At 72.3% G+C, this 57,093-nt stretch carries 46 protein-coding genes (1 of these 46 only partly in view); 30 read left to right on the top strand and 16 right to left on the bottom strand.

From position 1 onward, the window contains the following. Nucleotides 1–247: 247 nt before the first annotated feature. Nucleotides 248–1,393: an exo-alpha-sialidase gene (locus tag KBB57_RS01910; protein ID WP_290745949.1), complete on the bottom strand. Its 1,146-nt coding sequence runs from the start codon at nt 1,391–1,393 to the stop codon at nt 248–250. Nucleotides 1,394–1,688: 295 nt separating this feature from the next. Between KBB57_RS01910 and KBB57_RS01915 the strand changes: the two genes are divergently transcribed. The 6 genes from KBB57_RS01915 (at nt 1,689) to KBB57_RS01940 (ending at nt 8,734) form a co-directional block, all read left to right on the top strand. Further along, on the top strand, nt 1,689–3,182 hold the full coding sequence (locus KBB57_RS01915; RefSeq protein WP_290745951.1) for an ABC transporter substrate-binding protein: 1,494 nt from the start codon (nt 1,689–1,691) through the stop codon (nt 3,180–3,182). 67 nt (nt 3,183–3,249) lie between these two features. Then, entirely contained in the window at nt 3,250–4,161 is a 912-nt protein-coding gene (locus KBB57_RS01920; RefSeq protein ID WP_290745954.1) for an ABC transporter permease, read from the top strand. Between the two features lie 5 nt (nt 4,162–4,166). Then, entirely contained in the window at nt 4,167–5,090 is a 924-nt protein-coding gene (locus KBB57_RS01925; protein WP_290745957.1) for an ABC transporter permease, read from the top strand. Continuing rightward, complete coding sequence (locus KBB57_RS01930; RefSeq protein WP_290745960.1) at nt 5,087–6,691, top strand: ABC transporter ATP-binding protein; 1,605 nt, start codon at nt 5,087–5,089, stop codon at nt 6,689–6,691. Before KBB57_RS01925 ends, KBB57_RS01930 begins: the two co-directional genes overlap by 4 nt. Before the next feature lie 13 nt (nt 6,692–6,704). Then, the gene (locus KBB57_RS01935; protein WP_290745963.1) at nt 6,705–7,829 is read left to right on the top strand and encodes an iron-containing alcohol dehydrogenase; all 1,125 of its coding nucleotides are present in this window, start codon (nt 6,705–6,707) and stop codon (nt 7,827–7,829) included. Nucleotides 7,830–7,843: 14 nt separating this feature from the next. Then, nucleotides 7,844–8,734, top strand: coding sequence for a dihydrodipicolinate synthase family protein (locus KBB57_RS01940; RefSeq protein ID WP_290745966.1), 891 nt, complete (start codon nt 7,844–7,846; stop codon nt 8,732–8,734). Between the two features lie 90 nt (nt 8,735–8,824). Here KBB57_RS01940 and KBB57_RS01945 read toward each other — a convergent pair whose 3' ends face one another. Together KBB57_RS01945 and KBB57_RS01950 are read right to left on the bottom strand one after the other, a co-directional pair. Further along, nucleotides 8,825–9,565 (bottom strand): FadR/GntR family transcriptional regulator, encoded by a 741-nt coding sequence (locus KBB57_RS01945; protein ID WP_290746423.1) that lies wholly within the window; start codon nt 9,563–9,565, stop codon nt 8,825–8,827. A gap of 2 nt (nt 9,566–9,567) precedes the next feature. Further along, nucleotides 9,568–10,626 (bottom strand): four-carbon acid sugar kinase family protein, encoded by a 1,059-nt coding sequence (locus KBB57_RS01950; RefSeq protein ID WP_290745969.1) that lies wholly within the window; start codon nt 10,624–10,626, stop codon nt 9,568–9,570. A 182-nt stretch (nt 10,627–10,808) separates the two neighbouring features. On the opposite strand from KBB57_RS01950, the gene pdxA reads away from it, so the two are divergent. Continuing rightward, a complete protein-coding gene (gene pdxA, locus KBB57_RS01955) occupies nt 10,809–11,801 on the top strand; it encodes a 4-hydroxythreonine-4-phosphate dehydrogenase PdxA (RefSeq protein ID WP_290745972.1) in 993 nt (330 codons plus the stop codon). Nucleotides 11,802–12,507: 706 nt separating this feature from the next. On the opposite strand, the gene KBB57_RS01960 is transcribed toward pdxA, so the two are convergent. From KBB57_RS01960 to KBB57_RS01980, 5 genes are all read right to left on the bottom strand, one after another. Next, a complete protein-coding gene (locus KBB57_RS01960) occupies nt 12,508–13,371 on the bottom strand; it encodes a dipeptide ABC transporter ATP-binding protein (RefSeq protein WP_290745975.1) in 864 nt (287 codons plus the stop codon). Continuing rightward, on the bottom strand, nt 13,368–14,210 hold the full coding sequence (locus KBB57_RS01965; protein WP_290745978.1) for an ABC transporter ATP-binding protein: 843 nt from the start codon (nt 14,208–14,210) through the stop codon (nt 13,368–13,370). The genes KBB57_RS01960 and KBB57_RS01965 overlap by 4 nt, the downstream gene beginning before the upstream one ends. 798 nt (nt 14,211–15,008) lie before the next feature. Next, nucleotides 15,009–15,932: an ABC transporter permease subunit gene (locus tag KBB57_RS01970; RefSeq protein WP_290745981.1), complete on the bottom strand. Its 924-nt coding sequence runs from the start codon at nt 15,930–15,932 to the stop codon at nt 15,009–15,011. Further along, complete coding sequence (locus KBB57_RS01975; RefSeq protein ID WP_290745984.1) at nt 15,916–16,923, bottom strand: ABC transporter permease subunit; 1,008 nt, start codon at nt 16,921–16,923, stop codon at nt 15,916–15,918. Before KBB57_RS01975 ends, KBB57_RS01970 begins: the two co-directional genes overlap by 17 nt. Before the next feature lie 51 nt (nt 16,924–16,974). Continuing rightward, nucleotides 16,975–18,567 (bottom strand): ABC transporter substrate-binding protein, encoded by a 1,593-nt coding sequence (locus KBB57_RS01980; protein ID WP_290745987.1) that lies wholly within the window; start codon nt 18,565–18,567, stop codon nt 16,975–16,977. 161 nt (nt 18,568–18,728) lie between these two features. Here KBB57_RS01980 and KBB57_RS01985 point away from each other — a divergent pair, with 161 nt between their 5' ends. After that, nucleotides 18,729–19,829: a Xaa-Pro peptidase family protein gene (locus tag KBB57_RS01985; protein ID WP_290745990.1), complete on the top strand. Its 1,101-nt coding sequence runs from the start codon at nt 18,729–18,731 to the stop codon at nt 19,827–19,829. Nucleotides 19,830–20,248: 419 nt separating this feature from the next. Here the strand turns inward: KBB57_RS01985 and KBB57_RS01990 are convergent, their stop codons facing one another. From KBB57_RS01990 to KBB57_RS02005, 4 genes are all read right to left on the bottom strand, one after another. Then, on the bottom strand, nt 20,249–20,596 hold the full coding sequence (locus KBB57_RS01990) for an iron-sulfur cluster assembly accessory protein (RefSeq protein WP_290745993.1): 348 nt from the start codon (nt 20,594–20,596) through the stop codon (nt 20,249–20,251). A gap of 50 nt (nt 20,597–20,646) precedes the next feature. Further along, the gene (locus KBB57_RS01995) at nt 20,647–21,402 is read right to left on the bottom strand and encodes a DUF3307 domain-containing protein (RefSeq protein ID WP_290745996.1); all 756 of its coding nucleotides are present in this window, start codon (nt 21,400–21,402) and stop codon (nt 20,647–20,649) included. A 151-nt stretch (nt 21,403–21,553) separates the two neighbouring features. After that, the gene (locus KBB57_RS02000; protein ID WP_290745999.1) at nt 21,554–22,237 is read right to left on the bottom strand and encodes a hypothetical protein; all 684 of its coding nucleotides are present in this window, start codon (nt 22,235–22,237) and stop codon (nt 21,554–21,556) included. Nucleotides 22,238–22,546: 309 nt separating this feature from the next. Continuing rightward, nucleotides 22,547–22,912: an SUF system Fe-S cluster assembly protein gene (locus KBB57_RS02005; RefSeq protein WP_290746002.1), complete on the bottom strand. Its 366-nt coding sequence runs from the start codon at nt 22,910–22,912 to the stop codon at nt 22,547–22,549. A gap of 99 nt (nt 22,913–23,011) precedes the next feature. On the opposite strand from KBB57_RS02005, the gene tgt reads away from it, so the two are divergent. Beyond that, the gene (gene tgt / locus KBB57_RS02010; RefSeq protein ID WP_290746005.1) at nt 23,012–24,139 is read left to right on the top strand and encodes a tRNA guanosine(34) transglycosylase Tgt; all 1,128 of its coding nucleotides are present in this window, start codon (nt 23,012–23,014) and stop codon (nt 24,137–24,139) included. Between the two features lie 791 nt (nt 24,140–24,930). On the opposite strand, the gene carA is transcribed toward tgt, so the two are convergent. Further along, on the bottom strand, nt 24,931–26,121 hold the full coding sequence (gene carA / locus KBB57_RS02015) for a glutamine-hydrolyzing carbamoyl-phosphate synthase small subunit (RefSeq protein WP_290746008.1): 1,191 nt from the start codon (nt 26,119–26,121) through the stop codon (nt 24,931–24,933). A gap of 167 nt (nt 26,122–26,288) precedes the next feature. On the opposite strand from carA, the gene KBB57_RS02020 reads away from it, so the two are divergent. Further along, on the top strand, nt 26,289–26,747 hold the full coding sequence (locus tag KBB57_RS02020; protein ID WP_290746011.1) for a GatB/YqeY domain-containing protein: 459 nt from the start codon (nt 26,289–26,291) through the stop codon (nt 26,745–26,747). A 329-nt stretch (nt 26,748–27,076) separates the two neighbouring features. Here the strand turns inward: KBB57_RS02020 and KBB57_RS02025 are convergent, their stop codons facing one another. After that, on the bottom strand, nt 27,077–29,374 hold the full coding sequence (locus tag KBB57_RS02025; protein WP_290746014.1) for an acyltransferase family protein: 2,298 nt from the start codon (nt 29,372–29,374) through the stop codon (nt 27,077–27,079). 258 nt (nt 29,375–29,632) lie between these two features. Here KBB57_RS02025 and KBB57_RS02030 point away from each other — a divergent pair, with 258 nt between their 5' ends. Further along, complete coding sequence (locus KBB57_RS02030) at nt 29,633–31,240, top strand: 5'-nucleotidase C-terminal domain-containing protein (RefSeq protein WP_290746017.1); 1,608 nt, start codon at nt 29,633–29,635, stop codon at nt 31,238–31,240. 685 nt (nt 31,241–31,925) lie between these two features. On the opposite strand, the gene KBB57_RS02035 is transcribed toward KBB57_RS02030, so the two are convergent. Beyond that, complete coding sequence (locus KBB57_RS02035; protein WP_290746020.1) at nt 31,926–32,420, bottom strand: GNAT family N-acetyltransferase; 495 nt, start codon at nt 32,418–32,420, stop codon at nt 31,926–31,928. After that, nucleotides 32,407–35,382, bottom strand: a complete 2,976-nt coding sequence (locus KBB57_RS02040; RefSeq protein ID WP_290746023.1) for an AAA family ATPase — start codon at nt 35,380–35,382, stop codon at nt 32,407–32,409. The genes KBB57_RS02035 and KBB57_RS02040 overlap by 14 nt, the downstream gene beginning before the upstream one ends. Before the next feature lie 115 nt (nt 35,383–35,497). Here KBB57_RS02040 and KBB57_RS02045 point away from each other — a divergent pair, with 115 nt between their 5' ends. From KBB57_RS02045 to KBB57_RS02135, 19 genes are all read left to right on the top strand, one after another. Then, nucleotides 35,498–37,573 (top strand): serine/threonine-protein kinase, encoded by a 2,076-nt coding sequence (locus KBB57_RS02045; RefSeq protein ID WP_290746026.1) that lies wholly within the window; start codon nt 35,498–35,500, stop codon nt 37,571–37,573. Between the two features lie 96 nt (nt 37,574–37,669). Next, a complete protein-coding gene (gene tssA / locus KBB57_RS02050; protein ID WP_290746029.1) occupies nt 37,670–38,788 on the top strand; it encodes a type VI secretion system protein TssA in 1,119 nt (372 codons plus the stop codon). Nucleotides 38,789–38,803: 15 nt separating this feature from the next. Further along, entirely contained in the window at nt 38,804–39,328 is a 525-nt protein-coding gene (tssB, locus tag KBB57_RS02055) for a type VI secretion system contractile sheath small subunit (protein WP_290746032.1), read from the top strand. A 3-nt stretch (nt 39,329–39,331) separates the two neighbouring features. Continuing rightward, on the top strand, nt 39,332–40,837 hold the full coding sequence (tssC, locus tag KBB57_RS02060) for a type VI secretion system contractile sheath large subunit (protein WP_290746035.1): 1,506 nt from the start codon (nt 39,332–39,334) through the stop codon (nt 40,835–40,837). Between the two features lie 41 nt (nt 40,838–40,878). Beyond that, entirely contained in the window at nt 40,879–41,334 is a 456-nt protein-coding gene (locus KBB57_RS02065; protein ID WP_290746038.1) for a type VI secretion system tube protein Hcp, read from the top strand. 26 nt (nt 41,335–41,360) lie between these two features. Then, the gene (locus tag KBB57_RS02070; RefSeq protein ID WP_290746041.1) at nt 41,361–42,077 is read left to right on the top strand and encodes a type VI secretion system baseplate subunit TssE; all 717 of its coding nucleotides are present in this window, start codon (nt 41,361–41,363) and stop codon (nt 42,075–42,077) included. A 3-nt stretch (nt 42,078–42,080) separates the two neighbouring features. Then, a complete protein-coding gene (gene tssF, locus KBB57_RS02075) occupies nt 42,081–43,940 on the top strand; it encodes a type VI secretion system baseplate subunit TssF (RefSeq protein WP_290746044.1) in 1,860 nt (619 codons plus the stop codon). Next, nucleotides 43,904–44,974 (top strand): type VI secretion system baseplate subunit TssG, encoded by a 1,071-nt coding sequence (tssG, locus tag KBB57_RS02080; protein ID WP_290746047.1) that lies wholly within the window; start codon nt 43,904–43,906, stop codon nt 44,972–44,974. Before tssF ends, tssG begins: the two co-directional genes overlap by 37 nt. Continuing rightward, a complete protein-coding gene (gene tagH, locus KBB57_RS02085; RefSeq protein WP_290746050.1) occupies nt 44,971–46,287 on the top strand; it encodes a type VI secretion system-associated FHA domain protein TagH in 1,317 nt (438 codons plus the stop codon). The genes tssG and tagH overlap by 4 nt, the downstream gene beginning before the upstream one ends. After that, nucleotides 46,284–46,748 carry a type VI secretion system lipoprotein TssJ gene (gene tssJ, locus KBB57_RS02090; RefSeq protein WP_290746054.1) on the top strand — a complete coding sequence of 155 codons (465 nt, stop codon included), beginning with the start codon at nt 46,284–46,286 and terminating at the stop codon, nt 46,746–46,748. The genes tagH and tssJ overlap by 4 nt, the downstream gene beginning before the upstream one ends. 35 nt (nt 46,749–46,783) lie before the next feature. Further along, nucleotides 46,784–48,115 carry a type VI secretion system baseplate subunit TssK gene (gene tssK, locus KBB57_RS02095; RefSeq protein WP_290746057.1) on the top strand — a complete coding sequence of 444 codons (1,332 nt, stop codon included), beginning with the start codon at nt 46,784–46,786 and terminating at the stop codon, nt 48,113–48,115. A 145-nt stretch (nt 48,116–48,260) separates the two neighbouring features. After that, a complete protein-coding gene (gene icmH, locus KBB57_RS02100; RefSeq protein ID WP_290746060.1) occupies nt 48,261–49,586 on the top strand; it encodes a type IVB secretion system protein IcmH/DotU in 1,326 nt (441 codons plus the stop codon). Then, a complete protein-coding gene (tssM, locus tag KBB57_RS02105; protein WP_290746063.1) occupies nt 49,586–53,116 on the top strand; it encodes a type VI secretion system membrane subunit TssM in 3,531 nt (1,176 codons plus the stop codon). Before icmH ends, tssM begins: the two co-directional genes overlap by 1 nt. 46 nt (nt 53,117–53,162) lie before the next feature. After that, the gene (gene tagF, locus KBB57_RS02110) at nt 53,163–53,687 is read left to right on the top strand and encodes a type VI secretion system-associated protein TagF (RefSeq protein ID WP_290746066.1); all 525 of its coding nucleotides are present in this window, start codon (nt 53,163–53,165) and stop codon (nt 53,685–53,687) included. Beyond that, on the top strand, nt 53,687–54,565 hold the full coding sequence (locus tag KBB57_RS02115) for a PAAR-like domain-containing protein (RefSeq protein ID WP_290746069.1): 879 nt from the start codon (nt 53,687–53,689) through the stop codon (nt 54,563–54,565). Before tagF ends, KBB57_RS02115 begins: the two co-directional genes overlap by 1 nt. Further along, entirely contained in the window at nt 54,562–54,975 is a 414-nt protein-coding gene (locus tag KBB57_RS02120) for a hypothetical protein (protein ID WP_290746072.1), read from the top strand. The genes KBB57_RS02115 and KBB57_RS02120 overlap by 4 nt, the downstream gene beginning before the upstream one ends. Beyond that, the gene (locus KBB57_RS02125) at nt 54,975–55,481 is read left to right on the top strand and encodes a hypothetical protein (protein ID WP_290746075.1); all 507 of its coding nucleotides are present in this window, start codon (nt 54,975–54,977) and stop codon (nt 55,479–55,481) included. The genes KBB57_RS02120 and KBB57_RS02125 overlap by 1 nt, the downstream gene beginning before the upstream one ends. Further along, nucleotides 55,481–56,563: a DUF2169 domain-containing protein gene (locus KBB57_RS02130; protein ID WP_290746077.1), complete on the top strand. Its 1,083-nt coding sequence runs from the start codon at nt 55,481–55,483 to the stop codon at nt 56,561–56,563. The genes KBB57_RS02125 and KBB57_RS02130 overlap by 1 nt, the downstream gene beginning before the upstream one ends. Continuing rightward, nucleotides 56,551–57,093, top strand: the 5' portion of a protein-coding gene (locus KBB57_RS02135) for a hypothetical protein (protein ID WP_290746080.1). It continues 498 nt past the right edge of the window; only the first 543 of its 1,041 coding nucleotides appear in the window; its start codon is at nt 56,551–56,553; its stop codon lies off the right edge, out of view. Before KBB57_RS02130 ends, KBB57_RS02135 begins: the two co-directional genes overlap by 13 nt.

The following is a 57,093-nucleotide window of genomic DNA, read 5'->3' on the forward strand; positions in this document are numbered from 1 at the left end:
AGAAGGAAGAAGGGAGAAGGGAGAAGGGAGAAGGGAGAAGGGAGAAGGGAGAAGGGAGAAGGGAGAAGGGAGAAGGGAGAAGGGAGAAGGGAGAAGGGAGAAGGGAGAAGGGAGAAGGGGGCCGTCGGTTGTTCGCCGTGCCGCGCGCCGGTCCGGGAGGGGGGCGCGCGTCCGCCTGCGCCATGCCGCCCGGCGAGGGCGGGGTCGCGCCCCGCCCGGGCCGTGCCGCAGGCGAGGGCGCGGCCGCCTAGGCCGCGTCGATCCAGTCGCGGTCGAGGACCACGTACTTGATGGCGCGGCGGTGGAAGGTGAAGGCGAGGTGCAGGCGGCCGTCGGGGCCCTCGACCATCGCCGGGTAGGACAGCTCCTTGTTCTTGCCGTCGAGCGCGTTGTTGGAGAGGCAGGCGCCCGGCCCGTCCTCGACGATGCGGCGGCGCGGGAAGGTGCGGCCGCCGTCGGTGGAGACGCACAAGGTCAGCGGCGCGCGCGGCACGCCCCAGATCGCGGCGACGCCGCCGGCGGGATCGCCGCGGCCGTCGTCGCCCTCGCCGAGCTCGTCGTAGAGGGACTCGCGCCGCGCCGCCGAATCCGCCGCGCCGACCGGGTTGCACAGGAGCGCCACCCGCCCGTCGCCGAGCGCGATCGCCACGATCGAGGAGTTGTTGTTCGGCACGTCGGTCGCCTCGGGGACCGACCAGTTGCGCCCGCCGTCGGCGCTCTCGGTGCGGTAGACGAAGTCCGCCTGCCGCCGCCGGAAGAACGCGGCGATGCGCCCCGCTCCGAGCGGCACGAGCGTCATGTGGACGCAGCCGGTCGAGCCCGGCACCTCGACCACCTCCCAGCTCGCGCCGCGGTCGGCGCTGGTCGCCACGGCGGCCACGTCGTGGCTGCCGGTCCAGCGCGCCCCCGACGTGGTGCGGCAGAGGAAGAGCGGCAGCATCCAGGCGCCGTCGTCGCGGAGCGTCACCTGCGCCCGGATGAACGTCCCCTTGGCGAGGTCGAGCGTGCGCGGCGCGCCGGAGCGGACGCCCTCCGGCCCGCGCTCGAGCGGGCGGAAGCGCACCACGCATTCCTCCTGCCGGCCGCCGGGCTGGGCGGTGTGGAAGAGGCCGGGCGCGCCGGTGTCGGGATCGGAGAAGATCACCGGGTTCTGCTCCGAGCGGTCGGGGTCGTCGGAGACCCGGTCGGCGGCGCTCCATTCCGTCGCGCCCGGCGCGAGGGTGGCGAGATGCACGAAGATGTCGGAGCGCCCCTCCAGCGTGCCGCCGAACCAGGCGCAGGCGAGCGCGCCGTCCGGCAGCCATTGCAGGAAGGCCGCGTGGTTGTGGACCACCGGCGAGGCGAGGAACGCCTCCGCCCGCCCGGCCCCCGCCGGCTCGATTCGTCCAGTCATCCGCCGAGCGATCTCGTCCGGGGTCATCCGCGCGCCCTCCGTTGCGTCCGTGTGGCCTCCGAATGGACAACTTCGCGCACGTTGTCAAGTTGGAAATCGCGCGCCGCGGCGATGCGGCGCCAGTGATAAAATCTTTACATTACAACGCTTAACTAGTTTCCGGGCCTCCAAGAATAGGCAAGGAACCTGTGACATGACTTATCATGTTGACAACAGCGGCCCGCGATGGCAGGCTCTCCGGCGTCGGGCCCCCGTAACGGCGGGGGCCTGCGAACATCCTCAGGGAGGAAACCGGATGAACAGAACGCTGCTGCTGTCCACGGCGCTCGCGCTGCTGCCGCTCGCGCCGGCGCTGGCGCAGGACGTGACGATCGTGCTCGGCGAGGACATCGACCTCGTGGAGCCTTGCATGGCCACGCGGTCGAACATCGGCCGCATCATCATGCAGAACGTCAACGAGACGCTGACCCAGTTCGACGTCAAGGGCGGCGCGGGCGTCATGCCGCGCCTCGCCGAGTCGTGGGAGGATCTCGGGAACGGGACCTGGCGCTTCCACCTGCGCAAGGGCGTCACCTTCTCCGACGGCTCCGCCTTCGACGCCGGCGACGTCAAGGCCTCCTTCGAGCGCGCCACCAGCGACAAGCTGACCTGCGAGACGCCGCGCTACTTCGGCGACACCAAGCTCACCTTCAACGTCGTCGACGACAACACCGTCGACATCACCGCGGCCCCGGCCCAGCCGATCCTGCCGCTCCTGATGTCGCTCGTGACCATCGTCCCCTCCGAGACCCCGGTCGAGTTCGTCCGCGACCCCGTCGGCACCGGGCCCTACAAGCTCTCTGGCTGGGAGCCGGGCCAGTCGATCACGCTGGAGCGCCGCGACGACTACTGGGGCGAGAAGCCGGCGGTGGAGAAGGCCACCTACGTCTTCCGCACCGACCCGGCGGTCGCCGCCGCCATGGTCGCGCAGGGCGAGGCCGACCTCGCGCCGTCGATCGCCGCGGCCGACGCGACCAATCCCGACACCGACATCTCCTATCTCAACTCCGAGACGCTCTACCTGCGCATCGACAGCGCGATCGACCCGATCAGCGACATCCGCGTGCGCCGGGCGCTCAACATGGCGGTCGACCGCGACGCCTTCATCGGCACGCTCCTGCCCGAGGGCGTGGTCAGCGCCGTCGCCATGGTGCCGCCGACCACGCTCGGCTGGAACCCGGACGTGCAGCAGTATCCGTTCGATCCCGAGCAGGCCAAGGCGCTGCTCGCCGAGGCCAAGGCCGACGGCGTGCCGGTCGACGCCACGCTCTACCTGATCGGGCGGTCGAACCTCTTCCCCGGCGTCGTCGAGGTGATCGAGGCGATCCAGCAGATGCTCCAGGACGTCGGCTTCACCGTCGAGGTGCAGATGGTTGAGGTCGCCCAGCAGGAGGAGCTCTACTCCAAGCCCTACAAGGAGGGCCGGCCGCCGCAGATGCTCGCGGTGCAGCACGACAACAGCCGGGGCGACCCGGTGTTCTCGATGTTCTTCAAGTATGCGAGCGACGGCCGCCAGTCCGGGATCTCCGATCCCAAGGTCGACGAGATGATCGCGACCGCCACCGCGGCGACCGGGGACGAGCGGACCAAGGCCTGGCAGGCGCTCTTCGCCTACCTCCACGACGAGGTGGTGCCCGACGTGCTGCTCTTCCACATGGTCAGCTTCGCCCGCGTCGGCGACAAGATCGCGTTCACGCCGACGATCGCGACCAACTCGCAGCTCGAGCTCGCCGACATCGCCTTCAAGTGAGGCGCTTCCCGGGAGGCGGCGCGCCGTCGCCTCCCGGTCCCCAGCCAGTCGAAACCGGAGGAAGGCCATGCCCAGATACGCCACGCGTATCCTGTCGAGCTTCGTCTCGCTCGTCCTGCTCCTCGTCATGGTCTTCTTCCTCTCCCGGCTTACCGGCGACCCGGCGGCGCTGTTCCTGCCGGTCGACGCGTCGCAGGAGATGATCGACCAGTTCCGCGACCTGCACGGGCTCAACGATCCGCTGATCGTCCAGTTCGGGCGCTACGTCTGGGACGTCCTGCACCTCGACTTCGGCGAGAGCCTGCGCCAGGCGCGGCCGGCCATCGACGTGGTGCTCCAGGCCTTCGTGTGGACGCTCTGGCTCGCGGCCATCACCATGACGCTGGTCACCGTCGCGGCGATCGTCGTCGGCTCGCTCGCCGCCTTCCGCCCCGGGGGCTTGTTCGACCGCGCCGTGACCTTCATCTCGCTGATCGGCGCCTCGGCCCCGGACTTCTGGATCGCCATCGTCGGCATCACCGTCTTCGCCATCGGCCTCGGCTGGCTGCCGACCTCGGGCACCGGCTCGGTCGCCCACTGGATCCTGCCGATCGCCGTCCTGTTCATCCGGCCCTTCGGCCTGATCCTCCAGGTGGTGCGCGGCTCGATGGTGCAGGCCTTCGGCTCGGCCTACGTCAAGACCGCCCGGGCGAAGGGCGTCTCCGACCGCTCGATCATCTTCGTCCACACGCTGCGGAACGCCATGCTGCCGGTCATCACCGTGATCGGCGACCAGGCGGCGGCGCTCCTCAACGGCGCGGTGGTGGTCGAGACGATCTTCGGCTTCCCCGGCGTCGGCAAGCTGATGATCGACTCGATCCTCACCCGCGACTTCAACGTGATCCTCGCGGCGATCATGGTCACCGCGCTGGCGATCTTCGTCATGAACCTCGCGATCGACCTCGCCTACGCGCTGCTCGATCCCCGCATCCGGACGTGAGCACGATGACCATGGCGCCCCCCCTCACCCCCGCCCGCGAGAAGAGCTCCCTCGGCGTCGTCCTCGCCATGCTCTGGCGCGACAAGTTCGCCACCGCCGCGGTGCTGTTCCTGCTCCTGATGATCCTCTGCGCGATCCTCGGCCCCGTCCTCCTCGGCGAGGCCGCCACCAAGCAGAACCTCCGCGGCCGCAACCTCGCGCCCTTCAGCCTCGAGCACGGCTGGCTGATGATCCTCGGCGCCGACGCCCTCGGCCGGCCGCTCCTCGCCCGCATCGTCGTCGCGGCGCAGAACACGCTGACCATCGCCGCCGGCGCCGTCGCCCTCTCGGCCACCATCGGCGCCGGGCTCGGCCTGATCGCCGGCTACGGCCCGAAATGGGCCGGCGCCGCGATCATGCGCCTCGCCGACGTCATCATGTCCTTCCCCTCGCTGCTCCTCGCGGTGATCGTGCTCTACATGCTGTCGCCGTCGGTCGGGAACGTCATCCTCGTCCTCGCGATCACCCGCATCCCGATCTACCTGCGCACCACCCGCGCCGAGGTGCTCGAGATCAAGGAGCGCATGTTCGTCCAGGCCGCGCAGGTGATGGGCGCCTCGCCCTCCCGGATCGTGCTGCGCCACATCCTGCCGATGACGATCCCGACGCTCGTCACCATCGCCACCCTCGACTTCGCCTTCGTCATGCTCGCCGAGAGCGCCCTCTCCTTCCTCGGCATCGGCATCCAGCCGCCCGAGATCACCTGGGGCCTGATGGTCGCGCAGGGCAAGCAGTACCTCGCCAACGCCTGGTGGCTTGCCTTCTGGCCCGGCCTCGCGATCATCCTGACCACGCTCTCGCTCAACCTCCTCTCCAACTGGCTCCGCATCGCCCTCGATCCCGCCCAGCGCTGGCGCCTCGAAATCCCCCGCAAGGGAGCAGCCAAGTGACCCACCTCCTCGAAGTCCGCAACCTCTCGGTCCGCTTCCACACCGCCCGCGGCGTCGTCGACGCCGTCCGCAACGTCAGCTGGCACGTCGACTGGGGCGAGACCCTCGCCATCCTCGGCGAGTCGGGCTCGGGCAAGTCGGTCTCCTCCTCGGCGATCCTGAACCTGATCGACTGCCCCCCGGGCGAGATCGTCTCCGGCGAGATCCTCTTCGACGGCAAGGACCTGCTGAAAGCCACGTCCGAGGAGCGCCGCCGCATCAACGGCAAGCGCATCGCGATGATCTTCCAGGATCCGCTCAGCCACCTGAACCCGGTCTGGACGGTCGGCTGGCAGCTCCGCGAGGTGATGCGCGTCCACGGCGTCCCCGCCGCCGAGGCCGCCGCCCGCGCCCTCGACCTGATGACCCGCGTCGGCATCCCCGACCCGCAGGGCTCGCTCGACAAGTACCCGCACCAGTTCTCCGGCGGCCAGCGCCAGCGCGTGATGATCGCCATGGCGCTCGCCATGAAGCCCGACATCATCATCGCCGACGAGCCGACCACCGCGCTCGACGTCACCGTCCAGGCCGAGGTGCTGAAGCTCCTCGAGGAGCTCCAGGACGAGATGGGAATGGGCCTCGTCCTCATCACCCACGACCTCGGCGTCGTCGCCGAGGTCGCCGACCGGGTGGTGGTGATGAACCAGGGCGAGATCGTCGAGGCAGGAACCCCCGACCACATCTACCACCACGCCGAGCATCCCTACACGCGCAAGCTCATCTCCGCCGCGCCGGGCAAGGGCGCGATGGCCGACCCCGCCCCGGGCGGCGAGCCGATCCTCAAGGTCGAGCACGTCGTCAAGACCTTCGGGCCGTACAGGGCGCTCAACGACGTCTCCTTCGAGCTGCAGAAGGGCGAGGTCCTCGCCGTCGTCGGCGAGTCGGGCTCGGGCAAGTCCACCGTGGCCAAGGCCATCCTGCGGCTGATCGAGGCCGACTCGGGCCGCGCGCTCTGGAAGGGCCGCGACCTCCTCGCCATGCCGCCCCGCGAGCTCTACGCGATGCGCCGCGAGATCCAGATGGTGTTCCAGGATCCGACCCAGTCGCTCAACCCGCGGATGTCGATCTACCAGATCATCTCCGAGGCCTGGGTCATCCATCCCGACATCCTGCCGAAGCCGAAATGGCGCGGGCGCGTCGCCGAGCTGCTGGCGCAGGTCGGCCTCGCCCCCGAGCACGCCGACCGCTACCCGCACCAGTTCTCCGGCGGCCAGCGCCAGCGCATCGCCATCGCCCGGGCGCTGGCGCTGGAGCCCGAGCTGATCATCGCCGACGAGGCGGTCTCCGCCCTCGACGTCTCGATCCAGGCGCAGGTGATCGAGCTCCTCGGCAAGCTCAAGCGCGAGCTCGGCATCGCCTTCATCTTCATCGCCCATGACCTGCCGGTCGTGCGCGACTTCGCCGACCACGTCATGGTCATGGAGAAGGGCCGCGTCGTCGAGACCGGCCCGGTCCGCGCCATCTTCGGCGCCCCGCAACAGCCCTATACCCGCCGCCTGCTCGCCGCCGGCCTCGACCCCGACCCGGAGGTCCAGAAGGCCCGCCGGCTCGCGGTCGCCTGAGGAGGACCTCCCGATGCTCACGCTCGCCAGCCCGCTCGAGATGCAGCGCCCGCCCGTCGTCCGCTTCGGCGTCGGCCAGGTCGAGACCCTCGCCCCGTGGCTCGCCGCCGCCGGCGTCCGGCGGCCCTTCGTCGTCGCCGACAAGGTCAACGCCGCCCGCCTGTCGATCCTCGGGCTGAAGGACGCCACCCTCTTCGGCGACGTCAAGCCCGAGCCCGACCTCCCCAACCTCGAGGCCGCCGTCGCCGCCGCCAAGGCGGCGCAGGCCGACGCCGTCATCGGCTTCGGCGGCGGCAGCGCCATGGATCTGGCGAAGCTCGTCGCGGTGCTCGCCACCTCGGACCTCGCCCTTTCCGACATCTCCGGCCCGAACCGCGCCCCGGCGCGGCAGGTCCGCCTCGCCCAGATCCCGACCACCGCCGGCACCGGCTCCGAGGTCGGCACCCGCGCGCTGGTGACCGACCCGGCGACGCTCAACAAGGTCGCGACCGAGAGCGTCCACATGCTCGCCGACATCGCGATCATCGACCCGGCGCTGACCGTCTCGGTCCCGCCCGCCGTCACCGCCGCGACCGGCGTCGACGCCATGGCCCACTGCGTCGAGGCCTTCACCTCCAGGCGGTCGCACCCGATCATCGACGCCTACGCGCTGCAGGGGATCGAGCTCGTCGGCCGCTATCTCGCCCGCGCCGTCGAGGATGGCGGCGACCTCGAGGCGCGCGCCGGGCTGGCGCTCGCCGCCTTCTACGGCGGCGTCTGCCTCGGCCCGGTCAACACCACCGCCGGCCACGCGATCTCCTACCCGCTCGGCACCCGGCACAAGCTCGCCCACGGCATCGCCAACGCGCTGATCTTCCCGCACACCCTCGCGGCGAACGCGCCCGCCGTCCCCGACAAGACCGCGCAGATCGCCCGCGCCCTCGGCTTCGGCGCCGAGGGCCGCCAGCAGGTGCTCGGCGGGGCCACGGACTTCTGCCAGCGCCTCGGCCTCGACATGGCGCTCCGCGCCCATGGCGTGCCCCGGGACGACCTGCCCGCCTCGGCGAAGGAGGCGCACGCCATCCGGCGCCTGCTCGACTGGAACCCCGTCGACCTCTCCGAGGCCGACATCCTCGAAATCTACGAAGCCGCCTACTGAGGAGCGCCGCGCCCATGACCAAGCAAGCCTTCGTCGCCCTCGTCACCTGCTTCAACGACGACGAGACCGTCAACTACGCCGCCACGCGCGCCCAGGTCCGCCGGCAGGTCGCCGCGGGCAACAACATCATGTGCGCCGGCACCAATGGCGACTTCACCGCGCTGACCTTCGACGAGAAGGTCCGGCTCTGCGGCGAGGTCGTGGACGAGGTCGGGGGCAAGGCCCGGGTCATCGTCAACGCCGGGATGCCGGCGACCTTCGAGACGATCCTCCTCGCGAAGGCGTTCGCCGCGATCGGGGTGGACGGCATTGCCGTCATCACCCCGTTCTTCATCGCCTGCACCCAGGACGGGCTGATCCGCCACTTCTCCAGCGTCGCCGACGCGGTGACGACGCCGGTCTACCTCTACGACATCCCCGCCCGCACCCAGAACCACATCGAGCCGGAGACGGCGCGGGCGCTCGCCGCCCACGGCAACATCGCCGGCATCAAGGATTCGGGCGGCGCGCAGGCGACGCTGGAGGAATACCTCGCCGTCTCCCGCGACGTGCCCGGCTTCGAGGTCTACTCCGGCCCCGACCACCTCGTGCTCTGGGCGTTCGAGAACGGCGCCAAGGGTTGCATCTCCGGCCTCGGCAACGTCATGCCCGACACGCTGGCCGCCATCACCCGCGGCTTCAACGCCGGCGACCGCGCCGCCGCCGAGGCGGCGCAGGCCGCCTTCGGCGCCTTCCGCAAGGATCTCTACGGGCTCGGCTACCCGCCCGCGCTCGTCAAGCGCGCGCTCTACCTGATGGATCCCTCGGTCGGCGCCAGCCGTCAGCCGGCGCTCCTGCCCGACCCCGAGCAGGACGCGAAGATCGCGGACCTGCTCGTCCGGCACGGGCTGGCGGCCCCCGCGTAAGCGGCGGCCGCAGCCTGTGGATAACTACACATCACGAAGATTTATGGCCTGAATCAAAAGGTTAGATAGCGTCCCACTGTGTGACATCTCTCATGCCCGGCTCAGATCGATCAGCGCGCCGCCGAACAGGCGGTCGCGCGAATGCTCCAGGTGGCCGCGCATCAGCAGCTCCGCCGTTGCGCCGTCCCCGTCGCGGATCGCCGCGAAGATCGCCGAATGCTCGCCGAACACGGCCTTGAGCGCCCGCCCCCCGTCGGTCATCAGCGACTGGCCGTGCAGCTTCATGCCGACATAGATGTGCTCGCGCAGCGCCCGCATCGACGCCTCGAAATACTGGTTGTTCGCCGCCCGGGCGATCGCGAGGTGGAAGGCGAAGTCGGCGTCCTCGCGGTGCGTCCGCGAATCCGTCGCCCCCTCCATCAGCGACAGCGCCGTCTCGATCTCGGCGAGCGCCTCGGCGTCCCGCCGCGCCGCCGCCAGCCGCGCCGCCGTGGTCTCGATGCAGATGCGGAACTCGTAGCAGCGCTGGATGTCGGCGATCGTCTCCACCCGCGCGAAGCCGAGCGGCGCCGACCGCACCTCGCGCACGAAGCTCCCCGCCCCCTGCCGCGAATGCACCAGCCCCTGGTCGCGCAGCCGCTCCAGCGCCGCGCGCAGGATCGGCCGCGACACCCCGAACTCGTCGGCCAGCGCCTTCTCCGAGGGCAGCCGCTGGTTCGCCGGATAGTCGCCGTTGGCGATCCGGCTGTAGAGCAGGTGATAGACCCGGTCGGCGAGCCCCGGCCGCGCCCGCGCGCCCTCGCCCCGTTCCTCAGGTCCGCTGCCGTCCATCGTCACGCCGCCTCCCGCGGCCCGACCGCCGCCTCGACCACCTGCGCCAGCGCGTCCTCGCCGCCGAATCCGCCGGACTTGGTGACGAGCCGCATCGGCCGCCCGCCGGCAAGCATCGCCGAGACCGGGACGCCGGGCAAGATCTCGCCCTCGACCCGCAGCACCCCGACCCCGAGCGCGCCCAGGATCGCGTCCGCCGTCTCGCCCCCGCAGCCGAGGACGGTCGCGAAACCGCCCCGCTCCGCCATCCGGGCGATGCCCTCCGCAAACCGTGCCCCCGCCGCCGCCGGATCGAACCCGCGCCCCTCCGCCGCCGTCAGCCGCACCAGCGCCACAGGCCCCGCGGGCGCCGCCCCGCAGACGCCGTCCGGCGCCAGCACGGCCGTCCTCCCCGCCGCCTCGAGCCGCGCCACCTGTGCGAGCGTGATCGGATCCCGCGATCCGATGGCCAGCAGGATCGGCGCCTCCACCCGCGGCCGCGCCGCCGCCCCCTCGCGCCCCAGCCGCCGCCCCAGCGCCGCCGCCAGCCCCGCGGCCCCGACCAGCAGCGCCGGCGACCCGCCCAGCGCGCGCGCCACCGCCGCGTCGAAGTCCCCGTCGCCGTCGGTGTCGGGGACCTCCACCTCCAGCCCCGCCCCCGCGAGCGCCGCCGCGACATCGATCGGCGCCGCCACGCCCGGGCCCCGCAGCCGCCCGTCCGCCACCGTCCGCCCCTGCGACGGCACCCCTGGCGCCGCCACCGCCCGCGCCAATCCCGCGCGCGCCGCCGTCGCCGCGACCTCGACCGCGACATGGCCCTTGAGCCGCGAATCCACCTTCTTGAGCACGATCTCCGGCAGGACGCCCACGGCGTCCAGCGCCGCCGCCACCGCCTCCCGCGCCGCCGCCGCCCCGCCCTCGCGCGAGGCGGTGCTGACCGCGAGCACGTCCGGCCGCTCCGCCAGCGCCGCCGCCACGTCGCCCGGCCGCCGCGCCGCCACGACCGCCAGCCCCGCCGCCGCCAGCGTCACGGCGCTGTCGAGCGCCCCGGTGAGATCGTCGGCGACGATGAGCGCCCGCATGGCCAATCCCCGTTTGCTTTTGCTGGAGCTTACAGGTAAAGATGTAAAGTGTGAAGGGAAAAGCGCTTGCCGAACGGAAAGCTGGAGGCGAGACAAGACCCTGAGAATTAATGGATAGCTGAGTTCCGCCGAGGGGGTTTGGCTAGTTTACAACGCGAATCGCCGACAGAAGAGGAATGACGATGACCGTCTCGACCGACCGCCCGATCGTGATCACCATGGGCGACCCCTCCGGCGTGGGACCGGAGGTGACGGTGAAGGCGCTGGCGGCGTTGCCGGCGGAGGAGCGGCGGGCGTTCGCCGTGGTGGGGGATCGCGGGGTGCTCGGGCGGGCGCTGGCGGCGTCGGGGGTCGGGCTGCCGCTGGGCGCGCCGGGGGGCGAGGGGATCGCGGTGATCGACGTGCCGGTCGAGGGGCTGCCGGACCGGTTCGGGGTGCTGAGCCCGCGCTGCGGGGAGGCGGTGTTCCAGTATATCCGGACCGCGGTCGAGTGGGCGCGGGACGGGCGGGCGGCGGGGATCGTCACGGCGCCGATCAACAAGGAGGCGCTGAACGCGGCGGGGCATCATTATGACGGGCATACCGGGCTCCTGGCGCACCTGACGGGGCAGAAGGCGTCGTGGATGCTGCTGGCCTCGGAGCGGCTCAATGTCATCCATGTCTCGACCCATGTCTCGCTCCGGACGGCGATCGAGCGGGCGCGGCCGGAGCGGGTGCTGGAGACGATCCGGACCGGGCACCGGCACCTCAGGCGGATGGGGCTCGAGGCGCCGCGGATCGCGGTGGCGGGGCTGAATCCGCATTGCGGGGAGCATGGGCTGTTCGGGACCGAGGACGAGGAGTTCCTCGCCCCGGCGGTGGCGGCGGCGCGGGCGGAGGGGATCGACGTGGTGGGGCCGATCTCGGCGGACACGGTCTATCACCGCGCCTATAACGGGGCCTTCGACCTGGTGGTGGCCCAGTATCACGACCAGGGGCATATCCCGATCAAGCTCGTCGCCTTCGACACCGCCGTCAACGTCTCGCTGGGGCTGCCGATCGACCGGAGCTCGGTCGACCACGGCACCGCCTTCGACATCGCGGGGACCGGCAAGGCGAACCACGTCAACATGCTGTCGGCGCTCGCTTATGCCGGGCAGCTGGCGAAGGCCCGACGGGAGGCGCCGGCGGGGTGACCGGATCCGGCCGGTCGCCGGCTCCGCCCGACCGGGCGGGGCCGGCGCCGACTTCGTCCCCGGTGTTCACGCGTGAAAATTAGGCAAGCCTTTGATTTATATAAGTTTGTTATAATATAATAATCTGCTCCACACTGCACGACGCCTGTCTGCTCTGCTGCATCCACGGGGTGCCCGCGCCGACCGACCGACCAACCGAAGCGGGCTTGCCCGCGAGGCCCGGCGCGACAAGCGAAAGCATGGCTTTCGCCGCGCCGACGGCTGGAGCGCGGTTGCGCGCGGAAGCCGTCAGGGGCGCCGATTTCTGCGGAAGCGCGCAATCCGTCCGTGAGCGCCCCGGCGAGCGCGGCAACGCGCTCGCCCTCCGAGGGGCGATCGCGGACGGATTTGCCACGGGTCAAATCCGTCTGGCGGCGCCGTTGCGACCTGCTTCCGGCCGGGGCTCCGCTCCACTGTCGTGCAGTGTGATCTGCTCTTGCACGGGTGGCGCGACCGGGAGGGCCGATTGGTCCTTGTTCGCGGAAACGATGTTCAGGGCAGGGTTCGAGGCGATCGGCCCGATGCCGGAGGACGCCCCCCGCTTGTCGCCGCCCGCGTCGGGCGCATGAAGCGGCCCACAACCGCATGACGCGGTGAGCCGGCGCAGGGGATGCCGGGCCGCTCCGGCCCTCGTCGGCCCGACTGCGGCGCCGGGGTCCGAGGAACCTCAGGCGGGCGGCGGGGGGCTGGCGGCGGCCTTGCGCGCGACGCGGTCGCGGATGCGGTCGACGCTGATGCGGGGCGTCGCGGCGAAGAGGGTGCGGGTGTAGGGGTGCTCGGGGGCGGCGAAGATGGCGTCGCGGCTGCGGTACTCGACCGCCTCGCCGAGGTTCATCACCATGACGTCGTCGGCGACGTGGCGCACCACCGAGAGGTCGTGGGAGATGAAGACGTAGGTGAGGTCGTACTCGTCCTGCAGGTCCTGAAGGAGGTTCAGGATCTGCGCCTGCACCGAGAGGTCGAGCGCCGAGACCGGCTCGTCGAGGACGAGGAGCCGGGGATGGACCATGATGGCGCGGGCGATGGCGATGCGCTGGCGCTGGCCGCCGGAGAACATGTGCGGGTAGCGGTTGAAGTGCTGGGGGCGCAGGCCGACGCGCAGCAGCATCTCCATCGCCCGCTCGCGCCGCTCGGCGGCGGGCATCGCGGTGTTGAGCTTCAGCGGCTCGGCCAGCACGTCGCCGATCTTCTGGCGCGGGTTCAGCGAGCCATAGGGGTTCTGGAACACGATCTGCACCTTGCGGCGCAGGTCGTGGGGGACGGCGGCGCGCCCGATGTCGACCCTCGCGCCGTCGATCAGCAGCTCGCCGCCGGTGGGCGCGTCGATCATGGTGATGATGCGGGCGAGCGTCGACTTGCCGCAGCCGCTCTCGCCGACGATGGCGAGCGTGCTGCCACGCTCGACCTTGAGGTCGATGCCCTTGAGCGCGCGGACGGTGCGCGTGCCCCCGAACATGCCGCCGGACACGTAGTCGCGGATGATCCCCCGCGTCTCCAGCACCGGGGCGGCAGGATTGGCGGGCGCGCTCATCCGATCAGCTCCGCGGGCGGGACGAAGGAGGAGACGGTGGAGAGCCGGCCGCCCTTGGCGTTCTCCGGGAGCGCGGAGAGGAGCGCGCGGGTGTAGGGGCTCGTCGGATTCTCGAAGAGGGTCAGGACGTCGCTGTCCTCCATCTTGCGGCCGTTGTACTGGACCACCACGCGGTCGGCGGTCTCGGCCACCACGCCCATGTCGTGGGTGATGAGCACCAGCGCCATGCCGTGCTCGGCCTGGAGGCGCAGCAGCAGGTCGAGCACCTGCTTCTGCACGGTGACGTCGAGCGCGGTGGTCGGCTCGTCGGCGATCAGCAGGCGCGGCGTGCAGGCGGTGGCGATGGCGATCATCACGCGCTGGCACTGGCCCCCGGACATCTGGTGCGGGAAGGAGGCGAGCCGCTCCTCCGGCTGCGGGATGCCGACCTGGGCGAGGAGCTCGACGGCGCGGCGGCGGCGGTCGGCGGCGGAGAGGCCGGTATGCTCGCGCAGGGTCTCCTCGATCTGGAAGCCGATGGTGAAGCAGGGGTTGAGGCTCGCGATCGGCTCCTGGAAGATCATGGCGATCTCGCGCCCCGACATGGCGCGCCGCTCGCGCGGGGTGAGGCGCAGCAGGTCGCGGCCGTCGAAGCGCATGGCGTCGGCCGTCACCTCGGCGATCGGCGGCAGCAGGCCCATCACCGCCAGCATGGCGACCGACTTGCCGGAGCCCGACTCGCCGACGATCGCCAGCACCTCGCCGGCGTCGACCGAGACGTCGAGCCCCTGCACGGCGTGGAAGCGCCCGGCGGCGGTCGGGAAGGAGACGGTCAGGTTGCGGACCTCGAGGAGCGGCATCAGGAAGCCTCGGCGCGGGCGGCGTGGAAGGGACGCCGCGGGACGATGATATTGCGTTCGGCGGGCGCAGCCACGCCTGCGGCGCGGCGTGCGGGCGAGGGTTGCGGAGGCGACGGGCGACGACGGCTGGCAGGCGCGGGACGCGCCGTCGCGGAAGCCATGGCGCCGGTATTGAGCGCGCCCCGACTGCCGCCGGCGCGTTTTATGCGTTCTCGTCTCGTGGCCGGAAGATGGCGTGAGACCGGAGAGGAGGGATCCGTTCCGGCGATCGACGGAGCTTCGGCGCCATGACGTCGATCGGACGGGGAAGACCGCCCGATCTCGTTGTGGTCAGGCCGCGGAGGCGTGCACGATTTCTGCAAGAATTTTGTAAATTGCGCGCAAATATATTTCGAAATATTTTGAATATAAACGGTGAAAATCATTGCACCGTTATCAGCGCCGCATTTCGCGGCGCCGTGTGACTCACTTCGAGGTTCCGCCGTCCCCGTCCCGACCGCTCCGCGTCGAGCCGGGTGACATGCGCATGTCACCCGGCGGGCGCCGTCGTGGGACCGCGCTAGCCGCTCGGGAGGCGGGGAGGCCGGGAGCCCCTTCGGAAGCGAACGGGGTTCCCGCGTCTCCGTCCCGACCGCTGCGCGTCGAGCCGGGCGACATGCGCATGCCGCCCGGCGGGCGCCGTTGCGGAAGAAACCCCGGCGCTGGGGAGCGCGGGGTCCGCCCGGCTGGATGATGTCCGTCGCCCCCGGAAGCGCGGCGGCGATGGCCTGGGGTGGGAGACGATCGCCGCCCACGCGCTCAGCTCCGCTTCAGCTTGGGGTCGAGGGTGTCGCGCAGGCCGTCGCCGATCAGGTTGATGGCGAGGACGGTGACCAGGATGGCGAGGCCGGGCATGGTCACCACCCACCAGGCGCTGGTGATGAACTCGCGCGCCTCGGCGAGCATGGTGCCCCATTCCGGGGTCGGCGGCTGCGCGCCCATGCCGAGGAAGCCGAGGGCGGCGGCGTCGAGGATGGCGTTCGAGAAGGAGAGCGTCGCCTGCACGATCAGCGGCGCGAGGCAGTTCGGCAGGATGGTGACCAGCATCAGCCGCATGGTGCCGGCGCCGGAGACCTGCGCGGCGGTCACGTATTCGCGGGTCTTCTCCGCCATCACCGCGCCGCGGGTCAGCCGGGCGAAGTGCGGCTGGAGCACCACGGCGATGGCGAGCATGGCGTTGAAGAGGCCGGGGCCGATGATCGCGACGAGGACGAGCGCGAGGAGGAGCGAGGGGAAGGCGAGGATGATGTCCATCACCCGCATGACCAGCGCGTCGACCCAGCCGCCGAAATAGCCGGCGACCAGCCCGACGAGGATGCCGGAGACGAGGGCCAGGGTGACGACGACGAGGCCGATGGCGAGCGAGTAGCGCGCGCCGTAGATCAGGCGCGAGAGGATGTCGCGGCCGAGGGCGTCGGTGCCGAGCAGGAATTGCGGGCGTCCGCCCTCGACCCAGGCCGGGGGCACGAGGAGGGCGTCGCGGAACTGCGTGGCCGGGTCGAAGGGGGCGATCAGCGGCGCGAGGATCGCCATCAGCACCATGAGGCCGAGGACGACGAGGCCGATCACCGCCCCGCGGTTGGCGAGGAAGTAGCGCCAGTTCTCGCGGAGCGGCGAGACCGGCGGGGGGCCGAGCGGCTCCTGCTCGGCGGTTCCTAGGTGGGGATCATCTGTGGCGGACACGGGGGTTTATCAGTCCATAGAGGAGGTCGACGGTCAGGTTCACCACCATGACCACCGCGGCGATCAGCAGGAGCCCGCCCTGCACCACCTGGTAGTCGCGGCGGGAGATGGAATCGATCATCCACTTGCCGATGCCCGGCCAGGAGAAGATCGTCTCGGTGAGGATGGCGCCGCCCATCAGCACGCTGACCTGGAGGCCGATGGTGGTGACGACGGGGATGAGGGCGTTGCGGAGCGCGTGCAGCCAGATGACGCGGCGGGGGGCGAGGCCCTTGGACTTCGCGGTCATGATGTAGACCTCGCCCAGCACCTCGAGCATGGCCGAGCGGGTCTGGCGGGCGATCACCGCGAGCGGGATGGTGGCGAGCACGATCGTCGGCAGGATCAGGTGGTGGACGGCGGACCAGAAGGCGGCGGGCTTGCCGGCGAGCAGGCTGTCGATCAGCATGAAGCCGGTGACGGAGGGGAAGAACTGGGTGAGGGATATGCGTCCCGAGACCGGCGTCCAGCCGAGGGTGGTGGAGAAGAAGATGATGAGGAGGAGCGCCCACCAGAAGATCGGCATGGAGTAGCCGACGAGGGCGACGCCCATGGTCGCCTGGTCGATCCAGCTGCCGCGGCGGATCGCCGAGAGGATGCCGGCGGCGACGCCGAGGACGGTGGCGAGCACGATGGCGCAGAAGGCGAGCTCGAGCGTCGCGGGGAAGCGGGCCATGAACTCGGAGAGGACGGGTTTCTTCGTGGAGAAGGAGTAGCCGAAATTGCCGTGGAGCAGGCCCCAGATGTAGTCGCCATACTGCTTCCACAGCGGCTGGTCGAAGCCGAACTGCGCCATCAGCTCGGCGTGGCGCTCGGGCGAGACGCCGCGCTCGCCGGCCATCAGGATCACCGGGTCGCCGGGCAGGAGCCGGATGAACAGGAAGGCGACGAGGGTGATGCCGATGAAGGTCGGCACGATCAGCAGGAGCCGGTTGAGGATGAAGCGCAGCATGCCCGCCTCCCGTGGGGCGGGCGCCGGGGCGGCGCCCGCCGGTCGTGGGGGTTACTCGGTCTTGTCGACGCCGACGAAGCGGTGGATGCCCACCGGGTCCTGGGCGAAGCCGGTGACGTTGGCGCGCATCGGCACGGTGGCGATCGAGTGGGCGATGGTCGCCCAGGGGGCCTGCTCCTTGAAGACGACCTGGGCCTCGTCGTAGAGCTTCTTGCGCTCGGCCTGGTCGAAGGTGGTGCGGGCCTTCTGGATCAGGTCCTCGTAGGGCTGGTGGCACCACTGGGCGCGGTTGTTGGCGCCGACCGCGGCGCAGCCGAGCAGCACGCCGAGGAAGTTGTCCGGGTCGGCGTTGTCGCCGGTCCAGCCGAGGAGGACGGCGCCGTCGCGGTCCTTGGCGGAGGACTGGGCGAGGTACTCGCCCCATTCCATCGAGACGATCTCGGCCTTGACGCCGACCGCGGCGAAGTCGGCCTGCATCAGCTCGGCCATGCGGCGGGCGTTGGGGTTGTAGGGCCGCTGCACCGGCATGGCCCAGATCTTCATGGAGAGGTCCTTGACGCCCGCGGCCTCGAGCGCGGCCTTGGACGCCTCGGGATCGTAGGGGTCGTCGGTCAGCGCGTCGTTGAAGCCCCAGGAGGTGGGCGGCAGCGGCGCGACGGCGGCGGTGCCGACGCCCTGGAACACCGCCTCGATGATGGCGTGCTTGTTGATCGCCATGTTCAGCGCCTTGCGCACCTCGGCCTTGTCGAAGGGCGGCATCAGCGTGTTGTAGGCGAGGTAGCCGATGTTGAAGCCTTCCTGCTGCATGACGGTCAGGTCGGCGTTGGCCTTCAGCCCGTCGATGTCGGCCGGGTTCGGGTAGGGGATGATGTCGCATTCGCCGGCGACGAGCTTCTGCTGGCGCACGCCGGCGTCGACGGTGATGGCGAAGATCAGGTCGTCGATCGCCTGCTTGCCGTTCCACCACTCGGGGTTGGCCTGGTAGCGGATCACCGCGTCCTGCTGGTAGTCGACGAAGGTGAAGGGGCCGGTGCCGACGGGGAGCACGTTGAGCTGCTCCTTGGTCCCCGCCGCCTCGAGCTGGTCGGCGTATTCCTTGGAGACGACGGAGGCGAAGTCCATCGGGAAGGTGGCGAGGAAGGTGGCGTCCGGGCCGTTGAGGACGAACTTCACCGTCATGTCGTCGACCTTGACGATCTCCTTCAGCGAGTTCGCCATGGTCGAGTTGAAGTATTCCCAGGCGATGCCGGGGGCATACTCGTACCAGGGGCTGGTCTTGTCGAACTGGCGCATGAAGGTGAACACCACGTCGTCGGCGTTCATCTCGCGGGTGGGCGTGAAGTAGGCGGTGGTCTGGAACTTCACGCCGGGGCGGAGGTGGAAGGTGATCTCCGTGCCGTCGGGCGCGACCTCCCAGCTCTCGGCCAGGCCGGGCTCGGTCTCGGTCGAGCCCTTCTTGAACTCGATCAGCCGGTCGTAGACGGTGCGCGAGGCCGCGTCGAAGGTGGTCCCCGCGGTCCAGGGCGCCGGGTCGAAGCCCTCGGGCGAGCCCTCGCTGCAATAGACGAGCGTGCTGGCCTGCGCCGCGGCCGCGGACACGAGGCCCGCCGCGGTGGCCGCGAGGAGCGTCTGGATCAGTCTCATTGTCTTCCCCCCCTGGATTTCGGTCGCCGGCCGGTCTTGCCGCCGCGCGCCGCCGGCCGGGTCGTGCGGACCGGCAATGGCCGCCGCGCCCGGCACTCGTGATGGACTGCCTCACGTTAGGTGATACTAGGATCCCCGTGCAATAGGCTCGGGAGAGGCAGATGGGCGAAACCGGCCGGCTGGAGCGGCTCCGCGCCGCGATGGCGCGCGAGGACCTCGACGCCGTCGCCCTCGTGCCGGGCGCGAACTTCTATTACCTGACGGGGGCGAGCTTTCACCTGATGGAGCGGCCGACCCTGCTGGTCGTCCCGCGCGAGGGCGCGCTGCACGCGGTGATGCCGGTGCTGGAGCGCTCGCGCTGGCAGGCGTTCGTTCCCGACGCCGAGACGCGCTACTGGCAGGATTCGGACGGCTACGAGGCCGCCTTCGCCGCGCTGGCCGCGGGACTCGCGCCGCGGCGGATCGGCGTCGAGGGGCAGCGGATGCGGGTCTTCGAGGCCGAGGCGCTGCGGCGGGCCATGCCCTCCGCCGAGGTCGTCGACGCGCAGGCGGCGATCTCGGGGATGCGGCTGCTGAAGGAGCCGGGCGAGGTCGACGCGCTGCGCCGGGCGATCGAGATCAGCGAGACCGCGCTCGCCGCGGCGCTGGGCGCGGCCGCCGCCGGCATGACCGAAACGGCGTTCCGCGGCCGGCTCGCCGCCGAGATGCTGGACGCCGGCGCGGACGGGCTGTCGTTCGAGCCGATCGTGCTCGCCGGCCCGGCCTCGGCCGACCCGCATGGCTCGGCGAGCCCGGAGCGCAAGCTGGAGCGCGGCCAGCCGCTGCTGATCGACTTCGGCGCGGCCTGGGGCGGTTATCTGGCCGACATCACCCGCACGGTCTTCGTCGGCGCGGCGAGCGCGGCGCATCGCGACATCTACGAGGCGGTGCGCGCGGCGAACGCGCTCGGCCGGACGATCGCCGCGCCGCCGATGACGCTCGACGAGCTCGACCGCCGGGTGACCGGCAGCCTGCTCGGCTCGGGCTTCGCGGATCTGGTGGTCCACAAGACGGGGCACGGGCTGGGGCTCGACGTCCACGAGGCGCCGCAGGTGATGATCGGCAACCGCGAGGCGATGGCCGCGGGCATGGTCTTCACCATCGAGCCCGGGCTCTACCGCGACGGCGACATCGGGGTGCGGATCGAGGACGACGTGCTGGCGACGGCGGACGGCGCGGTGTCGCTGACGGGGTTCGAGCGGGCGCTGACGCTCGTGGGGTGAGGGGGCGGGCTTCGAGGCGGTCCGACCATACAGTTCCGACGGTCTCCCGGTGGCGGGCGCCCGAGCGGTGAAGTCGGTCCCGCGACGGCGCCCGCCGGGTGACATGCGCATGTGACCCGGCTCGACGCGGAGCGGTAGCGGCGGGAACGGCGGAACTGCTAAGTGAATCGAGCGGCGCCGCGAAATGCGGCGCTGAGAACGATGCAATGATTTTCACCGTTCATATTCAAAATATTTCGAAATATATTTGCGCGCAAATTGGCCGCCTGCCCCGGTCGCATCGACGCACTGGTTTAGTGCAGGGCATGCTCGCCAGAATTGTTCGATGATTGCTGCGTCGCACACTTGCGAACGACTCGAAAGCCTCGGTGCAGCCGGGCCGATCCGGTCCAGACGCGCCGCTCAGGTGAAAGCCGGTTTCAGCGGTCGGCGAACTTGATCGACTCGCCGCAGCCGCAGGCGTCGACGACGTTGGGGTTCTTGAACTTGAAGCCCGACTCGAGGAGGCCGTTCGCGTAGTCGATCTCGGTGCCGAAGAGGAACATCTGCGCCATGGGGGCGATCATCACCCTGGCGCCGTTCTGCTCGACCACCGCGTCGTGGGGGCTCACCTCGGAGGCGTATTCCATGGTGTATTCCATCCCGGCGCAGCCGCCCTTCTTCAGGCCGATGCGCAGGCCCTGCGCGCCCCTGGCCATCAGGCGGACGATCTGCGCCTCGGCGGCGGGCGTCATCGTGACGGGGGGATTGCCGGGGATGCCGAACATGGGAGCTCTTTCCTGACCTCCGCCCAAGGTAGGGTCTCGGGCCGCCGCCCTCAAGGGGCGAGGGCCCGCAGCGTCCATTGCGTGGCGAAGCCGACGCCGATCGCCCAGGCGAAGCTCGCCAGCGTGCCGATGATGACGTACTCGCTGGCGCGGCGGCCGGAATCCTTGTCGGCGTCCTTGGCGAGCTCGTTGAAGCGCAGGATCGACTTCGCGGCGATCAGCAGGCCGATGCCGTCGGGCTGGTCGGCGACCAGCAACATCAGGATCATCAGCCGCTCCAGCCTGCCGATCAGCTGGCCGCCGTTCGGCAGGCTGTCGTCGGCCTCCGGGTCGGCCGGCAGGCCCTTCAGCCCGTGCATCATCTCGCGCACCGCGTAGCCGCCGGCCCAGACCGCGGCGGCGAGGCCGGCGGCGATGGTCATCGCCGCCGGGAGCCGCCCGAGGCCGGGAAGCCGGTCGAGGAGCGCCGGCTGCGCCCAGAGGCCCTGCGCCCAGAGGCCGGGCCAGAGCGAGGCGACGAGCCAGATCGCCGCGAGATGCGCCGCCTGGTCGAGGGCGAAGCCGGCGAAGCCGCGGGGCGCGAGGCGCGCCTTGGCCGCGTCGGTCGCGCCGTGGGCGAGGACGAGGAGGAGGAGCGGCGCCGGCGCGAGCGGCAGGCCCAGCGCCAGCCAGCTCGTCGCGGCCACCACGCCGAGATGGGCGGCGAGGGAGGCGGGGCGCGCCTTCGTCGCCGCCATCCGGTCGCTCTGCAGCAGGAAGTCGGCGAGGAGGTGGGCGAGGACGAGGGCGGCCGCCGTCTCGATCATGGCGCGACGTCCCTTACAGCCGGATCCGGTTGTATCGGGGAATACAGCCCGATCTGGCTGTAATATGAAAAACAACCGGATGGGGTTGTTCGCCGAGGACACAGCCGGATCGGGCTGTATCGGGAATAACAATCGGATATGGTTGTAATGGTCACCCGGCCTCCTCGACGGCGCGCAGCGCCTCCTGGAGCGCCCAGTCGCCGCCGCCGGCGAGGTGGGAGGCCACCGCCTGCTGGGTGACGTCGAGGTCGCGGGCGAGCGCCGCCTGGCTGGGGCGCTGGCGCTCGAGGAGCAGGCGGGCGAAGACCCGGGACTGGCCGGGCGTCCAGTTGCGCGAGACCTCGTCGGCGAGCGCGAGGACGGCGCGGAGCAGCGCCGCGTCGGCGGGGGGGCGCTCCCAGGCGATGGCGAAGCGGCGGGCGTGCTCCATGGCGTCGAGGCCGCGCCCGGAGATCTCGAAGGCGGGGCCGGAGGCGGCGTTGAGCTGGCGGTCCTGCGGCAGCCAGCCGCGGCCGACGCCGATGGAGATGCGGGTGTCGAACTGCCGCCCGAGCGCCCCGAGCCGGGCGCGCAGCAGGAGCGCGGCGCGCAGCGCCAGCCGCGGCGCCGGGGCGAGGCATTGCCAGCCGTCGCCGCGGAAGGCCGAGAAGCGGGCCTCGCCGCCCGACCAGGCGCCGGCGAGCTCGCGGGAGCCCGCCTCGAGCGCCCGCATCGCCTCGGCGAGGTCGGCGGGGGCGAGCTTGGTGGAGCCGACGAGGTCGCCGGTGAGGACGACGAGGTTCTCGGTCAGCTCCATCCTGGGGTCGGGCCTCGGGTCGGGCCGGGGGTCGGGCATGGTCGGCCTCGCGTGGCGCGGCGCGGACCATGGCCGGCCCGCGCCGCCGCGGCAAGCCTGAATGGCGCCTGGGCCTCGCCGGTTCGTCCGTCAGGGGCGGCGCCGGGGGGGAATTCATCCGCGATCGGCCGGAGCGCCCTGGCCCGTGGCCGGGCGATGAAACCCCGCCGATGCGCGCGCATGGGGCCGGCAGGCGCCTCGCGCCCCGTCCGGCGCGCCCGGGATCAGGGGAGGTCGGGGGATTCGGGCGCTACCGACGGCGCGGGAGGCCGGGACGGACGGCCGTCCGGGGGCGATCGTCCGGCGCCGTCACATGAAGCCGAGCTCGAGCCGGGCCTCGTCGGACATCATGTCCATGCCCCATTGCGGCTCCCAGACCAGCTCGACGTCGACGTGGCGCACGCCGGGGATCGGGGTGATCGCCTCGGCGACCCAGCCCGGCATCTCGGCGGCGACCGGGCAGCCCGGGGCGGTGAGCGTCATCAGCACGCGGACGTCGCCGTCCTCGGCGATCTCGACGGTGTAGACGAGGCCGAGGTCGAAGATGTTGACCGGGATCTCGGGGTCGAACACCGTGCGGCACGCCTCGACGACCTCGTCGTAGAGGGGATGGTCGGTGGTGGAGGGCCGGATGAGCGGGGTCCCCTCCATCGGGGCGTCGGCTTCGGCGTTCATGGCTAGGGCTCCCAATCCCGAGCGATCATATAAGGATTTTGCAGCACGGGTAAAGGCGGCGGGTTTCGTGGGCGGCCGGGAGCGGGTAGAGGCGGGCGGATGACGGGAACAGGTTTCGAGATCTTCGCGCGGGACGGAAGGGCCCGGACCGGCGTGCTGCGCACGCCGCGGGGCGAGATACGGACGCCCGCCTTCATGCCGGTCGGCACCGCCGGGACGGTGAAGGCGATGCTGCCGGAGAGCGTGCGGGCGACGGGCGCGGACATCCTGCTCGGCAACACCTATCACCTGATGCTGCGGCCCGGGGCGGAGCGGGTGGCGCGGCTCGGGGGGCTGCATCGGTTCATGGGCTGGGAGCGGCCGATCCTGACGGATTCGGGCGGGTTCCAGGTGATGAGCCTCGCCGATCTGCGCAAGCTGAGCGAGGCGGGGGTGACGTTCCGCAGCCATGTCGACGGGGCGCGGCACGTGCTGTCGCCGGAGACGAGCATGGAGATCCAAAGGCTTCTCGGCTCGGACATCGTGATGTGCTTCGACGAGTGCCCGGCGCTGCCGGCCTCGGAGGCGGAGGTGGCGCGGGCGATGCGGCTCTCCATGCGCTGGGCGGAGCGGTCGAAGGCGGCGTTCGGGGACCGGCCGGGACATATGCTCTTCGGGATCCAGCAGGGGGGCGTGACGCGGGAGCTGCGGGAGGAATCGGCTAAGGCGTTGGTGGATATCGGGTTTGACGGGTATGCGATCGGCGGGCTGGCGGTCGGGGAGGGGCAGGCGGCGATGTTCGGGGTGCTCGACCATGCGCCGGGGATGCTGCCGGAGGACCGGCCGCGCTACCTGATGGGGGTGGGCAAGCCCGACGACATCGTCGGCGCGGTGCTGCGCGGGGTGGACATGTTCGACTGCGTGCTGCCGACGCGGTCGGGGCGCACCGGGCAGGCGCTGACGCGGCGGGGGGCGGTCAACCTCAAGAACGCGCGGCATGCCGACGATCCGCGGCCGCTGGACCCCGAGTGCTCGTGCCCATGTTGCCGGGGGTATTCCCGGGCGTATCTGCATCACGTCCTCAAGGCGGGAGAGATCATCTCGGCGATGCTGCTGACCTGGCACAACCTGCACTATTACCAGGAGCTGATGGCGGGGCTCCGGGGGGCGATCGCCGAGGGCGGGCTCGCAGCCTTCGCCGCCGGGTTTGCGGCGGCGCGGGCGGAGGGGGATCTGGAGCCGGTGTGAGCGGATCCGGGGCGAGGCGGCCCGCGGGCAGGCAGGCCCTTGGGGCGGCTCGGAAAAACCGGGCTGGAAGGCGGCTGGAATCGGGCAGGAAGCCGGCTTGCCGGTTTTTCATCGGCGGTTAACGGATGGGGGCCGGGTCGCGGGGGGCGTCGAGCCCCCCGCGACCCGGCGCGCGCAAGCGCGCGCGGGAAGGAAGAGGCTCCGGGGAACAGGCCCTTGCCGGGGCGCTGGTGGAGGGGGCGCTGGGCGGGCCCGCGGCGTGGCGACGTCCATGTTCAGGCGCATGCGACGGGAGGGGCCCGGGTTTGCCGGGGGACGGGCCCTTGCAGGGGCGCATGACGCGCGGAGGTGGGCTCCGTCTGGTCCTTGGGGCGTCTGCCGTCCGCGCTCGAAGCGCCGCCCGGGCGGTGCGTCGGGAAAGCGGGTCGGCTTGCCGGGGCGCTTGGGAAGGGGAGGTCGGGCGGGTCGCAGGAGAGGCGACGTGAGGCGCGCCGGCCTGCGTGATGCGAAGGGGTTCGGTTCGGGTGGGGCGGGGAACGGTCCCTTGCCGGCGTGCGGGGGGCGCCTGCGATCCGGGACGCGCTGGTGCATGTGACGGGGGCTCGGGCGCGCCGGCGCGGCTTCGGGCGCGCCCGCGCCCGCGCAAGGGGGTCGGCGACACGGGTCCACGACGGCTCGGAGCCGGGGCGACTCCGGCGTCCCCGGACAAGAGCCCGGCGGCGCTCGGCGGTGCGGCGCCGGCATCGTTTCGCGGCTCCTGGCGCCCGCGCAGGGGCGCGGGTGGCCGCGGGTCAGGCGGCCATGGAGGCGACGAAGCGCTCGAAGAGGTAGAAGCTGTCCTGCGGGCCGGGGGAGGCCTCGGGGTGGTGCTGGACAGAGAAGACCGGGCGGTCGGTGAGCGCGATGCCGCAGTTCGAGCCGTCGAAGAGCGAGACGTGGGTCTCGACCACGCCGGCGGGCAGGGTCTGGCTGTCCACCGTGAAGCCGTGGTTCATCGAGGTGATCTCGACCTTGCCGGTGGCGAGCTCCTTGACCGGGTGGTTTGCCCCGTGGTGGCCGTGGTTCATCTTGATCGTGCGGGCGCCGACGGCGAGCGCCAGCATCTGGTGGCCGAGGCAGATGCCGAAGATCGGGATGCGCGAGCGCTCCATCACCTCGCGGATCATCGGCACCGCGTAGACGCCGGTCGCCGCCGGGTCGCCGGGGCCGTTCGAGAGGAAGAGGCCCTCCGGCTCCAGCGCGAGGACGTCCTCGGCCGTTGCGGTCGCCGGCAGCACGGTGACGTCGCAGCCGGCGGAGGCGAGGCAGCGCAGGATGTTGCGCTTGGCGCCGTAGTCGATGGCGACGACGCGGCGGCCCGGGCCCTCGCGGCGCACGTAGCCCTCCGGCCAGGCCCAGCGCATCTCGTCCCAGCGGTAGCTCTGCGCGCAGGTGACGTCGCGGGCGAGATCCATGCCGACGAGGCCGGGGAAGGCGCGCGCCTGCGCCAGCAGGTCGTCGAGGTCGAAGGCGCCGTCCGGCGCGTGGGCGATCGCCGCGTGCGGCGCGCCTTGCAGCCGGATCGCCCGGGTGAGCCGGCGGGTGTCGACGCCGCCGACGCCGATGCGGCCGCGGCGGGCGAGCCAGGTAGAGAGCGGCTCGGCGGCGCGCCAGTTGGCGGGCTCGGTCGGATCCCACTTCACCACCATGCCGGCGGCGACGGGATCGGCGGCCTCGTCGTCGTCGGGATTCACGCCGACGTTGCCGACATGGGGGAAGGTGAAGGTCACCACCTGCCCCGCGTAGGACGGGTCGGTCATGATCTCCTGGTAGCCGGTCATCGCGGTGTTGAAGCAGAGCTCGGCCACCGCGGCGCCCTCCGCGCCGAAGCCGCGGCCGTAGAAGACCTGGCCGTCGGCGAGCACGATGCAGGCGGTGGCCCCGAGCGCGCCGTCGGGCGCGACGGCGAGGGCCCGGTCCGAGGGGGCGGGACGGTCGGTCATGGCGGAGACTCCTGATCGGCGCGAAGCTACGCGGGTCGGGCGGTGGGGTCAAGGTGGGGGAGGAAGTGCAGCAAGATCAGAGGTTTGCGCGCGGATTGCGCCCGGGGCGGGCGAGGCGTATAGAGGCGCTTTCGCCGGCGGGGCCCGGCGCGGCGCACGGGTGAGGGATGCTCAGGGAGCGGCTTTCCGCGGATCTGAAGGACGCGATCAAGGCGAAGGACGCGGCGCGCGTCTCGACGCTGCGGCTGATCGTGGCGGCGATCAAGGACCGCGACATCGCGGCGCGCAGCGAGGAGGGGCCGGACGGCGTGCCGGATTCGGAGATCCTCGCCATCCTCGCGCGGATGATCAGGCAGCGCCAGGAGAGCGCCAAGGCCTATGGCGAGGGCGGCCGGGTCGACCTCGTCGACCAGGAGCTGGCGGAGATCCGGATCATCAAGGACTACCTGCCGCGGCAGATGAGCGAGGACGAGGTGCGGGCGGCGGTCGGCAAGGCGATCGCCGCGACCGGCGCGAGCTCGATCCGCGACATGGGCAAGGTGATGGCGGAGCTGAAGGCGCGCCATACGGGGAAGATGGACTTCGCCCGGGCCTCGGCGGCGGTGAAGGAGTCGTTCGGGGGGTGAGGCGGGCGCCCGGAGGGTGGGGCGCCGTCCCTGGACGGGGCCGGCCTGCACGGGCCGCGCGCGCGCAACTTTGGCCAGGTTATTGATGTCAAATCGGAATTTTAGCGGCGCCAACGGTTTCTTCGGAAAGGTTGACGAGGCCCCGGGGGGAGCGCACGTCCGGGTGATCCCTCCTTCGACCGGGATCTGCGCCGCGTCGTGCCGGTCGTCTCCCCGGACTGCGTTGGCGCGGAGGGGCGAGGGGCGCCGGGCGTCGCCGTCGGATGCCGGTCCGCGAAGCGCCCGGTTGAAGGGTCATGCCCGATCTCCGGGTGGCGCGGAGCAATGTATCAGGGGGCGGCGTCGCGTCGGGCGGCTTCGATGGCTTCCACTATCGCCGGGGCGAGGAGGCGGGCGCCGGCGTTGTTGAGGTGGCTTTCGTCGAAGTAGAGGGGCTGGTCGCCGAGGCTCTGGACGCAGCGGCCGGGGACGGGGCCGTCGCAGAAGGTCTCGGCGGGGCGGACGCGCCAGAGGCGGGGGTGGTCGAGGGCGTCGAAGGCGGCGACGATCGCGGCGTTGCGGCGGGCGTAGGCCTCGGCGGGGATGGAGAGGGTGACGGGGGCCTCGCTCTCCGCGCGGCGGCGGGCGAGCTCCTCGGGGACGTTCCAGCCGGCCTCGGGGATCGGGTAGACGAGGACGACGCGCAGGCCGCGGTCGAGCAGGTCGCGGACGGCGCCGGTCATGCGGGCGATCACCGACTCGGCGCGGGCGGCCTCGTCGGGCGGGGCTGCGCCGATCGGGGTGAGGACGTCGCCCGGGCGGGGGTCGACGCCGCCGTCGAGGTTGTCGAAGGGGGCCCAGCCGATGCCGGCGGACCAGCGGGCGGCGAGGACGGCGACGGCGTAGCCGTCGGCGAGGACGTAGGCCTCGACGCCGCGGTTGAATTCGTCGCAGCCGGGCGAGGCGGCGTCGCCGGTGCGGGTGAGGCCGGGGACGGGCGGGCAGGCGCTGCGGGTGACGGAGTAGAAGGGCAGGCCGGCGGCCTCGGCGGCGGGGAAGAGCGCGCCCTGCAGCGTATCGGCGTGGCTGTCGCCCCAGAAGGCGACCTTGGGGCCGTCGCCGGGGAGCAGGCAGCCGGGGCGCGGGTGGGTCGGGTTCGCCTCGGCGAGGCCGGTCTTGCAGCTTTCGCGCCACGGGTTGACGTCGGTGATGGTGGCGAGGATGGCGCGGACGGCCGGGGGCTGCGCGGTGGCGAGGCCGCCGGTGGCGACGCCGGCGGCGCCGAGGGCGGCGAGGCCGGCGAGCGTCGCGCCGGCCCAGGCGAGGGGCCGGGCCGGGGCGCCGGGGCCGCGACGGCGGAACGGTTGCTCGACGAGGGCCCAGGTCGGCCAGGCGACGAGGATCGCGGCGAGGCCGATCGCGGCCGTCGCCCAGAGCGGCAGGTCGTCGCCGAGGCGGATGCGGGCGAAGGCGAGCATCGGCTGGTGCCAGAGATAGGCGCTGTAGCTGACGAGGCCGACGCCGACCGGCAGGGGATGGGCGAGGAGGCGCGAGGCGGCGAGGCCGGGGGCGCCGTGGCGGAGGAGGAGCGCGGCCCCGGCGCTGGCGAGCGCCATGGCGGGGAGGCTGGTCAGGAGGCCGAGCGGGATGGCGGCGATGGCGGCGAGGATCGCGGCGAGGCCGGCTCCGGCGCGGAGGCCGCAGGGGGCGGCGGAGCGGGTCGCGGCGACCGCTACGCCGGCGCCGGCGAGGAGCTCCCAGGCGCGGAACGGCAGCAGGAAGAAGCCGGCGGAGGGGTGGGTCGCGAAGGCCCAGGCGGCCGCGGCGAGGCTGAGGGCGCCGGCGAGGAGGAAGGGCAAGGCGAGGCCGGCGCCGGAGGGACCGGAGCGGCGCCAGAGGAAGGCGAGGGCGAGGGGGAAGAGGAGGTAGAACTGCTCCTCGACGCCGAGGCTCCAGGTGTGCAGGAGCGGCAGGCGCTCGGCGACGGGGCCGAAGTAGTCGAGCTGGAGCCAGTAGAGGATGTTGGAGACCGAGAGCGCCGCGGCGATCGTGCCGCGGGCGAGCTCGGCGAGCTGGGGCGGCGACATCCAGGCGAGGCCGAAGGGGATGCAGGCGAGGAGGACGAAGGCGAGCGCGGGGACGATGCGGCGGGCGCGGCGCTCGTAGAAGCGGGCGACGGAGAACCGGCCGCGCTCGAGGTCGCGGAGCAGGATGCCGGTGATCAGGTAGCCGGAGATGACGAAGAACACGTCGACCCCGAGCCAGCCGCCGGCGAAGGCGGGGACGCCGGCGTGGAAGAGGATGACCGGCAGCACGGCGACGGCGCGCAGGCCGTCGACGTCGCGACGATGCGCGAGCGCCGCGCCCGGCGCGGCGGGCCGGGCGACGGGTCCGGCGTCGGCGGCGACGGTCAGGGTCGGGCTCCTCCTTGGCTCCCCGCCAGCTAGGGCGCGCGGCGGGCCGAGACAAGGGAGATGTCCGGCACGGCCGGCGAAGGTGGGTCGGCGTCGAGGGGCGGTCAACAGCGGTCGTCCCTGTGTTCTTGTCGCTCCGGGCGTGGCCGAGGGGGCAGGGGCAATGCTTGGAGCCTTGAGCAGGGGGCCGAGACGGGGCGTTCCCCCGGCCGGGGAGTCGTGCTCACCACGCACCCGAGTGCGTGGCCGATGAGCGCTTCGTCCCCCTTACCCGGCCCCGACAGCGGCGAGAGCTTGCCGACAGGAGGAGGGACGGAGGATGGGGGAAGCAATGGCGCCGCCGCGCGGCGACGGCTGACGGGGCCCTTCGGGCGATCACGGGACGGCGGCGGGGCGGGCGGCGCGGGATGGCGGGTTGCGCGGCGCGGCGTGGGGCTGTCATGGTGGCGGGGCGTCCTCGCTCATCGACCGAACGCATCCGGGGAGGTCCGAATGACCCTGAAGAGCCTGCTTCTCGCGTCGGGCGCGCTGGCGCTCTCCGCGCCGGCGAGCCTCGCCTTCACGCTCAACATCCTGCACGTCAACGACCAGCACAGCCGGATCGAGTCGGTGACCAAGACCGACTCGAGCTGCAACGCCGAGGGCGAGGCGGCGGGGGAGTGCTTCGGCGGCGCGGCGCGGGTGAAGGCGGCGGTCGAGGCGGCGCGGGACAAGCTGGCGGCGGCGGGCGAGCCGGTGATCGTGCTCGACGCCGGCGACGAGTTCTCGGGCTCGCTGTTCTTCACCACCTTCAGCGGCGCGGCCGAGGTGGAGATGCTGAACCGGCTCGGCGTCGACGCGATGGCGCTCGGCAACCACGAGTTCGACCGGGGGCCGGGGACGCTCGCCGACTTCGTCGAGAAGGCGGACTTCCCGGTGCTGTTCGGCAATGTCGACGCCTCGGGCGACAACCGGCTGGGGCCGCTCGGCGAGGACTGGGTGGTGCTCGACGTCGGCGGCGAGAAGGTGGGGATCATCTCGGGGCTGACCCAGGAGACGGCGGAGATCTCCTCGCCGGGGCCGAGCGTCAAATTCGGCGACGTGAACGCCCACCTGGCCGAGGCGGTCAAGGCGCTGGAGGCGCAGGGAGTGAAGCACATCATCGCGCTGACCCACCAGGGCGACGTGGCGGATTTCGCGACCGCGGCGGCGGCGCCGGGGATCGACGCGATCGTGGGCGGGCACTCGCACACGCTGTTCTCGAACACGATCGACGGGGCGGCGCATCCCTATCCGGTGATGGTCAAGGGTCCGGGCGGGGTCGAGGTGCCGGTGGTGCAGGCCGGCTCGTACTCGAAGTATCTCGGGCATCTGAGGCTCGAGTTCGACGACGCGGGCGTGGTGACGGCGGCGAGCGGCGACGCGACGCTCCTCGACAAGGCGGTGACGCCGGACCCCGACACGGCGGCCCGGATCGCCGAGATGCGGGCGCCGATCGCGGCGCTGATGGAGCAGGTGGTCGCCGAGGTCTCCGCGCCGGTCGACGGCAGCCGCGAGACCTGCCGCGCCGGGGAGTGCCAGATGGGCAACCTCGTCGCCGAGGCGATGCTCGACCGGGTGAAGGGGCAGGGCGTCGTCATCGCGCTGCAGAACGGCGGCGGGCTGCGCGCCTCGATCGACGGCGGGCCGGTGACCAAGGGCGAGGTGCTGACGGTGCTGCCGTTCCAGAACACGCTCTCGACCTTCAACATCCCCGGCTCGGCGGTGGTGGCGGCGCTGGAGAACGGGGTGAGCCAGGTCGAGGAGGGCGGCGGCCGCTTCCCGCAGGTGGCGGGCCTGCGCTTCACCTGGGACCCGTCTGTCGCGCCGGGGCAGGGGCGGATCAAGTCGGTGGAGGTGAGGGAGGGCGACGCCTGGGCGCCGATCGACCCGGCGAAGACCTATGCCGCGGTGACCAACAACTTCATGCGGAACGGCGGCGACGGGTATTCGGCGCTGCGCGACCAGGGGACCAACGCCTACGACTACGGGCCGGGGCTCGAGGACGTGCTGGAGGATTACCTGGTGGCGCAGGGGAAGTACGAGCCGTTCACGGACGGGCGGATCAAGAAGGCGGAGTAGGGGTGTTCACGCGTGAATATTCGCTAAGCCATTGATTTTTCGTGAGGCGAGGTGTGGTCCACCGGGGCGGGCGCACTGCGCGACAGTGGAGTGGAAGCCCGGCCGGAAGCAGGTCGCGACGTCGACCCCTAGACGGATTTGACCCGTGGCAAATCCGTCCGCGATCGCCCCTGCGGGGGGCGATCGCGTTGCCGCGCTCGCCGGGGCGATCACGGACGGATTGCGCGCTCCCGGAGAAATCTGCGCCCCTCACGGCTTGCGCGCGCAACCGCGCTCCAGCCGTCGGCGCGGCGAAAGCCGTGCTTTCGCTTGTCGCGCCGGGCCTCGCGGGCAAGCCCGCTTCGGTCGCTCGGTCGCTCGGTCGCTCGGTCGCTCGGTCGCTCGGTCGTTCGGTCGCTCGGCGCGCGCGCCCCGTGGATCCGGCAGGCAGGCGTCGTGCAGTGTGCAAGGCGGGGGGCCACACTCCGCGACGCGAGCGGGCGCACCCTTGTGGCGATCGCCTCCCGGCGGGCGCCGTCGCGGGACCGACGTTGCCGCCCGGGAGAGCCGGAGACGCCGGAAGCCCTTCGGAACCGAATAGCTGGATCCCTTGCGACATGCGCGTGTCGCAAGGGGAGACGTCGCCGCTGGTCCTCGCTCGCCGTCCCCTGTCGCACAGGAGGCGGGGCGGCGCGGCCGGCTCGGGTCAGTCGAGGGGCTTGCGGAAGTAGACGCGGCTGAAGCCGTCTTCCGTGTGGCGGGCGGTCTCGACGTAGCCGAGGCGGGGATACATCGCGAGGTTCGAGGTCATCCTCTCGTTGGTGTAGAGGCGGACCTCGGCGAGGGCGAGGCGGCGGGCGGCGGCCTCGCAGGCGGCGATCAGCGCCTTGCCGACGCCGCGGCCGGCGGCGGCGGGCAGCACGGCGACGGCGTCGAGGAGCATGGCGGGCGGCTCGGCGCGGAAGGCGACGTAGCCCTGGAGCGCGCCGGCCGGGTCGGCGGCGACCCGGATCTCGCCGGCGGCGATCTGCGCGGCGAAGTTGGCGTCCATCGGCGCGGGCCGGCGGCCGATCAGCGGCACGTAGCGGGCGAAGGCCTGCGCCGCGCAGGCGCGGATGGCGGGCTCGTCGGCGGCGGCGGCGGGCCGGATCGCGACGGAGGCCGCAGCGGGGGTTGCGCCGGGCGGGTCAGTCGAAGTCATAGGCGAACCCGTCGTCGCCGGCGGTGACGGTGACGCGGGCAAGGGGGCGGCCCTCGAGGGCGCGGGCGAGGACGCCGCGGCTGAGCTCGGGAAGCACGGTGTTGGTCAGGATCGCGTCGATCATGCGGCCGCCGGATTCGAGGTCGGCGCAGCGGGCGCGGACGGCGTCGATCACGCCCTCGCCGAGGACGAGCTCGGCGCCGTGCGTGTCGCGCAGGCGGCGGGCGACGCCGGCGAAGCGGTGGCGGGCGATCGTCTCGATCATGTCGTCGGAGAGCGGGTAGTAGGGGATCGTCACCACGCGGCCGAGGAAGGCGGCGGGGAAGGTCTGGAGGAGGGGCGGGCGCAGCGCGGCGTCCAGCGCGTCGATCGCGCCGCGGCGGCGGCCCTCGTCGGTCATCCGCATGATGACCTCGGAGCCGACGTTGGAGGTGAGCAGGATCAGGCAGTTCTTGAAGTCGATGCGGCGGCCCTCGCCGTCGTCCATCATGCCCTTGTCGAAGACCTGGAAGAAGATCTCGTGCACGTCCGGGTGGGCCTTCTCGACCTCGTCGAGGAGGATCACGGACCAGGGCCGGCGGCGGACGGCCTCGGTCAGGACGCCGCCCTTGCCGTAGCCGACGTAGCCCGGGGGGGCGCCCTTGAGGGTGGAGACGGTGTGGGCCTCCTGGAACTCGCTCATGTTGATCGAGATGAGGTTGTCCTCGCCGCCGTAGAGGGTTTCGGCCAGCGCCAGCGCGGTCTCGGTCTTGCCGACGCCGGAGGGGCCGCAGAGCAGGAAGACGCCGACGGGCTTCTCGGGGGCGCCGAGGCCGGCGCGGCTGGTCTGCACCCGGCGGGCGATCATCTCCATGGCGTGGTCCTGGCCGACGACGCGCTCGGCGAGGATGGAGGCGAGGGCCAGGGCCTTCTCGGTCTGGCTGGTGAGCATCCGGCCGGTGGGGATGCCGGTCCAGTCCTGCACGACGGCGGCGACGGCGTTGCGGTCGACGGAGGGGAGGATGAGCGGGGTCTCGCCCTGGGCCGTGGCGAGCTCGGCGGTGAGCGCGCGCAGGCGGGCGAGGTCGGCGGCGCGCTCGGCGACAGGGTCGGCGGCTGGGTTGGGAGCGGGGACGGCCGGCGCTTCGGCGGCGGCGGGGTCGGGCGCCTCGACCACCGGCGCGGGGGCCTCGGGAGACCCGGGGGCCGGGGTCGGGGGAGCCTCGCCTGCGGGACAGGGCGCCGCGGCGGCCGGAGCGGGGGCCAAGGGAGATACGGATGCGGCGGTCTCGGCCGCAGGGGCGGGCGAGGGCGTGTCCGGGGATCCCGCGGCGGTCGTCGGGGAAGCGTCGGGCTGCGCGGGCGAAGGGGCGGGGCCGGAGGCAGGGTCGGAGGGAGGTTCGGTCCGGGGCGTCCCGGCGTCGGCGGCGGGAGCGTCGAGGGGGGCGCCTTCGCCGCGGAGCCTGGCGCGCAGCGCGAGGATCTCGGTGACGAGGGCGCGCTCGGCCTCCCAGCGGGCCTCGGCGGCGGCCAGCGCCGCGTCGACCTCGGCGAGGCCGGCGGCGACGCGGGGGGCGCGCTCGCCGGTGTCGATGCCGATGGCGGCCTCGCGGGCGACGATGCCTTCCTCGACCTCGAGGGCGGCGCGGCGGCGGCGGAGGTCCTCGACCTCGGCGGGGGTGGCGTGCTGGGAGACGGCGACGCGGGCGCAGGCGGTGTCGAGGAGCGAGACGGCCTTGTCGGGGAGCTGGCGGCCGGGGATGTAGCGGTGCGACAGGCGCACGGCGGCCTCGATGGCCTCGTCGAGGATCTGCACGCGGTGGTGGGCCTCCAGCGTGGCGGCGACGCCGCGCAGCATCAGGATGGCGGGGGCCTCGTCGGGCTCCTCGACCTTGACGACCTGGAAGCGGCGGGTCAGCGCGGGGTCCTTCTCGATGTGCTGCTTGTACTCGGCCCAGGTGGTGGCGGCGATGGTGCGCAGCTCGCCGCGGGCGAGCGCCGGCTTGAGGAGGTTGGCGGCGTCGCCGGTGCCGGCCGCGCCGCCGGCGCCGATCAGGGTGTGGGCCTCGTCGATGAAGAGGATGATCGGGGTCTCGGAGGACTGCACCTCGTCGATGACGGATTTCAGGCGCTTCTCGAACTCGCCCTTCACGGAGGCGCCGGCCTGCATCAGACCGATGTCGAGGAGGTGGAGGGCGACGCCCTGGAGCTGCGGGGGCACGTCGCCGGCGGCGATCCGCAGCGCGAAGCCCTCGACGACGGCGGTCTTGCCGACGCCGGCCTCGCCGGTGAGGATCGGGTTGTTCTGCCGGCGGCGCATCAGGATGTCGACGATCTGGCGGATCTCGGGGTCGCGGCCGAGGACCGGGTCGATGCGGCCGTCGCGGGCGCGGGCGGTGAGGTCGGTGGCGTATCTCGCCAGCGCGCCGTCGCGGGCTGGGGGCCGCCTTGGGGCGTCCGTGGGGGCGGCGGGCGCGGGGGCGGCGCTCTCGGTCGAGCCTTCGGTGAGGTCGGCGAGGTTGGCGGCGACGGCGGCGGCGTCGATCTTGTCGAATTCGGGACTGATCCTGCCGAGGAGGGCGGCGAGGACGGGGGTGCGCAGGCAGGCGAGGAGGACGTAGGCGGAGCGGACGGTCTCGTCGCCGCGCTCCAGCGCGCCGAGGCTCCAGGCCTCCTGGATGGCGTGGAAGATGTGGTCGGAGAACTCCTCGATCGAGGTCGCGCCGTAGGGGAGCTTGTCGAGGGCGCGGGTGGTGTCGGCGGCGAGGCGGCTCGCGTCGACGCCGGAGGCGGCGAGGATGAGCTGGACGTCGGAGCGCTCGGCGAGCGCGAGCTGCTCGATCCAGTGGACGAGCTCGACATAGGGGTTGCCGCGCTGCTTCGCCGCGTCGGCGGCGGCGCGGAAGGCGCGCAGGCAGGTGGGGTCGAGCTTCGCGAGAAGCTCCTTGCGCTTCAGGGTCGCCGACTGGGTGCGTTGCGGCATTTGCGGAGCCTCCGGTGCAAACGAGACCAATTCAGTTGATCCGACGCCTCCGGGGGCTTAGCCTGCCACAATCGCGCAGGAATTGATAGCGCGCCCTGCCTCGCGTGAGGGGCTCATGGTCGATCCGCTTCCCGGGGACATCTTCCGCAAGGGGCAGGTGCTCAACAACACCTACGAGATCGAGGGCGTGCTGGGGCGCGGCGGCACGGGGGAGGTGTACCGGGCGCGCAACCAGATCACCGGGCGGGTGGTGGCGATCAAGGCGCTGAACCGGCAGTTCTCGCAGAACGACGCCTATCTGGAGCTGATGAAGCGCGAGGAGGAGATGCGCACGATCACCCACGACGCGGTGGTGCGCTACACCGACTGCAACCGGGCGGACGGCGGGGCGGTCTATCTGGTGATGGACTACGTCGACGGGGCGCCGCTGTCGGAGCTGATGGAGGGGCGGGGCGTCGGGGCGCGGGAGCTGCTGGTGGTGGGGCACCGGGTGGCGGAGGGGCTGGTCGCCACCCATGCGCGCGGCATCGTGCATCGCGACCTGTCGCCGGACAACGTCATCCTGCGGGGCGGCGATCCGGAGCAGGCGGTGATCATCGATTTCGGCATCGCCAAGGACAGCGGGCCGGGGGCTCGGACCATCGTGGGGAGCGACTTCGCGGGGAAGTACGAGTACGCGGCGCCGGAGCAGATGCACGGGCGGGCGGAGCCGCGGTCGGATCTCTATGCGCTGGGGGCGTCGCTGCTGGCGGCGTTCCGGGGGCAGGCGCCGGCGGTGGGGGGGAGCCCGGGCGAGGCGCTGCGGGCGAAGGAGCGGCCGCTCGACGTGGAGGGCGTGCCCGAGCCGCTGAAGGGGCTGATCGCCGACCTGACCCAGCCCGATCCGGCGCGGCGGCCGCCCTCGGCGGCGGCGGTGGTGGCGCAGATCGACCGGATGCTGCGGCCGGTGAGCGCGGCGGCCGCGGCCGCGGCGGCGCGGCCGCGGCGGCGGGCCTGGCCCGTGCTGGCGGCCGTGGGGCTGGCGGTGGTCGCGGGCGGGCTCTGGGCCGGGGGGGCGCTCGACCGGCTGACGGCGCCGGCGCTGCCGGTGGCGCGGCCCTACGTGCTGACGGCGGGGGTGGACCTCGACGGGGTGGCGACGCTGACGGGGAACGCGCCGGACGCGGCGGCGCGGGACGAGATCGCGCGGAGCTTCCGCTCGGTGTCCGGGCGGGCGGCCTCGGCGGACGGGCTGGCGCTCGCGGACGGGGCGCCGGGGCCGGACTGGGCGGCGGGCGCGGAGACGCTGATGGGGTCGGCGCGGGGGCTGGAGGACTGGCGGCTGGAGGTGGTCGACCGCGACGCGGGCCTGAGCGGCACGGCGCCCGACCGCGAGACGCGCGACGCGGCGGTTGCGGCGTTCGACGCGGCGGCGAAGGCGGGCGGCTTCGCCGGGCGGGCGCAGATCGCCGCGGGGCCGCGCTGGCTCGACGCCGACACGGTGCGGGAATGGCTCGCGCCCCATGCCTCCTGCGGGCCGCTGGCGGTGGCGGAGCCGGAGGGCGGGCGGTTCCCGCTCGACGCGACGGTGAGCGTGACGGGGCAGGTCGCCGAGGCGGACGCGGCGGGGCGGATCAAGGCGGCGATCGCGCCGCGGCTGGGCGACCGGACGCTGGCGCTGCGCCTCGACGCGATGAACCCGGCGTTCTGCGAGGTGGCGGCGGCGCTGCCGGAGGACGCGCCGCAGGCTGGCCACTTCGCGCTCGCCCAAGGCGACGGCGCGGCCAATCCCACCGGCATCTATTCGGTCGGCGACAATCCGGTGATCGACGTGGTGTTCCCTGCCAACCTGGAAGGCCACCTCTGGGTCGGGATCGCCGACGTGGGCGGCAACGCCTATAGCCTCCTGCCGAGCCAGGCCCTGCCGGAAACGCGACTCGCGCGGCTCGGCGAGGTCGTGGGCGGCATGCGGACGATCCGGGTGGCGTATCCGGACGCCGAGGCCGGGCCGGGACGGCTGACGTTCGAGGTCGACGACACCTTCGGCAAGACCCTCGTGATCGCTCTCGTCACGGACGAGCCGCTGTTCGATCCGCCGCTCCCGTCCGAACAGACCGTCGAATCGCTGGAGAAGGCGCTGCGGGACCGGCTGGCCGGCGGAGCCGTGAGGATTCTCGGCCGGACGACTCAGGAGATCGACTCGCGACGGTAGAGCCGGCGCGCAGCAAACTTGCGCGACTCGATTGCCTGTGGCACGCTAATTCGTGGTCCCGGTGCATTATTTTCGCGGGGTTCCCTGTTGTTTGACTTGTCGCCTTGGCTTGCTCCCCTCGATGGCGCCAACCCGTCCGGGGAGAACCTGCGCAACGATCACCGGTTTCACGAGCTCGAGCGGCTCATGGAGCGGCGCGTCGAGGTCGTGCGCGACGACCGCAACGCCGCGGTCGGCCAGACCGAGCTGCCGGTCGACTGGGCCGAGGTGCTGCGCCGCGCCGAGGCGCTGCGCGGGCAGGGACGCGACCTGCGGCTGCTCGTCATCGTCGCGCGGGCGCTGGCGAACGAGCGCGGCCTCGCGGGGCTGGCGGACGGGCTGACGCTGATCGCCCGCAACGTGGACGAGCATTGGGACACCATGCATCCCGACCTGCGCGAGGGGATGGCCCCGCGCGAGGCGGCGCTGCGGCGGATCAACGCGCTCGCGCAGCTGGAGAACGAGCAGGACGGGTTGCTCGGCGACCTCGCCGCCGCGGCCTGGCTTTCGCCGCGCGGGATCGGCCCGGTCACCGGGCGCGACCTGGAGCGCGGGATGCTGGACGCGCGGGCGATCCTCGCGGAGGCGCCGGGAGGGCTGAGCGAGGCCGAGCGGGGGCGGATCGCGGCCGAGCAGGACCAGCTGATCTCGCGGGTGCGCTCGGCCTGCCTCGCGGCGGCCGACGAGGCGCCCGAGGCGCTTGCGGCGTTGCGCGCGGAGGCGGTCGCCGCCGGCGCGGCGCTCGGGGAGGTGCAGAAGTCGCTGGCGGCGCGGATCGGCGAGGGCGACGTGACGCCGCGGCTGACGCGGTTCCTGTCGCGGCTGACCGCGACGGTGGCGCATGATCGCGGCGGGCCGGCGGCGGTCGCGGCGGCGGCGCCGGGAAGCCCGGAGGCCGCGGTCGCCACGGCGGCGCCGGCGGCCGGGGCGGCGGCTGCGGCGGGGCCGATCCCCGACCGGCTGGGCAGCCGCGACGAGGTGATGCGCTGCCTCGACCTCGTGATCGCGTTCTACGACCGCACCGAGCCGGCGAGCCCGATCCCGCACCTGGTGCGGCGGGTGCGGCGCATGGTGCCGATGGATTTCATGCAGCTGATGGAGGAGCTCGCTCCGGCGGGCCTCAAGGAATTCAAGCTTCTCGCCGGCGTCGACGAGAAGAAGAAGGCGCAATCCTGACGAGAGGGCCACGGGATGAGCGAAACCAAGGCGAAGGTGATCGAGCGCAATCGCGCGCCGCGCGTGCAGATCGCCTACGAGGTCGAGCATTACGGCAGTCCGACGACGATCGAGCTTCCCTTCGTCATGGGCGTGATGGCAGACCTCGCCGGCGCCTCCGAGACGGCGGAGGCCTCGAGGCAGGTGCAGGACCGCAAGTTCGTCGACGTCGACGCCGGCCGCTTCGGCAAGTTCATGGAGGCGCTCGGGCCGCGGGTGAAGGCGCGGGTGCGGAACGTCATGCCGAAGCCCGAGGGCGCCGAGGCCGAGGAGGAGATGTTCGTCGACCTGAGCTTCGGCTCGATGGGCGACTTCGCGCCCGACAAGGTGGCCGAGCAGGTGCCGCAGCTCGCCGAGCTGCTCCGGATGCGCCGGCAGCTCGTCGAGCTTCTCGGCTTCATGGACGGCCGCGTCGATGCGGAGAAGCGCATCGCGCAGCTCCTCAATAACGAGCCGTTGCTGCAGCAGGTCGCGGACGCCGCGATGAAGGCGGAGGAATAGGCGATGGCCGACGACAAGGAACCGGAAGGGCCGGGCGTCGCCGAGGCGCAGGCCGTCGATCTCGACGAGTTCAGCGAGCTGCTGGAGAAGGACTTCCGCGTCAAGAAGGACGACAGCGACCGGCTGAGGACGCTGGTGGCGAACCTTGCGGTGGCGGCGCGGGCGCGCTCGGAGGCGACGACGATCTCGTCGAACGCGATCAAGTCGATCAAGTCGCTGATCGCCGGCATCGACGGGATCCTGACGGAGCAGATGAACGAGATCCTGCACGCGCCCGAGGTGACGGCGCTTGAAGGGACCTGGCGGGGGCTCTGGTATCTCGTCAACAACACCGAGACGGACCAGAAGCTCAAGATCAAGGTGATGAACATCACCAAGACGGAGCTGGCCGACACCCTCGAGGATTACGAGGGGCAGATGTGGGACAAGAGCCCGCTGTTCAGCAAGGTCTATACGGACGAGTACTCGATGTTCGGCGGCGAGCCGTTCGGGGTGCTCCTCGGCGCCTACGAGTTCTCGAACCATCCGAAGGATGTCGGCCTGTTGCGCAACCTGTCGGGGATCTGCGCCTCGGCCCATGCGCCGTTCATCGGCGCCGCCTCGCCGCGGCTGTTCCGCATGGACAGCTGGCAGGAGCTGCCGAACCCGCAGGACCTGCAGCAGATCGTCTCGAACCCGTCCTACGCCTCGTGGCAGTCGCTGCGGGAGAGCGAGGATGCGCGGTATATCGGGCTGACCATGCCGCGGGTGCTGGCGCGGCTGCCCTACGGCGCGGACACGACGCCGGTGAAGGGGTTCTCCTTCGAGGAGGTGGCCGACGACCACGAGAGGTACGTGTGGATGAACGCGGCCTTCCCGATGGGGGTGAACATCAACCGGAGCCACAAGCTCTTCGGCTGGGGGACGCAGATCCGCGGGGTGGAGAACGGCGGGGCGGTGATGAACCTGCCGGTGCATTCCTTCCCGACCGACGACGGGTCGATCGCGATGAAGTGCCCGACCGAGGTGGCGATCGACGACCGGCGCGAGGCCGAGCTGGCGAAGCTCGGGCTGATGCCGATCCTGCACCGCAAGAACACCGACCTCGCGGCCTTCATCGGCGCGCATTCGCTGCAGGACGACGAGGCGCGGGCCGGGCGGCTGGTCGATCCCGACGCGCAGGCCAACGAGCGGCTGAGCGCGAACCTGCCCTACCTGTTCCCGGTGTCGCGGTTCGCGCATTACCTGAAGGCGATCGCGCGGGACAAGGTCGGCTCGTTCAAGGAGCGGGCGGACATGCAGGTGTGGCTGACCGAGTGGATCAACCGCTACGTGCTGAACAACCCCGCCTTCGCCGACGACAAGGCCCGCGCCAAGCGGCCGCTGGCCGCGGCGGAGGTGCAGGTCGACAGCGTCGAGGGGCGGCCCGGCTACTACGCGGCGCGGTTCTACCTGCGGCCGCACTACCAGCTCGAGGGGATCAATGCGTCGCTGCGGCTGGTCTCGGAGCTGCCCTCGATGAAGCAGTGAGGCGCGATTACGCCTGATTTGAGAGAGCAAGGGGATTTGCGATGAAGATCGACGGCTTTCTGAAGGTTCCGGACTGCCCCGGCCCGAGCACGCGCGACGGGCACGAGGAGGAGATCGAGATCCACGCGATCAGGTTCACCATGGAGGCGCCCTACGACCCGAACACCTTCGGGCGGCGCGGCCGGGTGGCGATGGGGCTCGTCACCTTCGTGAAGTACTGCGACATGGCGACGCCGCCGCTGGCGCAGGCGCTGTTCCAGAACAAGACCCTCGACGAGGTGAAGTTCACCGCCCGGCGCACCATCGAGGGCGAGACGGTCGACTACTTCACGATCACGTTGACCAAGGCGACGATCCTCAAGTTCGACATGCACCAGCCGGAGGAGGCGGCGGAGGCCGACCTGATCGAGGAGGACGTCTCCTTCGCCTATCAGAAGATCGAGCTGCTCTACGTCGACGGCGACCCGCAGCCCATGGACGTCCAGGTCGGCAAATGACCGCCCGGGTTCCGTGAGGGCGCGGCGTGGAAGGCGGCGCCGAGGGCATCCGGGCGACCCGCGAGGCGGCGCAGCCGTCGCTGTGGGACCGGCTGGCCAACGACCTCCCCGGCGTGCAGTCGGAGATCGCCGGGCTGGAGGCCGCGCTGGCCGCGGCCCTCGGGGGCGAGCGCGTGGCGGCGCTCGTCGCCGGCGGGCCGCGGGCGATCGAGGCGGAGGCGGGGCTGGGGCCGGCCGAGCGGCGGGGGCTGATGCGGCTCGTCGGGCTCGGGCGGCGGCGGGCGGAGCTGGAGGCGCGGGGCATCGTCGTCTCGGCGGACGTGCTGCGCCGGGCGGTCTGCCGCGACATCCAGGCGCTCTTCAACGCCGAGCGCTTCGACGCGCGGCCGCTCTGGAGCGACCGCGAGGCGGCGCTGGCCGGGGACGACCCGCCGTCGCTGGCGGATTTTCCCGAGGTGCGGCGGAGCGTGGTCAACTTCGGCGTGCCGCCCTTTGCCGGGCGCTCGGCGCGGGACTTCGACCGCGAGGGGCTGGCGCGGGAGATCAAGGCGATCCTCGCCGCCTTCGAGCCGCGGTTGCGCGAGAGCGCGACGAAGGTCACCGTCTCGACCGGCGAGCGGAGCGGGCTCGCGATCGAGATCGACGCGCTCCTGATCATGGCGCCGGCTCCGGAGCGGCTGCGGCTCCGGACGATGGTCGACCTCGACAGCGGCCATGCCGAGACCCGGATCGCGGACGGCTAGGCGATGGACCGGGTGTTTCTCGAGTATTACGAGGACGAGCTCGCCCACTTGCGCCGCCTCGCCGTCGAGTTCGCCGACCTGCATCCCTCGGTGGCGCGGAACCTGTCGCTCGATACGGTCCCCTGTCCCGACCCTTACGTGGAGCGGCTGCTCGAGGGGGTGGCCTGGCTCGCGGCGCGGACGCGGCTGCGGCTCGACGGGGAGGCGTCGCGATTCGCGCGGGCGACGCTCGACGCGCTCTATCCCGACCTCGTCGCGCCGGGGCCGGCGGTGGGCCTGGTGACGCTGCGGCCCGGGCGGCAGGTGCAGGGGATGGCCGGCGGCCACGTGGTTGCGCGGGGGGCGCGGCTGGTGGCGGGGCTGCGGCCGGGGCTCGCCACGCGGGCGACCTATGTCACGGCGCAGGACGTGACGCTGTGGCCGCTGGAGATCGCCGGCTGCGACTACGTGCGCGACCGGGCCGGCCTCGCGGCCGCGGGGATCGCCGCGCCGGGGGCGGAGGCGGCGCTGCGGGTGACGCTGGCGCGGGTGGGGCCGGGGAGCCTCGCCGAGCTGGCGCTCGACCGGCTGGACCTGCATTTCCGCGGCCATGCGCCGGCGCTCTTCGACGCGCTCTACGGCGCGGTGGTCGCCGTGGGCGCGCGGCCGGCGGGCGGCGCGCCGGGGCCGCTCGCGCCGGCCGGGATGCCGGAGATGGTCGGGATCGCCGACGCCGAGGCGCTGCTGCCGCGGACGCGGGCGGGCTTCGAGGGCTATCGGCTGCTGCGCGAATATTTCCTGATGCCGGAGCGGTTCCATTTCGTCCGTGTCGCGGGGCTCGGCCCGGCGGTGCGGCGGTCGGACCGGGCGGTCGAGCTGGCGTTCCTGCTGCGCCGGCCGGCGCCGGAGCTGGCCGACGTGACGCCGGGCGACCTCGGGCTTTTCGTGACGCCGGTGGTCAACCTCTTCGAGCGCGACTGCGACGTCATCGACGTCGATCCGCGGCGGACGCGGCAGGTGCTCCATGCCGACCGCACCCGGGCGCGCGACTTCGAGATCTGCCGGGTGCTCAAGGTCGAGGACGCCGATGCGGACGGACCCTCGGCGGAGCTGCCGGCGCTGTTCGGGCTCGCCGCTGCGCCGGCCTCCGGCTGGATGCACTCGGCCGAGCGGCGGCCGCGGCGCCCCGCGGAGGACGAGCGCCGGCAGGGCCAGCTCCGCAGCTCCTATGCCGGCGACGACGTGTTCCTGTCGCTGTCGCGGCCGCCGGGGGCCGCGGGTCGGCCGCTGCGGCGGCTGGCGGTGCGGGCGCTGTGCAGCAACCGCGACCTCGCGCTCCTCGACGACAGCCCGGCGCTGACGCTCGATTCCGGCGATCCGGTCGAGGCGGTTTCGCTGATCGGCACGCTCAGGCCGCCGCGGCCGTCGCTTGCCGCCGCGCCGCCGCGGGCGCTCGCCGGCGAGACGCGGGCGGACGAGCTGGCCTGGCGGCTGGTGGCGCAGCTGTCGCTGGATTTCCTCGGCCTGGCCGAGGGGCCGCGCGGGGCGGAGCCGCTGCGGGCGCTGGTCGGGCTCTATGCCGATCGCGGCGACCAGGCGCTGGCGGCCCATGCGCGGGCGCTGGCGCGGGTCGAGGCGCGGCCGGTGCTGGAGCGGCTGCCGCTCGCCGGGCCGATGTGCTTCGGCCGCGGCACGGAGGTGACGCTGACGGTCGACGAGGCGGCGCTGGCCGGGCACGCGGCGCTGCTGCTGCCGGCGGTGCTCGCCCAGCTCTTCGCGCGCTACGCGGCGATCAACGCCTTCGTGCGCACCCGCATCCGGCTCGTCCAGCGACAGGAGGAGGCAGCATGGCCGATGACGCCGGGCCGACGCCCGACGATCTGACCGCTTCCGTCGCCGACGCCGGCCCGGGCGGGCTGGAGTTGGGAGGGCTGGCGTTGGGAGGGCTGGAGGCGAGCGAGCTGCTGCGCCGGCTGGAGCGCGGCGGCGGGCGGTTCGGCCATGCCGGGCCGCCGGCGCGCGAGCCGGCCCGGCTCGGCCAGCAGCTGCGGCTCGCCTTCGCCACGCGGGACGTCGCGGAGGTCGTGCCCGGGGCGGAGGGGCGGCCGGCGCGGGTCGTCGTCGCCTCGCCCGGGCTGCTCGGCCCGGAGGGGCCGCTGCCGCTCCACCTGAGCGGCTGGGTGCTGGAGCGGCTGTCGCAGCGCTGGTTCGCGGCGGGGACGGAGGGGGGCGCGACCAGCGACACCACCTTCCTCGACTTCGCCAACATGCTCCAGCATCGGCAGATCGCGCTGTTCTACCGGGCCTGGGCGGATGCCCGGCCGGAGGTGCAGGCCGAGCGGGCGGGCGGCGGGCGGCCGCGGGCGATCGTGGCGGCGCTGGCCGGGATGGGGCTGCCGGGGACAGCGGACCCGGAGCTCGGGGCGTTGCGGCTGGCGCTGGCGCCGGCGCTGGCGCGGCAGGTGCAGGGGCCGGAGCGGCTGACCGGGCTCCTCGCCGCGGCCCTCGCCGTGCCGGTGGCGCTGGCGGAGTTCGTGGGCGCCTGGACGCCGGTTCCGGCGCGGTTGCAGACGCGGCTCGGCGGGGCGGCCGCGGCGCTGGGGCGGGGGGCGACGACGGGGCCGCGGACGTTCCGGCGGCAGGACCGGATCGAGGTCCGGCTGGGGCCGCTGACGCGGGGCGAGTTCGAGCGGTTCCTGCCTGGGGGCGCGGGGCTGGCGACGCTGGCGGCGGCGACGCGGCGCATCCTCGGCGACACGCTGGAGGTGGCGGCGCGGCTGGCGCTGCGGCCGGGCGAGGTTCCGGCGGCGCGGCTCGGCGCGACGCGGCTCGGGCGCGACGGCTGGCTGGCGCCGCAAGCGGGCCTCGGGGCGGAGCTGCGGCTCGGCCGGCTGGTCGCGGGCGAGGGGGCGTCATGAGCGTGGTGCTGACCCTCGAGGGCGGGCCGCGGCCGCAGGCGGTGCGGCAGATGCGGCTCGACGCGGGCGCGCTGGTGATCGGCCGCGGCGCCGAGGCCGACTGGCGGATCGACGATCCCGACATGTTCGTCTCGCGGGCGCATTGCACGATCGCGGCGGGGCCGGACGGCTATGTGGTGACGGACACCTCGACCGGCGGGCTCTTCGTCGACCAGGCGCGGGCGCCGCTCGGCAAGGGGAACGCCGCGCGGCTCGCCGACGGGATGCGGCTCAGGCTCGGCGACTACGTGGTGAGCGTGGCGCTGCGCGACGCGGCGGGCGCGTCGGCGGGGGCGCCGCGGGAGGCGGCTGCGGCGGGGTTCGACGACTTCTTCGCGCCGCGCGCCGCGGAGCCGGCGCCGGCCCGGCCCGCGAGCCTGCCCGATCCGTTCGATGCGCCGTCGCGCCCGGACTACGCCGAGCCGGAGGAGCGCGCGGAGCGGACCGGGCTGCCGGTCTTCGACGATCCGTTCACCCTCGATCCCTGTCCCGCCGCGCCGTCTGGCGGCGGGTTCAGCTTCGATCCCGGCCCCGCCGCGCCGACCCCGGCGCCGTCTGGCGGCGGGTTCAGCTTCGACTGGGACGCGCCGGCGCCGGCCGTCGAGACGCCGGCGCCGGAGCCGAGGCGGGAGGCGGCTCGGCCGCCGCCGGAGCCGGCGCCTGTCCCGCCGCCCCGTCCGGCGGCGCTGTCGGCGGATGCGGGGCGGGCGGCGTTCCGGCGCGGGCTGGGGCTCGACCCGGGCGCGCCGGCGGCGGACGTGGAAGCGGAGATGGAGGCGCTGGGGCGGGCGTATCGGCTGATGGTCGAGGGCTACATGCACCTCCTGCGCAAGCGCGCCGAGGAGAAGGGCGAGGCGCGGGTGGCGCAGACCACGATCGGGGCCGTGTTGGTCAATCCGCTGAAGTTCATGCCGAACGCCGATGCGGCGCTCGACGTCATGCTGGCCGGGCGGGCCGGCTTCCTCGGGCCGGAGGCGGCGGCGCAGGGCGCGGTGCGCGACCTCGCGCAGCACCATGTCGCGGCGTGGCGGGGGGTGCAGGCGGCGCTCCGGCGGATGATCGACCGTTTCGCGCCGGCGGCGCTGGAGGAGGAGCTGAAGCAGCGCTCGGCGCTGGAGACGCTGCTCGCCGGCGGGCGGCGGGCGAAGCTCTGGGAGCTTTACGAGGCGCGGTATCGCGAGATCGCCCGGAGCGCGGAGACGCGCTTCCTCGGCGAGGTCGGGACCGACTTCCGCGACGCCTACGAGAGGGGCGGGGAGGAGAAGGGGGAATGACGATGATGATGCGTCGGACGATGCTGGTCCTGACCGGGGCGGCCGGGCTGGTCGCCGCCTGCGGCGGGCCGCCGGGGCCGTCGGCGGTGACGCTCGCGTTCACGGCGCAGCCGGGGGCGAACCCCGGGCCGGACGGCGTGGACCGGCCGATCACGGTGCAGATCCTGCGGCTGCGCGATCCGGGCGCCTTCGCGACGGCGGACATGTTCGCGCTGACCGCCGATCCGGCGGCGGCGCTGCCCACCGACATTGTCGGCATCGACCAGGTGGCGCTGCAGGCGGGCGCGTCGGTGACCAAGGCGATCTCGGTCGAGCCGGAGGCGACGGCGGTGGGGCTCATCGCGCTCCTGCGCGAGCCGGGCAGCAAGGTGTGGCGGACGAGCTTCCCGGTGTCGCCGGGCTCGAAGGTGAAGGGCGCGGTGACGCTGGGGCCGGGCGGCATGACGCTCGCGCTCGGCTGACGGGGCAGAGGCAGGGAACAGGCAGGGGCAAGGGCATGGCCGAGGCGGACAAGGTGCTGTGGTCGGAGGGCCTTTTCCTCCGGCCGCAGCATTTCCAGCAGCAGGACCGCCATGTCGAGGCGCTGGTGCGGGCGATCCTCGCCGCGGCGCCGCTGCCGGCCTTCGGCTTCCGCGAGGTGAGCGTCGACCGGGCGCTGCTGGAGACGGGGCGCGTGGCGGTGGTCTCGGCGCGCGGGGTGTTCCCCGACGGCACGCCGTTCGCGATCCCCGAGACGATGGACCCGCCCGAGCCCGTGGCGATCCTGAGGGACACGCCGCCCGGGCCGGTGCTGCTGGCGCTGCCGCTGGAGTCGCCGGGGGGCGCGACCTTCGATCCGGCCCATGCCGCGCCGAGCGGGGCGCGGTTCCGCGGCCGGATCGAGCGGCTGCGCGACGCGGTGGCGGGCGGGGCCGAGCCGGAGGAGGTGGAGCTGGCGCGGCCGCAGGCGCTGCTGCTGGCGCCGGGGCGCGACCCGGGCGGCTACGCGACGCTGCCGGTCGCGGGCGTGGCCGGCCTGCGGGCCGACGGGGGCGTGGCGCTGGCGGAGGGGTTCCTGCCGCCGGCGCTGGCGATCGCGGCGGCGCCCGAGTATGCGAGCCTGCTGATCGAGACGATCGCGGGGCTCGACCGCGTGGCGGAGGCGCATGGGCCGGTGGTCCTCGCGCGCGCAGGGAGGAACGTCGAGAACCTGCTGGCGCTGGAGCTCGCCAATATGGCGCGGCCGCGGCTGGCGCATCTGCTGGCGCAGAACGGCTGCCATCCCTCGGACCTGTTCCTGGAGCTGGCGGGGCTGGCGGGGCGGATGGCGACCTATGGGGCGGGCTCGCGGCGGATGGCGGAGCTGCCGGCCTATGAACATCTCGCGCCCGGGCCGGCCTTCGCGGCGCTGACGGACACGCTGAGGTCGCTGATCCTGACCCTGCGCTACGTCGAGCCGAAGTCGCGGGCGTTGGAGGTGAGGAAGCACGAGACCAACGTCTGGAAGGTGCGGCTCGAGCCGGGGCTGCTCGCGGCCAGCCGCATCGTGCTCCGGGTCGGCTCGGATATGTCGGAGGAGGCGCTGCGGCGCATCTTCGTCAATCAGGTCACCGTCGGCTCGCCGGACGAGTTTCCCGGGCTGTGGAGGTCGCGTCTGCGCGGCATCCGGTTGAAGCCGCTGCATTCCCAGCCGCGGGAGATCCCTTATGACGGCGACCGGCTGTGCCTGGAGCTCGACCGGGGGAGCGAGCACTTCGCCTCGCTGGCGGAGGCGCCGGGGTTCATGATCGGCGTCGCGGGGGTGCTGCCCGCCGAGCCGACGCTCGACTGCTACGCGGTCAGGAGGTGAGCGTGGAGCGCCGGGCGGCCTTGGGAGTCCGGGAGCGCGAGCGCCGCCGTGTGTCCGTCGCCTGGCTCGTGCGCCGCGCAGGCAAGAGCGATGCGCGTCGCACATGCAAGGGCCGGGGCCTCCGGGCGGCGGCAGGCATGGTCCGATGAGCGACGACGACCCCTTCGGGCTCTCAGAGGATTTCGGCCGCACCCGGGTCCGGCCGCCGCCCTCGGGCGCGCGGCGGGCAGCGGCGGCGCCGGCCGCGCCGGTGGTGCGCGACCGGGCGCATCCCAATCCGTTCGTCGTCGCCTTCGGGCCGCTCCTCGAGTTCGCCCCGGAGCTGGAGGCGGCGCAGGCCCCGGACGATTCCGACCTGCTGCGCGCCCGGCTGGAGCGCGAGCTGGTCGCCGGGCGCGACGCGGCGGTGGCGGCCGGGGCGCCGATGGCGCGGGCCGACGCGGCCGCCTGGGCGGTGGCGGCGCTGCTCGACGACCTCGCCATCAACACGCCCTGGGGCGGGGCCAGCGCCTGGCCGAGCCAGCCGCTTCTCAACGCGCTCTACGGCCATGTCGACGCCGGGGAGCAGTTCTTCACCCGGCTGGAGACGCTGGAGCGCCACCCGAGCCGTGACCGCGACCTGCTGGAGCTGCATTACCTCTGCCTCGCGCTCGGCTTCCGCGGCAAGTACCGGGTGCCCGGTCGGGCCGGCGACCGGCCGCTCGCCGCGGTCAGGACGGCCGCCGCGGCGGCGCTGCGCGATCCGGAGACCGAGGCCGCGCCGCTGTCGCCGCACTGGCGCGGGGTGATCGCGCCCGACGCGCCGCGCCGCTTCGCCGCGCCGATCTGGGTGCTCGCCGTCGCGGCGCTGGCGCTCGTCACGGCGATCTATGTCGGCCTGTCGCTCCGCCTCGCCGGCCGGTCGGAGGAGCTGGCGCTGCTCGCCCGCGCCGTGCCGCCGCCGGAGCGCGCCGAGGTGTTCCGCGTCGAGACGACGGCGGCCGCGGCCCCGCCCGAGGCGTTGCAGCCGGTCGAGTTCGAGCTCTTGCCCGCCTTCGTCGCCGCCGCGCCCGAGGGGCTGCGCCCGGCGCTCGGCGGCCGCGAGAGCGTCTCGCTGACCACGCTCGTCATCCAGTGGACCGACCCGGAGGTGTTCCAGTCGGCCCGCGCCGCGCTCACCCCCGGCTTCGAGCCGCTGATCGCCGCGCTGGCGCAGGTGATCGTCGAGAACGCCGACGTCATCGGCGGCGTCACGGTCGTCGGCCATACCGACTCGATCCCGCTGCAATCCTCGAACCCGCTCAGCTCGAACCAGCGCCTGTCGGAGGCGCGCGCCGAGACCATCGCCAGGCTCCTCGTCGCCGGCGGCGTGCCGGCGGAGCTGGTTCATGCCGAGGGCCGCGCCGCGACCGAGCCCGTCGCCGACAACGGCACGCGGCAGGGCAGGGCGCTCAACCGCCGGGTCGAGGTGCTGGTGGAGAAGCGGATCTGATGGCCATCCTGCGCTTCCTCTGGTCAATCGTCTCGTCCCGCTGGCTCTGGACCGCGATCGGCCTCGTGCTGCTCTCGGCGCTGATCTGGCTGTGGGGCCCGGCGCTGGCCTTCGGCGAGGCGGCGCCGCTCGCATCAGAAGGCGTCCGCCTCGGGCTGATCGGGGCGCTGCTCGTCTCCTGGCTCCTGTGGCTGATCCTGTCGCGGCGGCGGGCGATGCGCGCCAACCGCCTGTTCGTCGCCGAGCTGGCGCAGGCGCCGGAGAAGCCGAATGCGCCCGGCGAGGAGAACGTCGCCGCCGTCGGCGCGAAGTTCCGCGAGGTGCTGGCCGAGCTGCGCCGCCGCAAGCTCGGCGGCCGGCGCTTCCTGCGCGAGATGCCGTGGTACGTGATCATCGGCCCGCCGGCGACCGGCAAGACCACGGCGCTGCGGCAGTCGGGGCTCTCCTTCCCGATCGACCTGACCGACGACCTCCAGGGCGTGGGCGGCACCCGCAACTGCGACTGGTTCTTCACCGAGGATGCGGTGCTGATCGACACCGCGGGCCGCTACGTGCTGCAGGAGAGCCAGCCCGAGGTCGACGCCGCCGAGTGGATGGGCTTCCTCGACCTCCTGAAGAGGCATCGCGGGCGCCGCGCGCTCAACGGGGTGATCGTCGCGCTCTCGGTCGAGACGCTCTCCGACGGCGACGCGGCGATCCGCGCCCACGGAGGCGAGATCCGCAAGCGGCTGAACGAGTTGCAGCTGAAGCTCGAGATGCGGCTGCCGGTCTATCTGATGCTGACCAAGGCCGACCTCGTCGCCGGGTTCGAGCCGTTCTTCGGCGAGCTGACCACCGCCCAGCGCGAGCAGGTCTGGGGCGCGACCTTCGCCCCCGGCGCCCGCGTCGACGGGGCCGAGGCGGCGCGCGAGCTGGTCGGGCTCGCGGCGGAGCTGGAGCGGCGGATCGTGCCGCGGCTGGAGGCCGAGGAGCGGGCCTCCGTCCGCGCCGAGACCTTCCGCTTCCCCGCCCAGGTGGCGAGCCTCGCCGAGCCGCTGCGGATCCTCGTCGACAAGGTCTTCGGCGAGAGCCGCTACGAGGAGAGCGCCTGGCTGCGCGGCGTCTACCTGACCTCGGCGACGCAGGAGGGCGCGCCGATCGACCGGCTGACGGCGGCGCTCGCCTCGTCGTTCGGCCTGCCCGCCGGCCCGCCGCCGCCGCGCCAGCGCACCGAGCGGCGGAGCTTCTTCCTCAAGGACCTGATGACCGAGGTCGTGTTCAAGGAGGCCGGGCTCGGCGTGCTCGACCCCGCGGCCGAGGAGCGGCGGACCTGGATCTGGCGCGGCGCGGCGGTCGCCTGCGCCGCGGCGGCGCTGGCGGCGGGGCTCGTCTTCACCCTCGCCTACCTCTCGGGCCGCGGCGCGGCGGCGGCGCAGGCGGCGGCGCTGGAGCGCCTGCAGGCGACGCTCGCGCCGGTGGCGGCGCGGCAGGCCCCGGTCGATCCGCTCGACCTCGACGTGGCGCTGGAGGCGATGACCACGATCGAGAACGCCGCCGTCCCGGCGCCCGGCGGGCTCGCCGGCGCCGTCGGCCCCTCGCCGGCGGCGGAGATGGCGGCCGCGCAGGCGACGGCCTACGAGCGGGGGCTGAGGAACATCCTCGAGCCGCGGATGGTGGCGCTCCTCGAGGCGACGATGTGGCGGCATGTCCGCGACCCGGACTTCCTGCTCGACGCGCTGAAGACCTACCGGATGATGACCGGCCTCGCCCAGATGGACCCGGCCTTCGCCGCCGAGTGGTGGACGACGCGCCTGCCGGAGTTCGCTCCGCTGAACCCGTTCCCGACGGCCGCCGCGGCCGATCACCAGGTCGCGGCGCTGCGGCGGATGGCGGTCGAGGAGAGCTACATCGCCCCCGACGAGGCGCTGGTCGGGCAGGCGCTCGCCTCGATCTGCTCGATCCCGCTCTCGGTGCGCGCCTACAACGCGCTCCGCTCCGACCCGGCCGCGGTGGCGCTCGAGGACTGGATTCCGGCCGCCCATGCCGGGCCGAACGGGCCGCGCGTGTTCACCCGGATCTCCGGCAAGACGCTGCGGGTGGGGATCGACGGCGTCTACACCTATGCCGGCTTCCACGACGTGGTGCTGGCGCGGATCGACGACGTGGCCGCGCAGGCGGCGCTCGACCGCTCGGTCTTCGCCGGCGGCTGCCCGGAGAGCTCCGACCCTTCGGTGACGGCGCTCGCCGACGACATCATGAAGCTCTACTACGAGGACTTCATCGCCCGGTGGGACGGGCTCCTGCGCGACATCCGCCTCGCGCCGTTCACCGACCTGACCGTGGCCGGCGACAACCTCAAGGATCTCTCCAGCGCCGATTCCGCGCTGCGCCGGCTGGTGACGGCGGTGGCGGCGGAGACCGACCTCGCCCGCCCGGCCGACGCCGGGGCGGCGGGGGGGCCGCCGCCCAAGGCCGCCTCGAAGATCCTCGCCAAGCTCGGCAAGCTCGGCAAGCTCGCCAAGCAGGGCGCGAAGCTCGTCCCCGCCGCGGGCGCCGCCTCGCAGGGGGCGGTCAGCGGCCAGCTCGTCTCCGACCACTTCAAGCCGATCCGCGCCGCGGTGCAGGAGACCGACGGCCAGCCGCCGCTCCTGACCGACGTCGAGGCGGCGCTGACCGCGCTCTCGAACGTGCTGCAGACGGTGGCGGCGAGCCCGAACCCGGAGGAGGCGATCAAGCAGCAGGGCGGCCTCGCCGAGCTGACCGGGCAGGTGGCGAACCAGGCGGCGATCCTGCCCGACCCGCTCGACGACTGGCTGGCGGGGATCGCCGGGGACACGATCGGGCTGACCGAGGCGGCGGTGGTGTCGCGGCTGAACGCGATCTGGAAGGCCGACGGCAAGCCGCTCTGCGACGCGGCCCTGGCCACGCGCTACCCCTTCGTGCGCGGCTCGATGATCGACGTGACGCTCCTCGACTTCCAGCGCATGTTCGGGCCGGGCGGCGTCTTCGACGCCTTCACCAACGACGAGCTCGCGCCCTACATCGACACGGCGAGCCGCCCCTGGCGCTGGCGGTCCGACCTGCGTCGCGACCCCGCGACGCTCGTCCCCTTCGAGAAGGCGCGCCGGCTGCGCAACGCCCTCTTCGCCGGCGGATCGGGTCCGGTGATGGCGTTCACCGTGCAGCCGACGCTGTTGTCGCCCAATGCGGCGCGGATGACCCTGAATATCGGCGGGACGGCGCTGATCTTCTACGGCAACCCGCTGCTGGCCGTGCCGGTGACCTGGCCGGGCGAGGCCGGCGCGGTCTTTACCGCGACGTTCTATCCCGCCGACGGCTCGCCCGAGGTCATGATGAACCAGAGCGGCGACTGGGCCTTGCTGCGGGTTCTCCAGGCGAACCGGCTTTCGCCGACCGCCCAGCCGGAGGTCTTCACGCTCCGCCTCGGCAAGGGCGGCTACTGGGCCGACCTCGAGCTCCGCGCCGCCTCGGTCGAGAACGCGCTCGACCTCTCGATCTTCGAGGGCTTCGCATGCCCCTCCCAGATCTGACCCGCCCCCCGTCGCTGCACGGGCGATCCTCCCCCGAGGCCCGCCCATGACCGGCTTCTTCGGCAAGATCCCGGCCTCGGGCGACTTCGTGAGCTGGAACCTCCCCCGCTCCTTCACCGACCGCTGGGACTGCTGGTTCTCCGCCGAGCTCCTCGCCCGCCCCGACGTCGGGCCCCTCGACCCCCGCGCCTGGCGCTTCGTCGTGCCGGCGGGGGTGTTCGGCGATCAGCCGGTCGCCGGCGTGTGGCGGATGAGCGAGGACCGGGCGGGGCGAAGGTATCCGTTCGTGATCGCCCGGCTGGGGGAGACGCCGGATCCGGGGGATGCGTGGTACGGGCACATTGAAGGAGCCCTTGATGCCGCTGTGGCAGGCTCGTGGGCGCCAAACTTCATAGCGGAAGACATTTCGAGGCACAGCGCAGATATTTCAGGGAGTTTAAAAGCGCCTCGCATTTTCTTCTGGAGCGAGGGTTCGGACGTCGTCGAAGTAGACTTTCGTCGGCCAGATTCCTTGATGAGAGAGGGATTGGCCTTTATGCGGGCCCGAGTTCCCGACGAAGAGGACGTATAGTGTCCTGCACAGTCTTCGCCGAGGGGATGGGGCCCTTTCACAAGGGAAGCGGCGGCAGTGCGACCGCGCCGGGCGATGTATGCCTGACGCCGCCACCGCCGCCGGCGGGGCCGCTGCCGGTGCCGTACGTCAACAAACTTTCGGCCGGCGACCTCACGAAAGGAAGCCGCACGGTCAAAATCCAGAGCAATCCCACTGCGTTGGAGGATGGATCCGAGGTAAGCACCAGCGTGGGCAACGAGGCTGCTACACAAGGCGGCGGTGTAGTCACCCATAAAACGAAGGGCAAAGGTCACTTCACCCTCTGGTCCTTCACGGTTCAGGCCGAGGGCAAGGGCGTCTGCTGCCATGGTCACCCCATGATGCAGAACACGAGCTGCACTCCGCCAAATATAGTATGCGTGCAGGCAAAAGTTGCGAAAAACCTGAAGAAGCATAAATTCGATAAAAAATACAAATGCACCAAGTGTGAAGCTGAAGCTTACAAGCACCACAGGCCGACGGATAAGCAAAAGGAAAAGGCAAATAAGGATGGAAGGAAATCTGGATGCTGGACGCCAAATTGTCCAAGGGGCATGGTAAATACGTGGACGACCAGCAAGGGGAAGAAGAAGACATCACCAAACTGGACGGCGGATCACCAGCCCCCGCAGGCGTACGTCTGGCATCATATGGGCGGATGCAAAGGCGCATGCGACAAGAACAAAAAAAACAAAGCAAAGGCGCTAAAGAAATTCAAGGACTGGGCGCAAGATCTAGACACATGCAAGCCTCACTGCCGGATATGCTCCAATTCCCAAGGGGGGTATACCGCGAATTATTGGGGAGACAATTTTGTGGATAAGCTGCTGAATCTGATGAACAAAGCTCCAAAATGACAAACGACGCATACGACGAGATCGCCAAGAGGTACGAGGCGGAGCTTCGGGGCGTCATACCGTCCCTGCTGGCTTGGTGGGAACGGATTGCAGAAAACAATCAGGGGGGTACAAGCCGCGAACTCCGTTGGCCCATGGGGCCATGCTCCCATCCGAGATTCATCGAGATATTTCGGCGGTACTACCTCGAGATTCAAGCAGAGAACGAAAAGAACGAATCCGACGAAGAAGCCGTGGAAGCCGCGCCTATTACCGATGACATGTGGGGCGCAGAGAGCGCTGAGGACGAAGAGGGCGCGTACGTCAACCCCAATGGGGTCCTGTTGGCAGAAATGATCTCGAAGGACTCGAAACTGAAGGATTTCCTAGGGTTCTTTGTATTTATTCCGGTGGATCCAGGGGAATACTGATGGAAAGGAACAAATACGATAAATATTTGGCTCACGACGTAAGGCTAGGTTATATGAGGCTGTATTATGCGCCGTTTGACCTGAGGGATGGGCGGGTTTCACAACATGCTTTTAAGGATATCCGGAATGCGCCAGAGATCCTTAGGAAGCTCTTTCTGCGGTATGTCTCCGATATGGAGCGTGTGTCCGATGATGCGCTCGAGGCATGGATTGCGCTCGTTCAGGGGCAGCTAACGGGGGATCGCAGCCTTGCCGAGGCAAGAAGGGCCGCGTTCGCCCAGTGGCCGGCAGGTCCGGCGAGCCAGGCCGACGTCGTCTCAACCGTGCGGAATTATTGGCTGGAGGTGGCGGACATCGTCGCCGATCTTGGCGTATCCGCCGATCTATTGCCGCAGGACCTCCTCTTGAAGTGGCCTTCAGACGTTAGGAAGGATCACGTCGTGGCGGTCATCACCGCCATGCCCTACTGGCCGATCGGCCTCGACGAAAACGGGAACTGGTGCTGATGGCGTTCGCGGTCTGGCTCGAGAACCGGACGCCGTTCGCCGCGGACACGCATGTGCAGGTCGACGCCGAGGGGCAGGAGGTGCTGGTGCTCATGCTCTCGGCGAGCTTCGAGGCCGGCGCGGAGGGGCTGCGGCCTGCGGCGGAGCAGACGCCGGTGGCGTTTGCGGACGTGCCGAGCGGGGATCCGGCGCTCTCGTCCACCCGCTACGAGGCGGACATCGCGCCGGTGAAGCCGGCGGTGGACGTCATCGTCAACGGCTGCGCCCATGCGCCGGGGGGGCGGGCGGCGGCGGAGGTGCAGGTGGGGATCCGGGTCGGGACGGTGCGGAAGGTGCTCAGCGTCGTCGGGGACCGGGCGCGGGCGGCCGGGGGGTACAGCGCGGCGCGGCCGTTCACGGCGATGCCCGTGGTCTGGGAGCGGGCCTGGGGCGGGACGGCGGAGGACGGGCAGTGCGAGGTGCGGAACCCGGTGGGGATTGGGTTCAAAGGGGCGCGGTCGGCGGATCCGGGGGTGTTGAGCGAGGCGCCGAACGTGCTCTATCCCGGCGAGGCGGGGGCGGGGCCGGGAGACAGGCCGCGGCCGGCTGGGCTGGGCGTGGTCGGGCGGGGGTGGCGGCCGCGGATCGGCTATGCGGGGACCTATGATCAGGCGTGGATAGACGGGCAGTGGCCGCTGCCGCCGAAGGACTTCGATCCGCGGCATCATCTTGCGGCGCCGGAGGACCAGCAGGCGCCGGCGCTGCCGCCGGGGACGGTTGCGACGCTCGTCAACCTGACGCCAGAGGGGCGGTGGGAGTTCCGGCTGCCGCGGATCGCGGCGCCGGTCAGGCTGATCTATGACGATCGGGTCGAGGAGACCGCCTTCGAGCCGGACACCGTGCTGATCGAGCCGGAGCTGAAGCGGGTGACGTTGAAGGCGCGGCGGGCCTTCGTGACGCGGCGGAACGCCCCGGCGCTGCGGGAGATCGCCTTCGGGCATGTCTCGCCGGTCTGGCTGAACGCGCGGAGGAAGCGCAAGGCCTACCTCAACCCGCTCGGCGGCGACGGCACGCTCACCGACCGGCCGACATGGGCGCCCTGACGCCCCCGCTCTGGATCTGCGGGGCGGGGGCGGTGACCCCGGCCGGGCTCGACGCGGCCCAGACCTGCGCGGCGATCCGGAGCGCGCTGTCGGCCTTCGAGGAATACATCCGCAACGATCCGTTCGGCGCGGTGCAGATCGTGGCGCGCATTCCGGCGCATTGGCGGCTGCGGCGGACGGAGGGGGAGTGGCTGGTCAACATGGCGGGCCGCGCGCTCGCGGAGGCGCTGGCGAGCGGCGGGGTGGCGGCGGAGGAGAGCGTGGTGCTGCTGGCCCCGCCGGAGAGCTTCCGCGGCCATCCGGCCTATGCGGACGTGGCGCCGGAGCGGTTCCTCGCCGCGGTGCTGGCGGCGGCGGGGGTCGTGGCGCATCCGGCGTCGCGGGCGGTGGACGGCGGGGCGGCGGCGGTGGTCGGGCTGCTCGCCCATGCCCGGGACGCGCTCGGCGCGGGGGCGGCGCAGGTGCTGCTCGGGGGCGTGGACAGCCTCGTCAACGCGGCGGACCTCGCGCGGCTCGACAAGGCCGGGCGG

The sequence above is a fragment of the Amaricoccus sp. genome (genome assembly GCF_017993425.1).
Lineage (GTDB): Bacteria > Pseudomonadota > Alphaproteobacteria > Rhodobacterales > Rhodobacteraceae > Amaricoccus.

Coding starts and splice junctions, on each gene's coding strand:
- KBB57_RS01910 (WP_290745949.1), bottom strand. CDS start 1,393: ATGACTGGACGAATCGAGCCGGCGGGGGCCGGGCGGGCGGAGGCGTTC.
- KBB57_RS01915 (WP_290745951.1), top strand. CDS start 1,689: ATGAACAGAACGCTGCTGCTGTCCACGGCGCTCGCGCTGCTGCCGCTC.
- KBB57_RS01920 (WP_290745954.1), top strand. CDS start 3,250: ATGCCCAGATACGCCACGCGTATCCTGTCGAGCTTCGTCTCGCTCGTC.
- KBB57_RS01925 (WP_290745957.1), top strand. CDS start 4,167: ATGACCATGGCGCCCCCCCTCACCCCCGCCCGCGAGAAGAGCTCCCTC.
- KBB57_RS01935 (WP_290745963.1), top strand. CDS start 6,705: ATGCTCACGCTCGCCAGCCCGCTCGAGATGCAGCGCCCGCCCGTCGTC.
- KBB57_RS01940 (WP_290745966.1), top strand. CDS start 7,844: ATGACCAAGCAAGCCTTCGTCGCCCTCGTCACCTGCTTCAACGACGAC.
- KBB57_RS01945 (WP_290746423.1), bottom strand. CDS start 9,565: ATGGACGGCAGCGGACCTGAGGAACGGGGCGAGGGCGCGCGGGCGCGG.
- KBB57_RS01950 (WP_290745969.1), bottom strand. CDS start 10,626: ATGCGGGCGCTCATCGTCGCCGACGATCTCACCGGGGCGCTCGACAGC.
- pdxA (WP_290745972.1), top strand. CDS start 10,809: ATGACCGTCTCGACCGACCGCCCGATCGTGATCACCATGGGCGACCCC.
- KBB57_RS01960 (WP_290745975.1), bottom strand. CDS start 13,371: ATGAGCGCGCCCGCCAATCCTGCCGCCCCGGTGCTGGAGACGCGGGGG.
- KBB57_RS01965 (WP_290745978.1), bottom strand. CDS start 14,210: ATGCCGCTCCTCGAGGTCCGCAACCTGACCGTCTCCTTCCCGACCGCC.
- KBB57_RS01975 (WP_290745984.1), bottom strand. CDS start 16,923: ATGCTGCGCTTCATCCTCAACCGGCTCCTGCTGATCGTGCCGACCTTC.
- KBB57_RS01980 (WP_290745987.1), bottom strand. CDS start 18,567: ATGAGACTGATCCAGACGCTCCTCGCGGCCACCGCGGCGGGCCTCGTG.
- KBB57_RS01985 (WP_290745990.1), top strand. CDS start 18,729: ATGGGCGAAACCGGCCGGCTGGAGCGGCTCCGCGCCGCGATGGCGCGC.
- KBB57_RS01990 (WP_290745993.1), bottom strand. CDS start 20,596: ATGTTCGGCATCCCCGGCAATCCCCCCGTCACGATGACGCCCGCCGCC.
- KBB57_RS01995 (WP_290745996.1), bottom strand. CDS start 21,402: ATGATCGAGACGGCGGCCGCCCTCGTCCTCGCCCACCTCCTCGCCGAC.
- KBB57_RS02000 (WP_290745999.1), bottom strand. CDS start 22,237: ATGCCCGACCCCCGGCCCGACCCGAGGCCCGACCCCAGGATGGAGCTG.
- KBB57_RS02005 (WP_290746002.1), bottom strand. CDS start 22,912: ATGAACGCCGAAGCCGACGCCCCGATGGAGGGGACCCCGCTCATCCGG.
- tgt (WP_290746005.1), top strand. CDS start 23,012: ATGACGGGAACAGGTTTCGAGATCTTCGCGCGGGACGGAAGGGCCCGG.
- carA (WP_290746008.1), bottom strand. CDS start 26,121: ATGACCGACCGTCCCGCCCCCTCGGACCGGGCCCTCGCCGTCGCGCCC.
- KBB57_RS02020 (WP_290746011.1), top strand. CDS start 26,289: ATGCTCAGGGAGCGGCTTTCCGCGGATCTGAAGGACGCGATCAAGGCG.
- KBB57_RS02030 (WP_290746017.1), top strand. CDS start 29,633: ATGACCCTGAAGAGCCTGCTTCTCGCGTCGGGCGCGCTGGCGCTCTCC.
- KBB57_RS02035 (WP_290746020.1), bottom strand. CDS start 32,420: ATGACTTCGACTGACCCGCCCGGCGCAACCCCCGCTGCGGCCTCCGTC.
- KBB57_RS02040 (WP_290746023.1), bottom strand. CDS start 35,382: ATGCCGCAACGCACCCAGTCGGCGACCCTGAAGCGCAAGGAGCTTCTC.
- KBB57_RS02045 (WP_290746026.1), top strand. CDS start 35,498: ATGGTCGATCCGCTTCCCGGGGACATCTTCCGCAAGGGGCAGGTGCTC.
- tssB (WP_290746032.1), top strand. CDS start 38,804: ATGAGCGAAACCAAGGCGAAGGTGATCGAGCGCAATCGCGCGCCGCGC.
- tssC (WP_290746035.1), top strand. CDS start 39,332: ATGGCCGACGACAAGGAACCGGAAGGGCCGGGCGTCGCCGAGGCGCAG.
- KBB57_RS02065 (WP_290746038.1), top strand. CDS start 40,879: ATGAAGATCGACGGCTTTCTGAAGGTTCCGGACTGCCCCGGCCCGAGC.
- tssF (WP_290746044.1), top strand. CDS start 42,081: ATGGACCGGGTGTTTCTCGAGTATTACGAGGACGAGCTCGCCCACTTG.
- tssG (WP_290746047.1), top strand. CDS start 43,904: ATGGCCGATGACGCCGGGCCGACGCCCGACGATCTGACCGCTTCCGTC.
- tagH (WP_290746050.1), top strand. CDS start 44,971: ATGAGCGTGGTGCTGACCCTCGAGGGCGGGCCGCGGCCGCAGGCGGTG.
- tssJ (WP_290746054.1), top strand. CDS start 46,284: ATGACGATGATGATGCGTCGGACGATGCTGGTCCTGACCGGGGCGGCC.
- tssK (WP_290746057.1), top strand. CDS start 46,784: ATGGCCGAGGCGGACAAGGTGCTGTGGTCGGAGGGCCTTTTCCTCCGG.
- icmH (WP_290746060.1), top strand. CDS start 48,261: ATGAGCGACGACGACCCCTTCGGGCTCTCAGAGGATTTCGGCCGCACC.
- tssM (WP_290746063.1), top strand. CDS start 49,586: ATGGCCATCCTGCGCTTCCTCTGGTCAATCGTCTCGTCCCGCTGGCTC.
- tagF (WP_290746066.1), top strand. CDS start 53,163: ATGACCGGCTTCTTCGGCAAGATCCCGGCCTCGGGCGACTTCGTGAGC.
- KBB57_RS02120 (WP_290746072.1), top strand. CDS start 54,562: ATGACAAACGACGCATACGACGAGATCGCCAAGAGGTACGAGGCGGAG.
- KBB57_RS02125 (WP_290746075.1), top strand. CDS start 54,975: ATGGAAAGGAACAAATACGATAAATATTTGGCTCACGACGTAAGGCTA.
- KBB57_RS02130 (WP_290746077.1), top strand. CDS start 55,481: ATGGCGTTCGCGGTCTGGCTCGAGAACCGGACGCCGTTCGCCGCGGAC.